Consider the following 50,358-nt stretch of genomic DNA (forward strand, 5'->3'; position numbering starts at 1 on the left):
CTGGCCCGGCCGGGCCCGACCCCCGTGATTCCCGGGATTCTGCGCTCCTCGAGCCACTTCACACACTTTGCAAAGTGCCCACTTTGCAAAGTGTGTGCGCGGAGGGAGCGAAGGGGCTCAAGGGAGGAGGAGCGAGGGTGCGAGGGAGAACGAGGGGAGAGGGAGTGAGGGAAAACGAGAGGGCGAGCGAGCGAGAGAGGGAGAGGCCGAGGGCGAGGGAGAGGCCGAGGGCGAGGGAGAGGGACGGAGCAAGGAGAGTGCGCCGCCGCCCCCGGAAACCGCGAACGGGAGTGGGAAGTCGGTCGGGCCGACTTCCCACTCCCGCGGCGGGAGGGTGGGGCAGATGGTCTTGGTGCTGTGCGATGTCGGCGGGGCGGGCCGGCCGACATCGCACAGCGGTTCGGGAGCCCGTGGCACGTCCGGTTCCGAGCGGACGTGCCACGGGCGGTCGAGGCGAACCGGCCCGGCGAGGACCGTTCCCGGCGACCCGCCGCTGACCGACGGGCAGCGGTCGGCCGCAGCGGGCCGGGCCGCGACGGTCGGGTCGCGACGGTGCGGGCTACTCCCCCAGCGCGGCGCGCGCGTCCACGAAGGCGGCGACGGCGCGCTCGACGTCCTCGGTGGTGTGGGCCGCGGAGAGCTGGACCCGGATCCGGGCCTGGCCGTGCGGGACCACCGGGTACGAGAAGCCGATCACGTACACGCCGCGCTCCAGCAGCAGCTCGGCGAGCCGGCCGGCCTTCGCCGCGTCGCCGATCATCACCGGCGCGATCGGGTGGTCCCCGGGCAGGATCTCGAAGCCCGCATCGGTCATCTTCGAGCGGAACAGCGCGGTGTTCGCCGCCAGCCGCTCCCGCAGCTCGTTCGAGCTCTCGACGAGGTCCAGGACCTTGAGCGAGGCGGCCGCGATGACCGGCGCGAGCGAGTTCGAGAACAGGTACGGGCGCGACCGCTGGCGCAGCAGCGCGACGATCTCGCGGCGGGCGGCAACGTAGCCGCCGGAGGCGCCGCCGAGCGCCTTGCCGAGGGTGCCGGTGATGATGTCGACCCGGTCCATGACGCCGTGCAGCTCCGGCGTGCCGCGCCCGTTGGCGCCGACGAAGCCGACGGCGTGCGAGTCGTCGACCATGACCATGGCGTTGTAGCGGTCGGCGAGGTCGCAGATCTCGCGCAGCGGGGCGACGTAGCCGTCCATCGAGAAGACGCCGTCGGTGACGATCAGGCGGCGGCGGGCGTCCTGGCTCTCCTTGAGCTGCTGCTCCAGGTCGGCGAGGTCGCGGTTGGCGTAGCGGTGGCGGCGGGCCTTGCACAGGCGGATGCCGTCGATGATGCTCGCGTGGTTGAGGGCGTCGGAGATGACGGCGTCGCGCTCGTCGAGCAGGGTCTCGAAGACGCCGCCGTTGGCGTCGAAGCAGGACGAGTAGAGGATCGTGTCCTCCTGGCCGAGGAACGCGGAGAGGCGGTCCTCCAGCTGCTTGTGCACGTCCTGGGTGCCGCAGATGAAGCGGACGGACGCCATGCCGTAGCCCCAGCGGTCGAGCGCGTCCTTGGCGGCGTCGAGCACCTCGGGGTGGTCGGCGAGGCCGAGGTAGTTGTTGGCGCAGAAGTTGAGGACCTCGCCCGGGGTGCCGCCGCCGGTGACGGTGACGGCGGCGCTCTGCGGGCTGCCGATGACGCGCTCCGGCTTGAAGAGACCGGCCTCACGGATCTCTTCGAGGGTGGCGGCGACCTCGTCGCGCACGTTGTCGAACACAGCTGCTCCTAATCGGATCGTCGGATCGGCGAGGGTGCTCAGGCGGTCCAGTCGAGGATGACCTTGCCGCAGCGGCCGCCGGCCGCCTCGTCGAAGGCGGCCTCGAAGTCGGTGGCGGCGTACCGACCGGTGATCACGGGGCTGAGGTCGAGGCCGCCCTCCAGGAGGACGGACATCGCGTACCAGGTCTCGAACATCTCGCGGCCGTAGATGCCCTTGATGGTGAGCATCGAGGTGACGACGGAGGCCCAGTCGATCGGGAACTGCTCGGCGGGCAGGCCCAGCATGGCGATCTTCCCGCCGTGGGTCATGTTGGCGATCATCGACTGCATCGCCTCGGGGCGGCCGGACATCTCCAGGCCGACGTCGAAGCCCTCGCGCAGGCCGAGCTTCTGCTGGCCCTCCTCGATGGTGTGCTCGGCGACGTTGAGCGCCAGCGTGACACCGACCTTGCGGGCGAGGTCGAGGCGGTAGGGGGAGACGTCGGTGATCATGACGTTGCGGGCGCCGGCGTGCTTGGCGACGGCGGCGGCCATGATGCCGATCGGGCCGGCGCCGGTGACCAGCACGTCCTCGCCGACCAGCGGGAAGGACAGCGCGGTGTGCACGGCGTTGCCGAACGGGTCGAAGATCGCGGCGACGTCGAGGTCGACGGGGACCCGGTGCACCCAGACGTTGGAGGCGGGCAGGGCGACGTACTCGGCGAAGGCGCCGTCGCGGTTGACGCCGAGGCCGACGGTGTTGCGGCAGAGGTGGCGGCGGCCGGCCAGGCAGTTGCGGCACTTGCCGCAGACCAGGTGGCCCTCGCCGCTGACCAGGTCGCCGACGGCGATGTCCGTGACGCCGGCACCGAGCTCGGCGACCTCGCCGACGAACTCGTGGCCCAGCACCAGCGGGGTTCTGATCGCCTGCTGCGCCCAGCCGTCCCACTTGCGGATGTGCAGATCGGTGCCGCAGATGCCGGTGCGCAGCACCTTGATGAGCACCTCGCCGGGGCCGATCGCCGGGGTGGGGACGTCCATCAGCCAGAGTCCCGGCTCGGCCTTCTGCTTGACGAGTGCCTTCACGGCGGTGGCTCCTGACGCACGGTGGGGCGGCCTGCTGTGGGCAGGCCGACGGGGCCCGGCGGTGGCGGCCCCCGGGAGGGCCGGAGGGTGGTGACGGGGCTGGGGTCCTGGTGGCGGTCCTGGCGTCCGTAGTCCGGGCCAGACAGAAATCTGCCTGGTCGGAGGGGGTGCGGTCCATCGAGGAATTCTTAAGGGCCGCGACAGCTGGGCTGAACGATCCTGCCCGAGCTGCGCCCGGGGCCCGTCGCGGCGTGCCGGTCGGCACCCCGACGGCGGAGCGCGCGAGGCGCGCACGGGGCGCGCGGAGCGCCCGCCCGGGGGCCCTCGACGCGCTGGGCGAGGGCCGGCACAGGGCCAGAACAGGGCCGGCACAGGAGGTCCGGCCCGGTCAGTCCCGCCGGACCGCGACGGCGTGCGCCGCCACCGTCGCAGCCCCGAGCAGGGCCGCCGCGAGCGCGAGCAGCAGAACGGTGGAGCCGACCAGTTCCGCCGACCGGTGGTGGCCGGAGAGCCGGGTGAGCAGGAGGTTCACCGGCGGCAGGCCCTTGCCGAGGGTCAGGACGAGCAGCAGCGCGAGGGCGAGCAGCAGCCCGTGCCCGGGCCGCCGGACCACCGGCCGGGCGGCGAGCAGGCCGACGGCGGCGCCCGTGCAGGCGCAGGTGAGCTGGGCCTCGGCGCCCAGGAGCAGGTCGGCGCCGGTGGGACTGTGGTTGCCGACGAGGAGCGGCAGGACCAGGCCGAGGGCGGTGAGGGGCAGGCAGACCGCCAGCGCGGCGAGGACGGTCCCGGTGACCAGCCGCCGGTGACTGCCGGTGGCGGTCGCCAGCACGGCCCGGTGGGGTGGGTCGTCGAGTGCGGCGAGCGCCATGGTGAGCCAGGTGGCGGCGAGCAGCATCGCCAGGCCGGCGGCGGCGTGGGTGGCGGTGAGCGGGCCGGTGTCGTTGCTGGTGAGCACGGTGACGAGGGCGGTGAACAGGAGCAGCGGGGCGAGGTAGCGCTGGGAGAGCAGCAGGGTGGTGAGTCGGTAGCGGACGAGGGCGGTCATCGGGCGGTGGTCCTCGGGGTGGGTGCGGTGGCGGGTCGGGGCTCGGGCCGGGGCTCCGACCGGGGCTCGGGCCGGGTGACGGCTCGTACGGACCAGTGGTCGCGGAGTGCGGCGAGCAGGACGGCGTCGGTCCTGGACTGGTCGACCCGCAGGTGGAGTTCGGCCCCTCGGCGCTCGGCGGCGAGGACCCCGGGAAGGTCAAGGACCCCGGGAAGGTCGAGCGCCCCGGGAAGGTCAAGGGCCTCGGGAAGGCCGAGCGCCCCGGGAAGGTCGGCCTCGGCGGCGCCGCCCGGGCGGGCGAGGACGACCACGGCGGCCGGGACCGGCGTGCCCGGGGCGGGGTCGGCGCGGCGGGTGACCCGTCCGCCGGCGACGGTGTGCACGGCGGTGGCGTGCGTCCGGGCGAGGGCCTCGCGGTGGTCCGTGAACACCACCGCCCCGCCGGCGGCGGCCGTCTCGGCGACGATCCCGGCGAGCGCGGTGTGGGCGGAGGCGTCGAGGCCGGACCACGGTTCGTCGAGGACGAGCAGGTCGGGCGGTACGAGCAGGGCCTGCGCGAGCGCGACCTTCTGGGCGTTGCCCTTGGAGAGGGTGCGAAGTGCCGCGTCCGGGCCGTCGGGGAGGGTGAGCCGTTCCAGCAGTCGGCCGGCGCGGGTCCGGGCGGTGGCGGTGGGCAGGCCGCGGATTCGGCCGAGGTGGGTGAGGTAGGCGATGGCGGTGAGGCGTTCGGGGGCGGTGAAGCGGTCGGGGACGTAGCCGACGGCGGCCCCTCGGGCCGTGACCGGTCCGGTGCGGCGGCCGGTGGTGGGGCGGGCGAGGCCGGCCAGGATCCGTAGCAGGGTGGACTTGCCGGAGCCGTTGGCGCCGAGGACGGCGAGGACGTCGCCGGGCGCGAGGCTCAGCTCGACGTCGCGCAGGATCCAGCGGCCCCGTCCGTAGCGTTTGCCCACGGCTTCGCAGTGCAGCAGCACCTCGGTGTTCCCCTTCGTCGGTCGGGCGGTGCGCACCCTACGCGGCCGCCGGTAGGGGGCGGGTATGGTGCGGGCCGCGCCGGTGGTGGCGCGACCGGGCCGGGCCGGGCGGCTGACGGTCGGCTGACGGGTGGGTCCGTTCGGGCCAGTGGGCCGCCGCAGGGCGCGCGGTGCCGGCGACCGGCGCATACGGTGGCGATCGCTCCCCCTTGCGGGCCCGTGGAGCGTTGCTCCGGGCCCGTCCGGCCCAGAGAGGCGCCTCGACGATGACGAATCACGACCGCGTGCCGAATCGTGTGACGACGGCCCGAGCCACCACCCCATGCCGCCCGGGTGCGGCCCGCCCGGCCGCGGCCCGGCCCGCCCCGGTGGCGCTCGCGCTGGCGCTGGCCGGGCTGCTGGCCTCCGCCGGGTGTTCGGGCGGCGCGTCCACCGGCTCGCCGGCGGCCGGGGCGGTGACGGCCGTCCCGGCGGCGCTCAGCCCCTCGGCCTCGGCTTCGGGCCCGAGCGCGAGCGCGACTCCGCTCAGCCCCTCGCCGACCACCCCCACCACGCCCCCGGGCGCCTCGGCGGGCCCGACCGCGCTGCCGCTGACGCCGGACGTGACGGCCCGGCTGGACACCGCGGTGCAGCGGGTGCTGACGGAGGCCTCGGTGCCGGGGGTGATCGTCAACCTGTCGACGCCGCAGGGCGAGTACCTGAAGGCCTTCGGCGTCTCCGACAAGGTCGCGGGCACGGCGATGGTGACCGGGCTCAACATGCGGATCGGCAGCGAGACGAAGACCTTCACCGTCACCGGTCTGCTGCGGCTGGTCGACCAGGGCAAGGCGGGGCTGGACGACCCGATCGGCAAGTACGTCTCGGGGGTGCCGAACGGTGGCACGATCACCCTGCGCCAGCTGTCCGACATGCGCAGCGGCCTGTTCTCGTACACCCAGGACGAGGACTTCGTGGCGGCGCTCCAGGCGGATCCGCAGCGCTCGTTCACGCCGGACCAGTTGCTCGGGTACGCGTTCAAGCACCCGGTGAACTTCGCCCCGGGGGCGGAGTTCGACTACTCCAACACCAACACGGTGCTGATCGGGAAGGTGATCGAGAAGCTGGGCGGGCAGCCGCTCGGCGACTTCCTGAAGAAGGAGGTGTTCGACCCGGCGGACCTGGGCCGGACGCTGTTCCCGATGGGCAACGCGTTCCCGCAGCCGCATGCCCGCGGCTACACCAACCAGACGGCGGACGGGACGATCGCGGACGCCACCGACTGGAACCCGTCCTGGGGTTGGGCCGCGGGGGCGATGATCTCGGACCAGGCGGACATGAAGAAGTGGGCCAGGGTGCTGGCCACCGGCACCCTGCTGACCCCGCAGACGCAGGCGCAGCGGCTCCAGCCGCAGCCCTCGCCGGTGCCGGACACCTGGTACGGGCTGGGGGTGTTCTACAACCACGGGTGGATCGGGCACAACGGCTCGCTGCCGGGGTACCAGACGGTGGCGGTGTATCTGCCGTCCGCGCAGGCTTCGTTGGTGGTGCTGCTGAACACCGACATCCCGTACAAGGGGTCGGCGCCGTCGACGCTGTTCGCGAAGGCGGTCACGGAGATCGTCTCGCCCGGGAACGTCTACGACCTGCCGGCGGCCCCGGCGGGCGGGGACGAGCCCTCGGCGACGGGCGACGCGTCGGTGTCGACCTCGGTGACGCCGCCGGTGCCGTCGGCGGCGTGACCGGGCTGACCCGAGCCGGCGCTGACTGAACGGGCCGGCTCGGGCGGCCCCGGGCGGGCCGGCTCGGGCGGCCCCGGGCGGGCTCGGCGGCCGTCAGCCCCCGAGCACCTTCGCCAGGTCGTAGGAGACCGGCTCCTCCAACTGCTCGTACGTACAGCTCTCCGGCGTGCGGTCCGGGCGCCAGCGGCGGAACTGCGCGGTGTGCCGGAAGCGGGTGCCCTCCATGTGGTCGTAGGCGACCTCGACGACGCGTTCGGGGCGCAGCGGCACCCAGGAGAGGTCCTTCTTCCCGGTCCAGCGGCTCTGCGCGCCGGGGAGTCTGGCGTCGGCCTGGGCGGCCTCGTCGGCCCAGGCCGCCCAGGGGTGGCCGGCGAGGTCGGTGGTGCGCAGCGGCGCCAGTTCGTCGGCGAGTTCGCGGCGGCGGGCCATGGTGAAGGCGGCGCAGACGCCGACGTGCTGGAGCCGGCCGTCGGCGTCGTGGATCCCTAGCAGCAGGGAGCCGACGACGGGTCCGCTCTTGTGCTCGCGGTAGCCGGCGACCACGCAGTCGGCCGTGCGCTCGTGCTTGATCTTGTACATGGCGCGTTCGCCGGGCCGGTAGGGCTGGTCGAGCGGTTTGGCGACGATCCCGTCCAGGCCGGCGCCCTCGTACTGGGCGAACCAGGTCTCGGCGAGGTCCCGGTCGGTCGCGGCGGGGGCGGTGAAGACGGGGTCGGCGGCGTCGGCGAGGGCCGTTTCGAGGGCGGTGCGGCGGGCCGCGAGCGGCTGGTCGAGCAGGGACTCGTCGCCGAGGGCGAGCAGGTCGAAGGCGACGAAGGAGGCGGGGGTGCGTTCGGCGAGCAGGTCGACCCGGCTGGCGGCGGGGTGGATGCGTTCGAGGAGTTCCTCGAAGCGCAGCCGGCCGTCGCGGGCGATCACCACCTCGCCGTCGAGGACGCAGCGCGGGGGTGTTTCGCGGCGCAGGGCCGTGACGAGTTCGGGGAAGTAGCGGGTGAGGGGTTTGCCGGTGCGGCTGCCGATCTCGACCTCGTCCCCGTCGCGGAAGACGATGGCGCGGAAGCCGTCCCATTTGGGCTCGTACTGCATGCCGGGCGGGATCTTCGCGACGGATTTGGCGAGCATCGGGGCGACGGGCGGCATCACGGGCAGGTCCATGCTGCCGATCCTCGCGCCGACGCGGTCCGGACGCGCGGCGGCGCGCGGGCCGGGCGGGCCGCGCGGGCCGGGCGGGCCGGACGGGCGCCCAGGTCAGGACAGGCGCGGCGGGCGGCGCGCGCTTAGCGTGAGTGGCATGGGCTCTGCCGTGGAACTGGATGTCGCCGGGCGCACCGTCCGGCTGTCGAATCCCGACAAGGTGTACTTCCCGGAGCGCGGCTTCACCAAGCTGGACGTCGCCGAGTACTTCCTCGCGGTCGCGGACGGGGTGCTGCGCGGGCTGCGGGACCGGCCGACCACGCTGCAGCGGTTCCCGGACGGGGTGGAGGGCGAGTTCTTCTACCAGAAGCGGGCCCCGAAGGGCCTGCCGGACTGGCTGCCGACCGCGCGGATCTCCTTCCCGAGCGGGCGGTCGGCGGACGAGATCTGTCCGACCGAGCCGGCGGCGGTGCTGTGGGCGGCGAACCTCGGCTGTCTGACCTTCCACCCGTGGCCGGTGCGCAGTTCGGACACCGATCACGTGGACGAGCTGCGGATCGACCTGGACCCGCAGCCGGGCACGGACTTCCGGGACTCGGTGCGGGTCGCGCACGAGCTGCGGGCCGTCCTGGAGGAGCACGGGCTGCGGGGGTGGCCGAAGACCTCGGGCGGGCGCGGGGTGCACGTGTACGTGCCGCTGGTGCCGGAGTGGACGTTCACCGACGGGCGGCACGCGGTGATCGCGCTGGGCCGGGAGTTGGAGCGGCGGCTGCCGGGGCGGGTGACCACGGCGTGGTGGAAGGAGGAGCGCGGGGAGCGGATCTTCGTCGACTACAACCAGATGGCGCGGGACCGGACGATCGCCTCCGCCTATTCGCTGCGGGCCCGGCCGCGGGCGACGGTGTCGACCCCGTTGTCGTGGGAGGAGCTGGACGACGCGCTGCCGGAGGACTTCGATCTGCGGACGGTGCCGGCCCGGTTCGCGGAGCTGGGCGATCCGCACGCGGGGATGCGGGGCGAGGTGTTCCGGCTGGAGGGGCTGCTGGAGCTGTACGAGCGGCAGATCGCGGACGGCGCGCACGGCGAGTTGCCGTATCCGCCGGACCACCCGAAGGCGGCGGGCGAGCCGACCCGGGTGCAGCCGAGCCGGGCCCGGAAGAAGGCGTGAACAGAAGACGTGAACAGAAGACCTGGGCAGACCTGGGCAGAGGTTCCGAGCACAGGGCCCGAGCGGGAGCCGCGAGGGCCCCGGTCCCCCGCCGGAGCACCCCGTTCCGGGTGTGACGTGGTCACGTAGGCTGGTCGCCCACGAAGATCACCAAGGGGCGGGGAACGATGGCTGCACGGGGGCTGCGGGAGATTCTGGCGGACGCGGGGGGCGGGGTGTTCCCGCCGTCGGACGGATCGGTGACGGTGGTGCCGCAGCCGTCGCCGCGCGAGGCGGGGGTGCTGTCGTTCTCCGCGCACGCGGTGGTGTTCACCGACGAGGACCCGGACTGGGTGCGGGCGACGCTGGCGGCCACGCCGAGCGACCCGCTGGCCGCACCGCTGTGCCCGCCGTTCCTGACCGCGCTGGCCCGCCGCACCGGTCGGGAGAACGGCAACATCGACCTTCTGACGGTGGCCGACCGCCTGCCCGGCGGGCCGCCGCTGCCACTCGTCCCGGTCGCGGACCTGGAGCATCCCCGGGTGGTGCGGGCGCTGCGCTACCGCGAGGACGTGCGGGTCTTCGAGGCCGAGGGCGGGAGCGGGGTCCTGGTGCTGGGGCGCGGTGTCGCCGGGCGCTGGGAGTGTTCGATCGAGGTCGGTCCGGCGGCCCGCGGCCGGGGCCTGGGGCGGGCGCTGGCGCTCGCGGCCCGGCACCTCGTCCCGCAGGGCGATCTGGTCTGGTCCCAGCAGGCGCCGGGCAATGCGACGAGCGTGCGGGCCTTCCAGGCGGCCGGCTACCGGCCGGTCGGCGCGGAGACGCTGCTGGTGGTGGGACGGCCGTGAAGGATCGCGCGGCCACGACGGCCCCCATGACGGCCCCCATGACTGCCCCCGCGACGGACCCTGTGGCGGCCCCGGCGACGGTGGAGGCCCTCGCCGCCGTCCCCGAGGAGGTGCGGGCCCGGCTGGTGACCCGCTTCGGGCCGGGCGCCCGGGAGTGGTGCGCGGAGCTGCCACGGCTGGTGGACGGGCTGGCCGGGCGCTGGGGGCTGGCGGTGCGGGCGGCCGGCGGGGGCGGCACCTCGCGGGTCTTCCGCTGCGAGCGGTCGGCCGACGGTGCGGCGGTGTGGCTCAAGCTGACGCCGGACGCCGAGGTGGCCCGGCAGGAGGCGGTGGCGCTGACCGCGTGGCGGGAGGTGCCGTCGGTGGTGGGGCTGCTGGCGGAGGACGTCGGGGCCGGGGCGCTGCTGCTGGCGGACGTCCGGCCGGGGACGACGCTGCGCGAGTCCGGTTGGCGGCCGGCGGAGGTGGCGGGGATGCTGGCCGGGATGCGCTCGGTGCCCGCGCCGCCCCGCGCGGCCCTGCCGTCCCTGGCGGAGCGGCTGGACTTCCTGTTCGACCTTACCGAGCGGCGGGCCCCCGGGGTGTCGACGGCGGGCGCCCGGGCCCTGGCCCGCGAGCTGACCGGCGACGGCGGCCCGGTCGGGCTGGTGCACGGCGACCTTCACCCGGCCAATGTGCTGCTCGGCCCGGCCGGGACGGTGGCGATCGACCCGCGCGCCTGCCTGGGCGACCCGGACTTCGACCTGGTCGACTGGGCTCTCGACGGTGTGGCCGGTCCGACGGCCCTGTCCGCCCGGATCGCCGAACTGACCGCGCTGGTCGCGGGCGCGGACGCGGACCGCGTCCTCGCCTGGTGCCGGGCGGCGGCCGTCCTGATCGCCGCGCCGCGCGTCGCCGCCGGCCGCGCGGACGCCGGCACGGCGTTCCTGCGGGAGCTGGCGGGGCTGTAGCGGCGCCGGCGTCAGCCGACGGAGGGTCCTCTCCGGGCGGAGAGCCCTCGCCGGGCGGAGGGGCCGGGACGCCCGGCGATCCCCTGCCCTCCGCCCGCCGGGGGCCGCGGGCGGTGGTTCGCCGCGTCCTCCAGCTCCCGCCGGAGGTCTGCCAGGATCGTGGAGCCCGGCCGGAAGTCGTACGACTCCAGGCCCGGAAGGTCGAGGTCCCTGCGGAGCGCCGCGACCGCGAGGTCACGCCACCCGGAGAGCTCCTCGGGGCGCGGGCCGCCGTCCCGTGCCCAGCGCCGGCAGCAGTGCCGCAGACCGAGGACGGCGCCCCGCGCGGTGGCGGTCGCGCACATGCCGCCCGGCCCGTAGAACCAGCCGTTGAGCGCCACCGCCAGCTGCCCCGCCGCCTCGGCGGTGAGCGGGGAACCGGCGGCGTGCGACAGTCCGCCCAGAATGCGGAACACCTCCGGGTAGGACTCCAGCCGGGCCCTGTGGAGTTCCAGCGCCCAGCCGGACTTGAGGTCGGTCAGCCACCGGGCTCGTTCCCGCCGCTGCTGCGCGAGGGTCAGTGCCGCGCCGACGGCGGCCACCAGCAGGGCGACGAGCCCGGACAGCAGGGCTGTGACGATCTGCTCGCTCATGGCCCCCGCCCCGGTCGCCGACCGTCCGACGGGCCCATGATGGCAGCCCGACGGGCCGTCAGCAGCCCTTTGCCGGAAGCCGCTTGCCGGAAGCCGCTTTCCCGGGCCGGGCCGGGGTCAGGGCGGGAGGGTCAGCCGGCCGTGCGGGCGCCCTCCGGGGCCGTGGCCGCGATGGTGCGGACGGCCTCGGCGATCTGCTCGTCCGTCAGGTCGCCGCGCGCGGTCAGCCGCAGCCGGGAGACGCCGTCCGGGACGGACGGGGGGCGGAAGCAGCCGACGGCGAGACCGGCCCGGCGGCAGTCGGCGGCCCAGCCGACGGCGGCCTCGGGGCCCGGGGCGCGGACGGACACCACGGCCGCGTCGGGCGTGGAGGCGTGCAGGCCGGCGGCGGTGAGGCGGGCGGCCAGGGCGCGGGCCACCTCCCGGGCGCGCTCGGCGCGGTGGGGTTCGGCGCGCAGCAGCCGCAGTGCGCCGAGGGCGGCACCGGCGGCGGCGGGGGCGAGGCCGGTGTCGAAGATGAAGGTGCGGGCGGTCTCGGTGAGGTGGCGGACGACCCGGCGGGGGCCGAGCACGGCGCCGCCCTGGGAGCCCAGCGACTTCGACAAGGTGACGGTGGTGACCAGGTCGGGCGCGCCGGCGAGACCGGCGGCGGCCGGGGCGCCGCTGCCGCCGGGGCCGAGGACGCCCAGGCCGTGCGCGTCGTCGACGAGCAGCGCGGCGCCGAACCTCCGGGTGGTGGCGGCGAGTTCGGCGAGCGGGGCGGCGTTGCCGTCGACCGAGAAGACCGAGTCGGTGACCATCAGCGCCCGGGGCCGCTCACGCCCGGCGAGGATCCCGGCGACGGCGCGCGGGTCGCTGTGCGGGGCCCGGTGGACGTCCGCCCGGGCGAGCCGGCAGCCGTCGATCAGTGAGGCGTGGTTGTAGGCGTCGGACACGATCAGGGTGTCCGGGTCGGTGAGCGCGGTGAGCGCGGCCAGGTTGGCGGTGTAGCCGGAGGAGAAGACGAGGGCGGCCTCGGCCCCGCAGAAGTCGGCGAGTTCCTGCTCCAGCTCGGTGTGCAGCGCGGTGGTCCCGGTCACCAGCCGGGAGCCGGTCGCACCGGCGCCCCAGCGCAGCGCGGCATCGGCGGCGGCGGCGGTGACGGTGGGGTGGCGGGTCAGGCCGAGGTAGTCGTTCCCCGCGAGGTCGAGCACCGGATCGTCGGCGGGGCGGCTGCGCAGCGTCCGGGTGAGCCCGGCGCGGGCCCGCTGCTCCGCGGTCTCGTCGAGCCAGTCGAAGACGGCGCCGGGAGCGAGGGTGCGCGGCTCGGGCGCGGTGCGATTGACCATGCCCGGCACTCTGGCACGGCGGACGCGCGCCGGGCAATGTGCGCCGGGCCACGCGGCCGGCTCGGATTCACCGGACGGCCGTCGTACCGGCAGGTCGTCGTGGGTGGGCCCCGGCCGGCGGGGCACCGGGGGGCGCCGCGGTCCGGGAGGCGCCGCGGTCCGGGAGGCGCACGTCCGGCCGGCCCGGCGGATCGCCGCGGTCGCGGTCGACCGGGAGGGCTGCCGCGGCACCGGCCCTGGCAGCCGAGCCGCCCACCGTGCCCGCGCCGTGAGCGGGCGCCGCCCGTGCCGTGAGCGGGCGCCGGAACCGGGTGGCGTCCCCGGGCTTTGCCGGGGGTGGCGGCGAGCAGGCAAGATAGGGCGGTGACCCTCCTTGATCTGATGCCGAAGCCCGCCACGCCCGACGCGCTGTACGAGACGTTCGCCGCCTGGGCGGAGGAGCGCGGGATCTCGCTGTACCCGGCGCAGGAGGAGGCGCTGATCGAGCTGGTGTCGGGGAACAACGTCATCCTGGCGACGCCGACGGGCTCGGGGAAGAGCCTGGTCGCGGCGGGCGCGCACTTCGCGGCGCTCGCGGAGGGGAAGCGGACGTTCTACACGGCGCCGATCAAGGCGCTGGTGTCGGAGAAGTTCTTCGACCTGGTGAAGATGTTCGGGACCGAGCAGGTCGGCATGATGACGGGTGACGCCTCGGTGAACCCGACGGCGCCGATCATCTGCTGCACGGCGGAGGTGCTGGCGCAGATCGCGCTGCGCGACGGCACCCGGGCCGATGTCGGCCAGGTGGTCATGGACGAGTTCCACTTCTACGCGGAGCCGGACCGCGGCTGGGCCTGGCAGATCCCGCTGCTGGAGCTGCCGCAGGCGCAGTTCCTGCTGATGTCGGCGACGCTGGGCGACGTGCGGCGGTTCGAGGAGGACCTCAACCGGCGCACCGGCCGGCCGACGACGGTGGTGCGCAACACGACGCGTCCGGTGCCGCTGTTCTACGAGTACCGCCGCACCACCATGCACGACACGCTGGAGGAGCTGCTGCAGACCGGCCAGGCGCCGGTGTATGTCGTGCACTTCACCCAGAAGGAGGCGGTGGACCGCGCGCAGTCGCTGATGAGCATCAACATGTGCTCGAAGGCGGAGAAGGACGCCATCGCCGACCTGATCGGGAACTTCCGCTTCACCACCAAGTTCGGCCGCAACCTGTCGCGTTTCGTCCGGCACGGGATCGGTGTGCACCACGCGGGCATGCTCCCCAAGTACCGGCGGCTGGTCGAGCGGCTCGCCCAGGCGGGTCTGCTGAAGGTGATCTGCGGGACGGACACGCTCGGTGTGGGTGTCAATGTGCCGATCCGCACGGTGCTGTTCACCGCGCTGTCGAAGTACGACGGGCAGCGGGTGCGGATCCTGCGCGCCCGGGAGTTCCACCAGATCGCCGGACGGGCCGGACGGGCCGGGTTCGACACCGTGGGCCAGGTGGTGGCGCAGGCGCCCGAGCACGTCATCGAGAACGACAAGGCCGTCGCCAAGGCGGGCGACGACCCCAAGAAGAAGCGGAAGATCGTCCGCAAGAAGGCGCCGGAGGGCTTCGTCGGCTGGTCGGAGGAGACCTTCCAGAAGCTGATCGCCGCCGACCCGGAGCCGCTGGTCTCCCGGTTCAAGGTGACCCACGCGATGCTGCTGTCGGTGATCGCGCGGCCGGGCAACGCCTTCGAGGCGATGCGCAAGCTGCTCACCGACAACCACGAGGACCGGGCCGCGCAGCGCCGGCACATCCGCACCGCGATCGCCATCTTCCGCTCGCTGCTGGAGGGCGGCGTGGTGGAGCGGCTGCCGGAGCCGGACGCCGAGGGTCGGATCGTGCGCCTCACCCTGGACCTCCAGGAGAACTTCGCGCTCAACCAGCCGCTGTCCACCTTCGCCCTGGCCTCCTTCGAACTGCTCGACCCGACCGAGCCGTCCTTCGCGATGGACGTGGTGTCGGTGGTCGAGGCGACCCTCGACGACCCGCGGCAGATCCTCGCCTCGCAGCAGAACAAGGCGCGCGGCGAGGCCATCGGCGAGATGAAGCGCGACGGCATCGAGTACGAGGAGCGGATGGAGCGGCTCCAGGAGATCACCTATCCGAAGCCGCTGGAGGAACTCCTCACCCACGCCTACGAGGTGTACCAGCGGGCGCACCCGTGGATCGGCGACCACCAGCTCCAGCCGAAGTCGGTGGTGCGGGACCTCTACGAGCGGGCGATGACCTTCTCGGACTACGTCGGCCACTACGAGCTGGCCCGCACCGAGGGCATCGTGCTGCGCTACCTGGCCGGCGCGTTCAAGGCGCTGGAGCAGACCGTGCCCGAGGACGTGAAGACCGACGACCTCAAGGACATCATCGCCTGGCTGGGCGAGCTGGTCCGCCAGGTCGACTCCAGCCTGCTGGACGAGTGGGAGCAGTTGGCCAACCCGACCGGGCCGCAGACCGCCGAGGTGGTGCTGGACGACAAGCCGGCGCCGGTGACGGCGAACGCGCGGGCGTTCCGGGTGCTGGTGCGCAACGAGATGTTCCGCCGGGTCGAGCTGTGCGCGCTGGAGCACTACGACGCGCTGGGCGCGCTGGACGGCGAGTACGGCTGGGACGCGGACCGCTGGGCGGACGCCATGGACGGGTACTGGGAGGAGTACGACGACCTGGGCACCGGTCCGAACGCGCGCGGCCCGAAGATGCTGATCATCGAGCAGGACGACTCGGCCTGGCGGGTGCGGCAGATCTTCGACGACCCGGCGGGCGACCACGACTGGGGCATCAGTGCCGAGGTCGACCTCTTCGGCTCGGACGAGGAGGGCCGCGCGGTGCTGCGGGTCACCGCCGTGGACCGGCTGGGCGGCTGACGAACGGTGGCCGGCGGACGGTGGCTGACGGCCCGTCAGTAGCCCTGCCTGGCTGAGGAATCGGCGGGAGGGGCGGGCCGCGGCCCGCCCCTCCCCCGTTCGGTCCGGGCTGCTACATCCAGACGAACGGCGCGCCCGCGCTGTGCGAGACGGCCCGGGTGGCCTCGTCGAGCAGCTGGTCGAGGCCGGCGGTGCTCGCCGAGGGCACCGGGAGCGGACTCGCCGGGGGGACGGTCGCGCCGACGGTGGGCGAGGCGCTGCCGGTGCCGGGCGCGGCGGGAGTGGTTGCGGGGGCCGCGGGCGTGGTTGCGGGCGCCGCGGGGGCGGTGGCCCCGCCGCCGGGGTACATCTCGGCGGGCCGCGAACTGGCCACCGTCACGTAGTGGCCGACGAGTTCGACCCGCGGCTCGATGGCGGGCCGGGCCACGCCGGCCGGCAGCACGGGCGCGGCGGAGGCGTCCGGGAGGATGAAGGCGACCGCGCCGGACTTGGCGCGCAGCGCCTCGGCGGCGCGGGACGCGGCCGGGGCGTCGGTGAAGCGCAGCAGGGTGACGCTGCTCAGCACGGGCTTGTCCTGGGCGGTGAAGCTGACCGCGAGGTAGCCCTTGCAGCCGGCTTCGCGCAGCAGGTCCAGGGCACGGTCCTGGAGCACCTCGGTGCAGTTGTCGCCGCGCCGCACGCCGGAGCGCTTGCCCTTGTAGGAGCCGGACTCCACGATCCGCTGGGCGGGGAAGTAGGCCTCGACGTCGAGGGCCTCGGGGTCGACGAGCGTGCGCTGCGGCGGGTCGCCGACGATCGGCGGGGTCTTGGACGCCTCCTTGCTGGAGGGGCCGAGCCCGGGTATGTAGTCGCCGGGCGTGGGGCGGGTGACGATCCAGCCGCCGGCCGCGGCCACACCGGCGACGGTGACCCAGCCGACGACCCGTCGGGCCGTCAGGCGTCTTGGCCGGTACGCCCCGTCCGGCCGTTCGGACACGTCGTGCGCCGGCCGCTCCGCCGGTGATTCTGCCGATGACGGGGCGCGCTCCCCCTGCGTGGTCATGCGGCCGATTGTATGCAGGTCACGAGTGGTGGAGATCACGGGGGCGGGACGGCGGCCGGGACGGCGGGAAGGGCGCCGGGAGGTCCCTCGACGAGGGCCTCGGGAGGGGGCGCGGAAGGGCCCTCGGGAGTGGCCGCGAAAGGGCCTGCGGGAGGCCCGCCGGGCGCCCTCGCCCGCGCCGTGACCGGCGCCACTACCGTGAGCTTCGACACTGTGACAACTCGCACATCCTCCCCGGGATCTTCTGGTGGGTTTCCTCTGGCGTCCGTCGCGGCCCAGCAGGCAGGATCAGGCCCATGGATCTGCTCGATACCCTCACCGCCAAGGGCCTGCGTGGGGAGACCCCCACCCGCGAGGAGGCGCTCGCCGTCCTCGCCACCACCGACGACGAGCTGCTCGACGTGGTCGCGGCCGCCGGGCGGGTGCGCCGGCGGTGGTTCGGCCGCCGGGTCAAGCTCAACTACCTGGTGAACCTGAAGAGCGGGCTGTGCCCGGAGGACTGCTCCTACTGTTCGCAGCGGCTGGGCTCCAAGGCCGAGATCCTGAAGTACACCTGGCTCAAGCCGGGCCAGGCCGCCGAGGCGGCGAAGGCCGGCGTGTCGGGCGGCGCCAAGCGGGTCTGCCTGGTGGCGAGCGGCCGCGGCCCGACGGACCGTGACATCGACCGGGTGACCGACACCGTCGCGGCCATCAAGGACGCCGACCCGGCGGTGGAGATCTGCGCCTGCCTCGGCCTGCTCTCCGACAACCAGGCGGAGCGGCTGAAAGCGGCCGGTGTCGACGCCTACAACCACAACCTGAACACCTCCGAGGGCACCTACGGCGACATCGCCACCACCCACACCTACGCGGACCGGGTGGACACCGTGCAGAAGGCGCACGGCGCCGGCCTGTCGGCCTGCTCGGGCCTGATCGCGGGCATGGGCGAGAGCGACGAGGACCTGGTGGACGTGGTCTTCGCGCTGCGCGAGCTGGGCTCCGACTCGGTGCCGGTGAACTTCCTCATCCCGTTCGAGGGCACCCCGCTGGCGAAGGAGTGGAACCTCTCCCCGCAGCGCTGCCTGCGGATCCTCGCCATGGTGCGGTTCGTGAACCCCGACACCGAGGTGCGGATCGCGGGCGGCCGCGAGGTGCACCTGCGCAGCATGCAGCCGCTGGGCCTGCACCTCGCCAACTCCATCTTCCTGGGCGACTACCTGACCAGCGAGGGCCAGGCCGGGCAGACCGACCTCGACATGATCGCGGACGCCGGCTTCGAGGTCGAGGGCATGGGCGAGAGCACCCTGCCCCGTCACCGGGCGGACGTCGCGGCGGCGGCCGGCGGTTGCGGGACCGGTACCGCGGGCGGCGCGGGCGGCGGCTGCGGCCCGGCCGCCGTGCCCGGCGAGGACGCGGACACCGCCGCCGTCGGCGGCGGCTGCGGGACGGGCGGCGGCTGCGGCCCCTGCGGCGGCCACGGGCACGCGGCGCCGGCGGCGACCGCCGACCAGGCTGCCGGTCAGACCGCTGACCAGGCCACCGGCGGGACCGCTGACCAGGCCACCGGCGGGACCGCGGCGGGCGCCGACGAGGTGCGCACCGACCTGGTGCGGGTCCGCCGCCGCGGCGCCGGCACCGAACTGGCGCCCAACGCCTGACACCCCGGCCCCCGGCCCCGACCGCACCCCTCGGAAAGTCCTCTCCCCATGACCCAGCTGTCCACCGACACCCTGATAGCGCTCGACCGGGCGCACGTCTGGCACCCGTACGGGCCGATGCCCGGCACCGCCACCCCGTACGTGGTGGAGTCCGCCTCCGGCGTCCGGCTGCGGCTGGCCGCGCCGGTCGCGGGCGGGCGGCGCGAGCTGGTGGACGGCATGTCGTCCTGGTGGGCGGCGATCCACGGGTACGGGCACCCGGTGCTGGACGAGGCGGTACGCGGGCAGCTGGGCCGGATGAGCCATGTCATGTTCGGCGGGCTCACCCACGAGCCCGCCGTCCGGCTGGCGGCCACCCTGGTGGAGATCACCCCGGAGCCGCTGCGGCACGTGTTCCTCGCCGACTCGGGCTCGGTGGCCGTCGAGGTCGCGATGAAGATGTGCCTGCAGTACTGGCAGTCCGTGGGGCGGCCCGAGAAGCGGCGGCTGCTCACCTGGCGCGGCGGCTACCACGGGGACACCTTCCATCCGATGTCGGTGTGCGACCCGGAGGGCGGCATGCACCAGCTGTGGGGTGGGGTGCTGCCCCACCAGCTGTTCGCCGCCGAGCCGCCGGCCGGCTTCGACGCCCCGCTCGACGACGCGTACGTCCGGGCCTTCGAGGACCTGGTGGAGCGCCACGCCGGCGAGCTGGCGGCGGTGATCGTGGAACCGGTGGTGCAGGGCGCCGGCGGAATGCGCTTCCACTCCCCGGCCTACCTCCGGATGCTGCGCGAACTGTGCGACCGGCACGGGGTGTTGCTCGTCTTCGACGAGATCGCCACCGGCTTCGGCCGCAGCGGCGAGCTGTTCGCCGCCGACCACGCGGGCGTCGCCCCGGACGTGATGTGCCTCGGCAAGGCGCTGACCGGCGGCTACCTCACCATGGCGGCCACCCTGTGCACGGCGGAGATCGCGGACGGTATCAGCCGCGGCACGGTGCCGGTGCTGGCCCACGGGCCGACGTTCATGGGCAACCCGCTGGCGGCGGCGGTCGCCAACGCCTCGATCGACCTGCTGCTCGGGCAGGACTGGGCGACCGAGGTCAAGCGGATCGGCACCGGGCTGAGCGCGGGCCTGGCGGACGCCGCCGCGCTGCCGGGCGTGAAGGACGTCCGGGTGCTCGGCGCGATCGGCGTCGTGCAGCTGGACCACCCGGTGGACATGGCGGCGGCGACCGAGGCCGCCGCGCGGGAGGGCGTCTGGCTGCGCCCGTTCCGGGACCTCGTCTACACCATGCCGCCGTACATCACCGGTGACGAGGACGTGGCGCGGATCGCCTCGGCCGTCACGGCGGCGGCTGCCGCCGGATGAGCGCGGCGGCGGACCGGGACGGAAGCGGGACCGGGAACGGAACGGGAACGGGAACGGGAACGGGAACGGAAGCATGGGCAGGGACGGGGACATGAGCAGGGACGCGGGCAAGGACGTGGGCAGGGACACGGACGCGGCGGCGGGCGGACGCGTCGTCTTCGTGACCGGGACCGGCACCGAGGTCGGCAAGACCGTCACCACGGCGGCCGTCACGGCCGGCGCCCTGCGGGCCGGTCTGCGGGTCGCGGTGCTCAAGCCCGGCCAGACCGGGGTCGCCCCCGACGAGGCGGGCGACGCCGAGGAGGTCCGCCGGCTGGCCGGGCCTGCGGCGCCGCACCCGGACGCCCTCACGCTGCGCGAACTCGCCCGCTACCCGGAGCCCTTGGCGCCCGACACGGCGGCCCGCCGGTCCGGCCTGCCGTGTGTGGCGGCCGAGGACGTGGCGAAGGAGGTCGCGGCCCTGGCCGAACGGCACGACCTGGTGCTGGTCGAGGGCGCCGGCGGGCTGCTGGTCCGCTTCGACGAGCAGGGCCGGACGCTCGCCGACCAGGCTCACGCGGTGCGTGAACTCGGCCTGCCCGCCGAGGTGCTGCTGGTGGCGACGGCCGGTCTCGGCACGCTGAACACCACCGCGCTCACGGCCGAGGCGCTGGCCGCACGCGGTCTGCCGCTGCTCGGCGTGGTGGTCGGCGCCTGGCCGGACTCCCCCGGGCTCGCCGACCGCTGCAATCTCACCGACCTGCCGCGGGCCGCCGCCGGTGCGCCGCTGCTCGGCGCGCTGCCCGAACACGCGGGCCGGGCGGCGGACTTCACCGCGCTCGCGGTCGCCGCGCTCGCGCCGGCGCTGCACGGCGACTGGGACGCCGCCGCCTTCACCGCCGAGCACGGGGCCGGCTGAACCGAGGGCCCGGCGGCGGCCCGGCGGCGGCAGAGCGTGCAACGCCACGCCTCCGGCGCCCCGGTGGCGGAACCGCGCCGTTTTCGCTCGATCGGGTGAGATCCCGGCCGACCCCTCCCCCGGCCCCCGGACGCTCAATACGGTTCTCCGCATGACGGATGGCCTGATGGTGGACGAGGCCCTGCGGGCCCTGGCCGCGCTCGAAGCGGCTTGGAAGGACGACGACGAGGCCCTGGCCGCGCTGGCCGCCGGGGGGCCGGCCGAGCAGCCGCTCGCCGCGCTGGTCGCGCGCTACGGCGAGCACGCCGTCGACACGCTGATGGCGCTGGCCTTCGGCCTGCGGTCGAGCATGACCGAGGAGGAACTCGCCGAACTCACCGATGCGGTGAGCTCCAACATCGGCGCCCGGATGAGCGCCCTGCTCACCCGGACCCTGCGCGCCTGGGGCGGGACGGCCGGGGACGACCTGGCTGTGGTCAAGGTGATCGCGCACGCGGTGATCGACGCCATGCGGGCCGTCACCGAGGAGCCGAGCAAGACCGATGTGCTGCCCCTGCTCGCCACCTTCCGCACCTACGCGCTGAGCGACAGTTCCTGACGGCCCGTCAGGCCGAAGGGTTCCCGGCCGCCGGGATGGGCTCCCGGACCGGGGCCCGATCCGGCCATCCGGCGTCCTTGAAGTGCCCTTGACACCCCTTAAAGGTCTATACCATGCTGCCATCCGGCGCCCGGACGGCGGAGTCTCCTCCGCTTCCGCGGCGCCATTTCGGCGCAGGTGAGAGCGACGAACGGGGGCCGTACTGTGCTGGTGAACATCCTGGGACCACTCCAGGTCGACGTCGACGGAAGGCCGGTGCCACTCGGGGGACGACGCAGCCAACTCGTGCTGGCGACGCTCACCCTGACACCCAATTGGGTCGTCCCGCTGGACCGGCTGGTGGACAACCTGTGGGGCGCCGCGCCACCGGTCAGCGCCCGGACGCAGATCCGGATCTGCGTCTCCCAGCTGCGCCGCGTGTTCGCCGACGCGGGCGCGCCGCCGGTGATCGAGACCCATCCGAACGGCTACCGGCTCCGGCTCGGGCCGGGCGAGCTGGACGCCGCGCTGTTCAACGAGGAGGTCGCCCGCGCCCGGCTGCGGGCCGCCGCCGGCCACCTCCCCGAGGCCGCCGCCGTCCTGCGGCAGGCCCTCGACCGGTGGACCGGACCGGCCATGGCGGGCCTGGACTGCCCGGCGCTGGAGTCCTGGGCCCGCCGGCTGGAGGAGAACCGGCTGCGCGCGGTCGAGGAGCGGGTGCGCCTGGAGCTGGCCCTCGGCCGGCCCGGGGACCTGGTCGGCGAGTTGCTCGAACTGGTCTCCGCGCACCCGTTCCGCGAACATCTGCACGCGCTGCTGATGCAGGCCCTGCACCGCTCCGGGCGGACGGTGGAGGCGCTCGGCGTCTACCGCACCCTGCGCACCCAGCTCGTCGAGGAGCTGGGCCTGGAACCGGGGCCGGAGCTGCGGACGCTGGAGCAGGGCATCCTCAACGGAGCCTGCCCGGCCTCCTGAGCCGTCCGTCCGGCCGCCCGGGCCCGCCCGCCCGGCCCGGCGCCCCCGGACACCACCCCGGACACCACCCCGGCTCCGGGCCGGCTCAGCCGGTGTGGCGCCACCAGAACGACCCCGGCTCGTAGTGCTCGGTGACCCCGAGCCTGCGCCAGAGCGGCTCGGCGATCCGCCGCAGCTCCGGGTCGGCGTGCACGAAGGCGTCCGGCAGCTCGACGTCGAACCGGCCCGGCGCGGCCGTCAGCAGCGCGGCCAGCAGGTACTGCTCGGAGTAGTGCCGCCAGCGCCAGGAGGCCGGGTAGTCCGCCGGGAGCATGATGTCGTGCACGTGGACGATCACCCCGGGCTTGAGCACCGGTAGCACCTCGAAGAAGAACACCGCGACGTCCGAGCCCATGTGGAGCCGGTGCGACCCGTCGAAGAAGACGATGTCGCCCGGCTCCAGCTCGCGGAACACCGCGAGGTCGGCGTGCTGGAGCGGGGTGCGGACCACCTCGTCGCAGAGCCGGTCGACGGTGGCGCGCGGGGCCGGGTCGATCGAGGTGATCCGGGTGCTCAGCCCGAGGTCCTCGACGGCCCGGCGGGCGAACTTGGTGGAGTTGCCGGAGCCGATCTCCAGGTAGCGGGCGGGCCGCAGCTCGGCCAGGAACCCGTACAGCGACAGGGCGTCCAGCGGCGGCAGCCAGCCGTTGTTCCAGTACGGGGTGGAGCCGGCCGCGGTGCCGCGCAGCGGGATGCCGCTCAGCGGGTCGCCCAACTCCAGGAAGCCGGACAGGCGTTCCGCGTAGCGCTCGCGGTTCTTCTCCAACAGGTCGCGCACCTCCGTGAGTTCGGCGCGCGGCTCGGGGGTGACCACGTGGTCCCAGAACAGCGGCTTGCGCAGCCCGAACGCCCACAGGGTGAGGCCGTGCAGCACCGGCCGCTCGCCGAGCCAGTCCACCGGCCGGCGCAGCGCGGGCAGGCGCTCCAGCAGTTCGACGCCGGAGGCGGTGCGGACGGCGGTCCGCAGATCCTTGAGCACCATGTCGTGTCCTTTCGGGGTGGTTCAGAGCGAGAGCCAGAGGTCCTGCAGCCGGTGTTCGGAGATGCCCTCGGCGGACCGGAAGTCGTAGCGGTGGACCTTCACCGGGCCCCGGGTGAAGCTCCAGTCCAACCGCCAGAGCGGGTAGGGGCGGTTGATCGCGCTGTCCCAGTCGAATCCGGCCGGTGCGGAGAACTTCCAACTGAGCGGCAGGAAGTCATTGTTGGCGCGAATCGCGTCGTCCGCGAGCGAGCGGATCCCGTCCAGGTCGCGCATCGCGGGGCTGGCGTTGAAGTCGCCGGCGATCAGCGTCCGGCTGGGGTTCGCCCTGAGCTCGGTCTCCAGGCCCCGGATCTCCTCCTGGCGCCAGGCGAACTTGCGCTTGAAGTAGGAGTCGAAGTCGAAGCCCGAGAACGGGTCGAGGTCGGGCGCCAGCGGCACGGTGACATGCACGTTGTAGACGCTGAGCACGGTGGCGCCGACCTGGAGGTCGGTGCGCATCACCTTGTCGCGGGCGAAGATCCGGCTGAAGGAGGCGTCCGCCCCGAGGGCGGCGCCGGTGCCGACGGAGCGCTGCTCGACGATCGGGTAGCGGGAGACGGTGAGCAGTTCACCGGTGCGGGCGATGTGGTAGCCGGGGAACTCGGCGGCGAGCCGGGCGTCGTCGTCGAGCCGCCGGTAGCCGTCCTCGCCGAGGCCGGGCTGCCAGACCACGTGCTCCTGGAACAGGTACACGTCGGCGTTCCGGCGGTGGATCAGGTCGTAGAGCCGGTCGACGCCGGTGGACGCGGCCCAGTACTGGGTGTTGAAGGAGACCACGTGCAGCGCTCCGGGCGGCACCGTCCGCTCGCCGTGCCACAGGGCCGGCCAGTTGAGGCCGGAGCCGGTGGTGAGGCCGAGCAGCAGCGGCGGCAGGGCGAGTCCGAGCGCCCAGCTGCGACGCGGTCCGCAGGCGCCCGCGGCGGCGAGCAGCAGGAACAGTGGCACGGCGACGAGGAGTACCGGCGGGACGGCGTCGAACAGGATCGCCCAGTGCCAGCGTCCGCTGACCGACCAGCGGAAGAAGGCGTAGAGCAGCCAGGCGCCGGTGAGGCCGACCAGGGCGCGGCCGTACCAGGTGCGCAGCCGGCGGGCGATCCGCCGGGCGCGGGCGGGTTCCGGGGCCGGGTCCCCCAAGGGCCCGTCGGACGGGTCGGCGGACGGATCTGCGGACGGGTCGGCGGACGGCCCGCCGGCGGGCGCCCCGTCCTGCCGGTACATCCGGCGGAACTTCCGGCTGACCGCGAACTGGCCGAGTCCGGCGGCGAGTCCGGCGGTGACGACGGCGTTCAGCAGGAGGTGGCAGAGGGTGAAGAAGGCGAGGAAGCGGTAGCCGCGCTCCTGGTGGACGAAGCGGTACTGCCCGAGGTCGGTGAGGACGAAGGCGGCGAGCAGCAGGGCGGTGGCGAGCCCGGCCGCCGGCTGCCAGGCGATCAGGGGCAGGCTCAGCAGGGTGAGCGCGGCGAGCACCGAGGCGAGGGCCCGGCCGGGGGTCTCCATGCCCTGCATCGCGCGCCCGCGATCGAGGTAGAACGGCACCCGCAGCCGGCTGCGCACGAAGGCCTTGCGCAGCAGCGGGCGGATCCGGTTCTCGTCGGAGAGCCGGCCCCGGACGCGCGAGGTGAGCAGCATGGGGTGGCGGGCGGCGAGCCGTTCGGCGTGGTCGATCTCCTCGGTCTGGCGCAGTGCGGGGTTGAACGGGCCGGCTTCCAGGAAGGCGGTACGGCGGACGGCGCCGAGGGCGTAGAAGCCGCCGCTGACCAGTCCTTCGGCGCTCTTGCGCCAGTAGTGGTACTGGAGGATGCGGTACTGGCCGACGGGGCCCTCGGGGAACAGCGGTTCCTTGTCGGGGACGCCGAACACGGCCCCGTACTCGGGGTGTTCGGCGAAGACCGCGACTGCTTCGGCGACGGCGTCGGGGTGGATCGCGAGGTCGGCGTCGAGGAAGAGCACGATGTCGCCGGTGGCGTGCTCGACGCCGAGGTTGCGGGTGGCGCCGGGGCCGCCGTTGCGTTCGGCGCGGATGAGGGTGACGGGGTGGGCGGCGGCGAGCGCGGCGGAGTCGTCGGTGCTGGCGTCGTCGACGACGATCACCTCGTGCACGGGGTGGCTCTGGGTGAGGACGGAGCCGAGGCAGAGGTCGACGGTGCGGCTGTCGTTGTACATCGGCACGACCACCGAGACGAGCGGTGTGGTGGGCATGGCTCCTCGTTCGGAACGGCGTGGGGTCAACGCGGTTGTCTGGCAGGGGGGTTCGGGCGGGCGAGTTCGGTCAGGTGAGTTGGAAGGTGAGCAGGAGGGCGGCCCAGAGCGCGGCGGTGGCCAGCATGGCCCGGTCGCGCAGCAGGGTGTGCACGGGGTTCCCGCCCTCGGCGTGCACGACGACGATCTGCAGGTAGCGGAAGAGGGCGAACAGGGCGAGCGGGGCGGTGAGCAGGGCGCCGGTCTCGTAGCCGGACTCGGTGCGCAGGTAGAGCAGGTAGCCGACGACGGTGAGTCCGGAGCAGAGCACCAGCACCAGGTCGAGGAAGTGCGCGGAGTAGCCGACCAGTGCGGGCCGGTGGCCGCTGCCGGCGACGCCGAGTTCGTGGCGCCGTTTGCCGACGATGAGGACCAGGCAGAGGGTGAGCACGGTGAGGACCAGCCAGGCGGAGAGCGGGCGGCCGCTGGCCCCGTAGCCGCCGAGCAGGCGGAGCACGAAGCCGGTGGCGACGACGAAGACGTCCAGCAGCGGGAGGTGTTTGAGCCGCCAGCTGTAGGCGGCGTTGACGCCGAGGTAGAGCAGGACGGGGGCGGCGACGCCCGGTCCGGCGACGGCCAGGACGGGGGCGAGCAGGGCGGCGAGGAGCAGCGCGAGGCCGACGGCGGTGCGCGGCGCGACCCGTCCGGAGGCGAGCGGCCGGTGGCGTTTGACGGGGTGGCGGCGGTCGCGTTCGACGTCGGCGAGGTCGTTGACGACGTAGACGAGCGAGGAGGCGAGGACGAAGGCGCCGACGGCGACGGCGATCCGGGCGGTCATGCCCCAGGCGAGGTCGGCGCCGAGCAGGGGCAGCGGGACGACCAGGATGTTCTTGGGCCACTGGCCGGGCCGGAGCAGGGCGAGCGGTGCGGGCAGGCGGGAGGGGCCGGCGGTGCGGCGGGTGGGCTCGGGCGGCCCTCCGGGTCGGCCCGTCTCGTGCTGCGAGCTCTGTTCGCTCAGGGAGGTCATGGCGGAGCGCTCCTCAGAAGAAGATCTTCACGGCGGACAGCAGTCCCTGGCTCCACGGGTCGCGGCTGGTGCGGCCCGCGTCGGGGCCGCCGGTGCGCGGGGCGGCCGGGGTCTCGTGCCGGGCGGTGCGCCACCAGTCGTAGGTGCGCAGGATGGCGTCCCGGTTGGAGAGCCGGGGGGCGAAGCCGAGCCGGTCGCGGGCCTTGTCGATGGAGACGTAGGAGTCGGCGGTGAGCTTGTGCAGCAGGCGTCCGTAGACGGGTGAGAGGCGGGCGCGTTGCAGGGTGTCGAGGACGGCGAGGGCGGGGCGGGCGGGCAGGCCGACGACGTGCTTGCCGTGGCCGGCGGCGTCCAGGACGGCCTGGAAGTCCTCGCGCAGGGTGCCGAATTCGGCGGCGGCGAGGTTGTAGGTGTCGTTGGCGAGGTGGTCGGGGGCGTGCAGGACGGTGACCACGGCGTCCACCAGGTCGTCGATGCCGAACATCTGGGTGCGGACGTCGCCCCGGCCGAGGACGGGGAAGTTGCGGCCCTCCTCGGCCCATTCGAAGAGCATCGCGAACAGGCCCATCCGGCCGGGGCCGACGAAGGTCTTGGGCCGCAGGATCGGGACGCACAGGCCGTCGGCGCGGTGGCGTTCGGCGATCTCCTCGGCGGCGGCCTTGGCGCGGCTGTAGGTGTCGACGGGTTCGCGGGGGTGGGTCTCGGGGGTGGGGACCTGGCGGGGCAGGCCGTAGACGGCGGTGGAGGAGATGTGCACCACGCGGGGGGTGCCGGCGGCGCGGGCGGCGGCGAAGACGGCGCGGGTGCCGTCGACGATGATGGAGCGGATCTGGTCGTCCGGGTAGCTGGGGAGCGCGGCGGCGGCGTGGACCAGGAGGTCGGCGCCGCGCAGGGCGCGGTCGAGGGCGGGGCGGTCGCGGATGTCGCCGACCACCTCGACGCCCGGGCCGGGGCGCAGGTCGATGCCGCGCACGTGGTGGCCGTCGGCGGTGAGGCGTTCGGCGAGGCGTGAGCCGAGCATGCCGGCGGCGCCGGTGACGGCCACGGTGAGGCGGGGGCCGGCGTCGGGGCGGGGGGCTGCGTCAGGGCGGGGGGCCGCGTCGGGGCGGGGGGCCGCGTCGGGGGCAGATCCTGCGTCGGGGCGGTTGTCGGGGCCGGGTCGGTTGTCGGGGCCGGTCGGGGTCACCACTGCGAGACCACCTTCTGCTTGACGAAGCGGGTGACCAGTCGGCCGAGCCCCTCGTCGAGGACGGTCCCGAGGGCGTCCACGGTCCGCTCGACGTCGGCCGGTTCGGTGATCAGGGACGGTCCGATGATCAGCGGATTGCGGCCGTTGAGGGTGTAGTAGGCGAAGATGCCGTGGTCCTGGTAGAGGGCGCTGATGACGGCGCAAGTGACCAGCTTGGTCTTGAACCGGGGGTCGCGCGCCATCCCGCCGGGCGCGAGCTTGGCGACCAGGTCGAGGATCCGCGGCCCGCCGTCGATGAAGACGCCCCACAGGGCGCCCGCGCCGTCCACCCGGGCGACGGTGTCCGGGTGCTCCTTCGCCAGCCGCCGCAGGCCCGGTTCGAGGACGGCGCCGATCGCCCGGGCCCGGGCCGGGTAGTCGTCCTCGATCGCGATGTTGACGGCCTCCAGGGCGGTGGCGCACTCCTCGCCGAAGCCGTAGTAGGTCGTCGAGGTGGACTGCAGCAGGGCGTCGCCGAGGTTGTCGTAGGCCCTGCGGAAGACCGGTTCACGGGCGACGAACGCCGAGATGGAGGACTTGCCGCCGCCGAAGGACTTGGAGGTGGTGAGCACGTCCGGCAGCAGGCCCGGGTAGCGCATGAAGTGGAAGAGAGTGCCGGTCTTGCCCCAGCCGGTGTAGATCTCGTCGAAGATCAGCACGATCCTCTCGCGGTCGCACAGCTCGCGCAGTCCGCGCAGGAACTCCTCCGAGCAGGCTTCGATGGTGGAGGCGCTGAACGGCTCGACCAGGATCGCGTAGACGTCGCCGGGGTGGGCGGCCACGGCGCGCCGCACGGAGGCGAGGTCGTTGTAGGTGAAGGTGTCGATGCCGGGGATGGTGGGGAATGCGAACTGCGCCTGCCCGGTGAGGCCGCCGGAGCCGAGGAGCTTGCCGTGGAAGGCCCGGTCCGCACGCAGCACCGTCCGGCGTTTGCCGTTGTGGTACTTGAACGCGAGCTTGACGGCGCCCTCGACCGCCTCGGCGCCGGAGTTGGGGAGGAAGGACATCGACAGGTCGCCGGGCAGCACCTCGGCGAGGTTGTGGCCGAGGGCGGCGAGGTAGGGCGAGAAGTAGGTCTTGTGGACCTCCATCCGGCGCTCCCGGGCGAAGCGCTCCCGGACGGCGAGGATGCGGGGGTGGTTGTGGCCGTGGTTGAGCACGCCGACGCCGCCGGTGACGTCCAGGATGCGCCGGCCGTCGGTGAGGGTGAGGTGGGCGCCCTCGGCGTGCGCGACCAGCTCGCGGCCGAAGCCGAAGGAGGTCATCAGCGAGACCTGGCTCTTGTTCACGTACCGGCGGTACAGGTCGTGCACCTCGCCGACCTCGAACCGTTCGGCGTCGTCAAGGGTGTACACGGGAGTCTCCGATCGGGGTGGGGGCGGGGGCGGTAGCCGGGGTGGAACCGGTGCTGGCGGTGCTGTCGGTGCTGTCGACGGCGGTACGGGTGCCCGGGGCGCCGAGCCGGGCCCGGGCCAGCGCCAGGACGACGGCGGAGCTGCCGAGTTCGGCGACCACGCACACGACGCGGCTGGCCACGGCCGCCGTCGCCGCGGTGCCACCGGGCAGTACGGCCGCGAGCGCGGCGGCGATGGTCAGCTCGCGCACGCCCCAGCCGTCGGGGACCACCACGGCGAGGCTGCTCACCACCGTGGCGAGCGCGAACGCCCCGATCCCCGGCCCCGCGGCGGACACGGCCGGCGCGCCGAGGGCGATCGCCAGGAACCACAGGTGCAGCCCGGACACCAGCCAGGAGGCGACCGCCAGCGCGATCGCCCGGCGGACGGCGGCGTCCGGCGGCGGCTCCACGGTGCGGCGGGCCAGCCGGGCGAGCATGACGACCGGCCCGGTCGCCAGGGCGGGCCTGGCGACGCAGGCGAGCAGGCCGAGGACGGGCAGGACCAGCCAGAACCACTGCCCCGGCAGAACGGCGGGCGCGGCGAACAGGCTGACGCAGGCTCCGGCGAGGACGGTGAGCGCGAGGCTCAGCAGATAGGCGGAGGTCATCGCGGCGGCCGGCACGCCCACCGCGCGGCCGTGGGTGACATGGGTGAGCACGCCCCACACCCGGCCGGGCAGGTACTTGGACAGCTGGCCGAGGAAGTAGATCCGGGCCGCGAGCAGGCCCCGGACCGGCCCCGGCGTGCCGGGGGCACTGCCCGGCGGCGCGGGCACCAGCACCCGCCAGGCGTGCACCGCGAGGACCAGGCCGGCGATGTTGGCGGCCAGCGCGGCGAGCAGCAGCGGGACCGCGTCGGCGCGGGCGAGGGCGCGGGCGGCGACCGGGCCCTCGTGCCGCAGCAGCAGGCCGACGCCGACCAGGGCGGCCAGCACGATGGCGGGGGTGAGGAGGGCGCGCAGCCGTTCCGCCATCAGTTCCGCTCCCCCGTCGTGGGCGGTGCGGTCCACTGCGTCGGCGTGACCGGTACCGGCCGCCGACCCGGCCGCAGCATCCGCAGGGCGCCGACGCCCGCGCCGGTCAGCAGCGAACCGACGACCAGGAAGTGCACGCCCGCCGCGTACGGCGCGAACGCCGCCCCGTGCCGCCGGGCGGCGAACCGCAGCAGTCCCGCGTTGGCGGCGCAGAAGGCGGCCAGCCCGGCGGCCGGCAGCACCGGCCACCGGCCGGCCAGCGGCAGCGAGGCCAGGGTGAACGCGGCCGTCGCGACCGAGGCCGGGCTGTTGGCGGTGAGGTTGCGCCGCCCGCCGCGCCGCGCCGAGGCCAGCGCGGGCACGAGCACCAGCGCGCGCCGGTAGGTCTCCGCGAGCAGCGGGCCGAGCCGTTCGACCTCGTCGTGGTGGGCGACCACCCGGTCCGTGAGCACGATCCGGTAGTGCGGGGCCAGCCGGTCGCTGAGTTCGAGGTCCTCGGAGTCGCGCAGGCTCTCGTCGAAGCCGCCGATCCGCTCGAACACCTCGCGCCGCACCGCCGCCTGGGCGAAGAACGCCGTCTCCACCACACCTACGCCGCGCACCCGCCACCAGTGCGCGTGCAGCACCCGGTAGCGTTCCACCGGTCCGTCGTCGAACAGCGGTTCCGGGGCGATCACCCCGTGCACGCAGCCGCATTCCGGATCCTTTTCCAGGATTTCCAGCGCATTCGCCACCGAATCGGGTGTGAGGGCCTCGTCGGAATCCAGGAAGAAGATCACCTCACCGGTCGCCGCGGCGATTCCGGCATTCCGCGCGGCGGAAACCCCGCGATTGGGCCACAGCCGGATCAGTTCGCACGGCGGGCCCCCGGCGGGGCCCCCGGCCGGGCCGCCGTCGGCCGGGTAGCGCTCGGCGATCCGGGCGGTGGCATCGGTGGATCCGTCGTCGACCACGATCACCTGGTGCGGCCGGTGGGTCTGGGCGTACACCGAGTCCAGGCAGGCCGAAAGGGTTCTGGCCGCGTTGTGGGCCGGGACGACGACCGTCACGGAAAAGGTCATGGGCCCAGTTCAGGCGGACCGCGTATCGGGTGGATATCGTCCCCGTATCGGGGGCGTCCGGGAGCCGGGCACCGGAATTCGGGCGCCCGGCCGCCCTGCTACGCTCCGCCGCATGGATCCGGATTCCGTTTCCCCCCGCTCCCGGCATTCCACAGGTGTGCGCCTGCTGGTGGCCGCCACCGCGCTGTGGGCGGCGTTCCTGGCGCTGGACCTCCTGGCGAACGGGCGGTGGTGGTTCTGGCTGATACCCGGACTGGCGCCGCCACTGCTGTTCCTCGCCGTGCCGGTGACGCTGCTCGCGCTGGCGTGGACGCTCCCGGCCGCCGGCTCGGGCCTGCGGCGGTGGCTGGTGCCGACGGCGGTCCTGCTGCTGGTCGCCGCACTGCCCCGGACCGGCCTCAACTGGTCGGCCCTGACGCCCGGTTCGGCCGCCGCCCCGGCCGGTCCGGGGATCCGCGTCTTCTCCTGGAACACCGAGTACTGGGACACCACCGACGACCCGGACGCCTTCTACCGCTTCCTGCACGCCCAGGACGCCGATGTCTACCTGCTCCAGGAGTACCTGGCGTGGGTGCGCGGTACGCACACCCGGATCGACGAACTCGACCGGATCCGGAGGGAGTTCCCCGGCTACCAGGTGGTGGCGGCCGGTGAGCTGGTCACCCTGTCCCGCTTCCCGGTGCTCGCCGCGCCGACCGTCGGCCCGGCGGTGGCGGCGGACGCGCCCTGGTCGGAGGTCTTCACCCGGCGCAAGGTGCTGCGCACCGACCTCGACGTCCGGGGCCGCGCCGTCTCCTTCTACAACGTGCACATCCCGGTCCAGGTGGACACCCGGGAGCCGGTGTTCGGCGGCGCCTTCTACCGGGTGGTGCGCGAGGCCGACGCGGCCCGCCGCGAGCAGTTCGCGGCCCTGGCGCACGACACCGCCGACAACCCACGGCCCCTGCTGGTCGCCGGGGACTTCAACACCAGCCCCGCGATGGGCGACCTCGACCCGCTCCGGGCCCGCCTGCACGACGCCCGCGCGGCGAGCGGCGAGCTCTACCCCGGCAGCTGGGGCGGCATCCTCGGCGCCGACTGGTGGCGCCTCGACTGGGCGTTCACCAACGACGGCGCGGCGGTGGACCGCTACGCCTTCGTCGACGACCGGGGACTGTCCGACCACCGGGGCCAGGAGCTGCGGATCTCGCTGCCGGACCGGGGCCGGGAGCGCTGTCGGTGGCATGTGCTTGAATCCTGGTGTGCCCGACACCCACGACACCCTTGACCTGCGAGGACTCCTCGCCCGGCTGCCCGACCCCGGCTCGCTGCGCGACCGGTGCCGGGGGATCGCCATGCTCGAAGCGATCCTGAGCCCCGTCTGGGGCGACCGCTACTACTCCTTCGACTCCCGGTGGGGCGTGGGCCAGCAGATGGCGTCGATGCGCGACGGGGAGGGCGACGACTGGTTCATGGTCTTCTCCGACGCCGGCGTGTACGCGCGCGGCTTCGACCACACCGCGCCGAACGCCGCGCCGCAGCTGCTCCCCGAGGTGCCCGAAGCCTTCCGCGCCCAGACCGTGGAACCGGCCTTCGGCGAGGAGGACGGCGTGCCGCTCGCCACCGTCTGCTTCTGGCACGGCGCCGGTGGCGACGACGGGTGGCAGGCGCCGTCGGCCGCGCCGACGGGCGGGGTGGAGCTGTTCGCCCTGCCGGCCGCCGCCGACCCGGCGGGGGCGTACCTGGCGTGGGCCGAGGAGTACTACGAGCCCGAGCACTCCCCCGACCCGGCGGCCATCGCGCACGTCCTCGCCCTGCGCCCGCTCACGGCGGCCGTCGTGGCGGCCATCGACCCGGACGTCGACCTGGCCGAACTCGCCGAGGACATCGCGGAGATCGGTTACCCGACCGCCTGAGCAGACCATGCCCGGGGGCCCCGACCGGGCCCCCGGGGTCACGGGTTCGACTACAGCGCGGCCTCGTCCAGCCGCTTCCGCTGCTCCGCCGTGAGCGTCAGGTCGAGGGCGCCGAGCGCCTCGTCCAGTTGGCTGGTCCGGCTCACGCCGACCAGCGGCAGGATCCCCACCTCGTGGTCGAGCAGCCAGCTGAGCGCCACCTGGTTGACGGTCGCACCGCTCTCCTCCGCCACCGCCCGCAGCGCGGCGAGACGCCTCGGCGTGCCCGGGTGGTCGTAGGCGGCGCCGATCTCGACGTCCTCGCGGGTGAGCCCGCCGGAGAGCAGCGGGCTGTAGACCCAGAGCCGCAGATCCCCCTCGGAGCTCACGTAGTCCAGGAGTTCGGACGTCACGTGCACATGGGCGGAGGACAGCAGCGGCACGTCGAAGCGCGGCTGGAGGTACGAGTAGCGGTACTGCAGGTGCGAGTAGCGCGGTCCGTCCCCGGCGAGCGCGCGGGCCCGCTCCACCCGCCACACGGCGTGGTTACTGGCGCCGACCGCGCCCGCCTTGCCGTCGACCACCAGCCCGGCGAGGGTCTCCACGGTCTCGGCGAGCGGCACCGAACGGTCCTCGATGTGCGTCCAGTAGACATCGACGCGGTCCGTGCCGAGCCGCCGCAGGCTGCCCTCGACACCCGCCCGGATCGCCTTCTCCGACAACCCCTCGGCCGCCTCGAGCCCGGCCCCCGGCACGGTGGGCCGGGCGCCGACCTTGGTGCTGATGACGACCTGGTCGCGGGCCTTGCGGCTGGCCAGCCAGCGGCCGATGACGGCCTCGCTCTCGTCACCGGTGGCGCCGTCGAGCCAGAACGCGTAGTTGTTCGCGGTGTCGAGGACGGTCCCGCCGCCCTCGACGAAGCGGTCCAGGATCCGGAACGAGGTCTCCTCGTCGACGATCGTGCCGAAGCCCAAGGTGCCCAGGACGACGGTGCGCTGAGGAATGGTCATGGGTGTGCGTCCTCCCGTTGTGGTCTGGACCATTCAAGACGCAATCGCGATCACCCGCAACAGCTTCCGCCGACCCGTTCACCCCCCGAACACGAACACCAGTGCCCCGAGCACCACCAGCATGCTCCCCCCGAACGCCGACCCGGCCCACAGCACCGCCTCCCCGCCCCGCACCCCGAGCCGGGTGCGGAGGATGAACACCACCAACGCGGCCACGGTGGATAGGAGTACGGCGACCAGCAGCCACAGCAGCCGTACCCCGGCGGCGGTCACCGCTCGCTCCGAAGGGGGGCACGGTCGAACGTCGCATGCAGAACATCAAGAATGTCCACCCCACCACCGTTCGACCCGTCGGGAAAGATGCTCGCCAGTCGTGACGCCATCGCCCACGCTGCGTTTTCGGCATATACACCGTCATGATCAGCCAGCCAGTAGAGGGGATCCTCGTCCTCCTCCAGCAACGCCAGCTCCAGCCCATTAAGGCACCCCACTGCGGCATTCCGGACCAAGGGCCAAGGCCTGCGGCTGCGATCCTCCCACCTCCGCCCACCGAACTCATCGTCCAACACCGCCAGCATGGCCATGACCATAGCCTCGTACGCGTCGACCCTCAGAGGTTCTCGCATGCGACGTACGGCGGACCTGCCGACAAAGCTCCAGGTTGCGTCGTCCGACTCTTCCGGCAGGCCGAGCAATCCCTTCAAATAGTCACGGTCAGTCTCGTACGGCATACCCGAACGAGGCCTCTGCTGATAGAGCTGCTGATATCGCATCAGCAGCTCGTCGCTCAGCTCATCCGCTCGAACGGCCGCGAGCGCGTTGGCGAGTCCTGCAAGTTCGTCCATGGCATCGGCCAGCAACCCCAGGCACCTACTCGGCCATCGCACACTGCCGGATCGTACGGCGCACCCCAACATCGCTGGCAGGCGGACCACGACATAGGCAAGGGAGGTTCGCACCTGGTCACGGACCGGGTCCGGCATCCGCTCCAGGTCATACTTCGCGAACCCCCTTCCGGGGAACCGCGACCCGATCGTCCGAAGTCGCTCGGTATCGGCGCAAAGCAGGTTCCGGATGCCCCGCGAACTACCACCCTCTCGCTCTAGATGCGCCCCGATCACACCCACGAGATAGCCGATCGTGTCCATTGCGTCACCTGTGCGGTACATGCACATCCGCACCCAATCGTGGTGGCGGAGCACAGAGTACTTCAGGATGTCCTGGAGTTGATCGACGACCTCAAGCGTGCACCGAACTGCTGCGAGTTGAAGATGCGGCGGCATGGCATCGCCGAACGTCTGTCGCGGCATCGTGCTTCCCTCTGGCGTGCGCCGCCCGTGCCTCGGCGCATGCTCATGGGCACGGTGGACCGAGGGTGATCGCGATGACTCAACTTCCGGCCGTCACAGGCGTCATGGGCACGGGCCACAACGCACAGCCGCGGCCGTCGCCACGGCCGTGGCATCACTGTACGGCACGACGTGCCCCCGTCGAGGTCCAATTGGCCAGGTGCAGACGCTCGATGCCGTCGAGCAGGACGTCCAGGGCGAACTCGAACTCGAACTGGTCGTCGCAGCCGCCGCCGACCGTCGTGCCGTCCGCCTCCACATGGGCGGAAGAGGCGGCGACCTCGGCGATGTGGGGGTAGTGGGCGGCCAGTTGGGCCGCGGCGCGGGGGTCGGGGGCCGCGTCCGGGGAGGTGTCGAAGAGTTCCTGGGTGAAGCCCAGGAGGCGGCCGCCGAGGGCGTGCATGGCGTGATGGGCGAGGTCGGCGGAGAGGCCGCCCGCCCGGAGCAGGCCGATCACCGCGTCCAGGTGGCCGAGTACCGCGGGCGTCGGCGCCGGCAGCGACTCGAGCACGCGCGGCGCCCACGGGTGGCGGCGCAGTACCCGGCGGGCGGACAGGACGCGTTCGCGCACGGCCTCCTTCCAGTCGGCTCCGGCGGCGGGCGGGTCGATCCCGCCGACGACGGTGTCGACCATGCCGGCGAGCAGTTCCTCCTTGCCGGCGACGTGCTTGTAGAGCGCCATCGGCACCACGCCCAGTTCCTGGGCGAGTTTGCGCATGCTCAGGGCGTCGGTGCCGCCCGCCTCGCGGTCGGCGAACGCCACGGCGGCGGCCAGTACGCGTTCCCGGTTCAGCGGGGTGCGGCGCACCCGTTCGCTGTCGCTCATCTCCGGACCCTCTCTCGTCGTCAGCTCGTCATCGGCTCGTCGTCGGCTCGTCGTCGGCTTGACGAGTGTACGGCGTACGCCTACGGTGAGCCTCAGGTGTACGCCGTACACCTGGCGGTGACGAGAGGGGCTGGTTCTGGTGAAGGCGATCGGGGACAGGAAGACGGCGGTGGTCACGGGTGTGCTGTTCCTGGTGACCGAAGTGGCCGCGATCGCCGGGATGCTGCTGTACCGGCCCGCGCTGGACGGCGCCGCGTACGTGGCCGGGTCCGGTGCGGACAGCCGGGTCGCGGCGGGGGCGCTGTGCGAGGTGGTGCTGGTGCTGGCGGTGATCGGCACCGGGGTGGCGCTGTACCCGGTGCTGCGGCGGCAGCAGGAGGCCCTTGCGCTCGGTTACGTCTGCGGGCGGCTGCTGGAGGCCGCGGTGATCGCGGTCGGCATCGTCAGCATGCTCGCCGTCGTCACCCTGCGGCAGGACGCCGGCGCCGGGGCGGCCACCGCCGCCCGCGCCCTGGTCGCCGTCCACGACTGGACGTTCCTGCTCGGCCCCAACGTCGTCCTGGGCGCCAACTCGCTCGCCCTGGCGTTCCTGATGCACCGCTCACGGCTGGTGCCCCGGCCCGTCGCCCTGCTCGGCCTGGTCGGCGGCCCGCTGATCCTCGCCTCGGCGGTGGCCGTGCTGTTCGGCCTCTACCCGCAGGTGTCGACGATCGGCTCGCTGGCCGCCCTGCCGGTCTTCGCCTGGGAGGTCACCCTGGCCGTCCGCCTCATCACCAAGGGCTTCACCCCGGCCGCCCACCGCCCGGTGGTCCTGGCGAGCTGAACCCTCCGCCCCGCGTGGGAAGTCGGCCCGCCCGACTTCCCACGCCGCTGCACCGGGCCGTCCGCTCCCCCCGTCGTCCGCCCACCCCGTCGTTTGCTCACCGGGCCGTCCGCTCCCACGGGACGTCCCGGTGCAGCAGCGCCCGCGCCAGCGGCTCACCGGACCGGCGGGCGTAGAGCTTCCGCTCGCGCACCTCGTGCCGGCTGCGGGGCCGGTAGCCCGGGCCGCCGCAGCAGCTCTTGTGGAAGCCGATACCCGCGCTGAGCAGCAGCGTGAGGGTGCGCCAGGCCGCGGCGTCCCGGCGGGGCGGCGCCGCGAAGGCGGAGCCCGCGTGGATCAGCACACCAGCGCAGCGCGGACAGCGCCGTTCGTCCGCCCGGCTGCCGTACACCTGCTTGTACGAGGCCCGGCAGGGCAGGCAGACGTAGGAGGTCCTGGAGTGCGCCACGCGCCACAGCCTACGGAGCCGCCCTCCTCACCCGCGACGCCTTTTCCGCCGCCCGCCACGGCCGCCAGGACCGGTCAGGACCGGTCAGGACTCCGATCCGGCGGGCCCGCCGAAGCCCATCGCGCGGGCCCGCGCGGCAACGGCCCCGAAGTCCGCGGCGGCGGACAGCGACCCGACCGCCCGACGGGTCAGCGGGGCACCCGCCAGCACCGCCGCCACCGCCCCGCGGTCCACCGGCCGCTCGAAGTAGTCCTCGGCGAAGCCCGCGTACGCCTCCGGACCTCCGTCGACGAGCAGGCCGAACAGCCCCTCGGCGCCGTCCGTCTCCTCGGGCCCGAACCGCACCGGCCCGCAGCTCCACCCGTCGCCGCCGCTCTCGCGCCAGGCGCAGACCGTCGCGTCGAAGAACCCCTCGAACTGGAACTCCGGCGTCCGCGCGTAGTGGGCGAGCGAGGCGGGCAGGCCGTCCAGCAGGCCGGGCCAGTGCTCACGGTCCTCGTCCCGCCACGGGGTCGCATCGCTCTCGTGGTCGAAGCCGTACAGGAACACTCCGGCCGGATCGAACACGATCGCGTACTGGTCGCCGGAGCCGTTGTCCATGGTGGCCAGATCCACGCCCGTGCGCCAGTCACGGACGAACGCGTGCATGGGCACGTGCCGGTCGAGGATGCTGTCGAGCAGGGCGATCCCCCGGCAGCGGGCACGGAGTTCGGCCGGTTCGGGCAGCAGGGGCAGCAGGTCGCGGACGGTCATGGCGCACAGTCAACAGCGCCCCACTGACAACGCCCCGCTGACAACGCCCCGCTGACAACGCCCCACCGACAACAGGCCACCGACAACGGGCCCCGCGCGCCCGGGCGGGGCCCGCGGCCGTGTGCGGGAGATCACGGCGACCGGAGCCACCGGGGAAGCCTACGATTCGTGACCGATGCACCTGTCCCGGCCGAGGAGCGGATCCCTTGAGCAGCAGCAGCGACCTCGTGCGTGAGAGCTACTACCAGCGCACCGGCGCCCGGGCGTTCAAGCCCACCGCGCACGCGGGTGGGGCGTGGAGCGCCGACGAGCAGCACTTCAGTCCGCTGGCCGGGCTGGTGGTGCACGCGATCGAACGGTGGCTGGCGGAGCGGCCCGGGGGCGACGGGGGGCTGACGCTCGGGCGGATCGGTTACGACATCCTCGGCCGCATCGCGCTCGACGAGTGCGAGATCACCGTGGAGTCCGTCCGGCCCGGGCGCACCATCGAGCTCCTCGAAGCGACCGTGGCGATCGGCGGCCGGGCCGTGGTCCGGGCCCGGGCCTGGCTGCTGGCCACCCTGGACACCTCGGCCGTCGCCGACAGCCCGATCGAGCCGCTGCCCCGGCCCGAGGAACTCACGCCGTGGGCGATGGACCAGGAGTGGGACGGCGGCTACGTCGCCTCGGTGGACCTCCGCCGGGTGCCGCCGACCCGCCGCGGCCGCACGGCCGCCTGGATCTCCTCCCGGGTGGACCTGGTCGCGGGCGAGCCGAGCAGCGCCCTCGCCTCCTTCGTCGCACTCGTGGACACGGCGAACGGCATCGCCGTGCAGCAGGACCCGGCCGAGTGGATGTTCCCCAACGTCGACCTGACCGTCCATCTGCACCGGCAGCCGCGCGGGCCCTGGACCGGCCTGGACACCACGGCCAGCTTCGGCCCGACCGGCCAGGGCCTCACCAGCAGCGTGCTGCACGATGTCGACGGCCCGGTCGGTCAGGCCGAACAGATCCTCACCGTCCGCCCGCAGCCGCGGTAACCGCCGGGCCACCCGCAGCCGCCGCCGTCCCGGTCCCGCTCCCCGCCGGGTCACCGCTCGCGTGGGACAGCGGCGGCGCGATCGCCTGAACGTCCGCGCCCTCGCCGACCCACAGGCCGATGAACAGCGCCGCGGTCGCCTCCAGCAGGCCCGCCCGGTCGAGACCGCCGGCCGCCACCGGCCGGCAGCCCGCGTCCCGCACCAGTTCGGACACCCGGGCGAGGGCCGCCGCGTCGTCCCCGCACAGCGGTACCGCCAACGGCCTGCCGTCGAAGACGGGCGGCCGCATCCGCCACACGTCCTCGTGGCAGAGGTTGAACGCCTTGACCACCTCGGCCCCCGGGGCCGCCCCGGCCAACTGCCGCGCCGCCGACGGCCCGCCGTCCGTCAGCAGCCGGAAGCCGGCGCCGACGGGGTTGGAGCAGTCGACCAGCACCGTGCCGTCCAGTTCCGCGCGCAGCTCCCGCACCACCTCCGCCCCGGCGCCGTAGGGCAGTGCGGCCAGCACCACCTCGCCGGCGGCGGCCGCCGCCCGCAGCCCGGCGGCCCGCGCGCCGCCCCCGATCCGCCGGGCGAGGCGCTCCGCGGCGGCGGTGTCCCGCCCGCCGACCGTCACCTCGTGCCCGGCCCTCGCCCAGTGGGTCGCGAGCGCGTCCGCCATATTCCCCGTGCCCAGCACGCCGATCCTCATCACACCGTCCTCCGTGTCGTGGGAACTCCCGGTCGCCGGAAACGCCTGTCGGCGGGAACTCCCGGTCTCCCCGTGACGCTAGAGAACCCGTCAGGCACCATTCGGTGCGTGACCACTTCTGCCTTCCTCGCCGACTGCCGCGCCCGCCTCGCCTTCGACCTGCTCGCCAACACCTGGAACGCCGTCGTGCTCCGGGCACTGCGCGACGGCCCCCGGCGCCCCGTCGAACTGCGGGAACGGATCGGCGGGATCAGTTCCAAGGTGCTCACGGAGACCCTGCGCCGCCTCCAGTTCAACGGCCTGGTCGACCGCCGGCCGCTGCCCGGCGCCCCGCCCCGCGTCGAGTACCGGCTCACCGAACTGGGCCACAGCTTCCTCGGGCCGATCGAGGCCGTGGGCGCCTGGGCGTTCGAGCACGGCGACGAGGTCATGGCCGCCCAGGAGCGCGGCGGGGCCGCCGCCGGGGACGATGCCGGGGCCGGGAACGATGCCGGGGCCGGAGCCGGGGCGGTGTGACCTCCTCGCTGCACGGCTTCCCGGGCCTTCGCATCCGCCGCGTCCTGGATGTGACGGAACGCCCCGGTTAGGAAGCGGTCGGCAAGGACCCGCCGGTCGGACTCGTGTGTGGCTCCTCGGCTGTCCGGCCTCCCCGGGGACGGTCCAGCGCAGGACGGTGGTCGCACCGACCGGTTCCAGCGCGACCGGGTAGACCTGGCCCGAGGCGCGTTCGCCGCGGTGGCGCACCGAGTGGTCCCCGGGGTCCCAGCCCAGGTGCAGGAGCTGGCATCCGTCGAGCTCGATGCGTCCGGCGAGCAGCGGGCGGGTCCGGCCGGCCCGGTCGAGCAGGTGGAAGTGGCTGTGCGCGTCCACGGAGACCATCAGGCCGGTGCGGGGCCCATTCGCCGGCCGGCCCCGGAGCCGGCCGGCGAACGCGTGGGCTCCGTGCAGCGGGAGGTCGAGCCGCCCGTAGGGCCCCTGCCCGCTGTACTGGGTCGTCCGCTCGCCGCCGAAACGGGCGTGGGCGGCGACCTCGTCCCTCCCCAGTAGGTGACGTCGGCGAGCCCGTCGACGGACTCATCGTTCAGCCCGACGAACGAGTCGAGGGCGCGGGCGTCCCCGAGGACGGTGCCGCACGGTCCACCGGCAGGTCGCCGAGCCGGACCGGCTCCCCGCCGCGGTTGCCCGGCCAGGGCAGGCCGAGGTAGACCGCCAGGACGGAGATCACCGGCCCGTCGTACGAGTCCCGTACCTCGGCCCGTACCGTCAGCGGCCGGTCGGCGGCGTCCGGTACCGCGACCGCCTCGCAGAACCACTCGCTGCTGAGGCCTTCGACAGGCTCGTGCAGGTGGCCGCCACCGGGCTCGGTGGCGGCCACGGCCCGTGCGGACAGCGGATCACCGGTCTCGGACCGGTCGTCGATCCAACCGGCCGGTCCCGCACCGGCGCAGGTGTGCCCGGCGTCCTGAGCGGACAGCACCGGCCCCGCCCTCGGCACCGGCACTCAGCCGGCGAGGAACGGCTCCAGGGCGGCGGCGAGTTCGGTGGGCGCGTCCAGGGCGATGAGGTGGGCGGCGGTGGGGAACTCGACCAGGGTGGCGCCCGGGATCTCGGTGGCGTACCGGCGGGCGATGGCCTGGAAGTCCGGGACCTCCAGCCCGCCGACGCCCACCAGCGTGGGAACGGCGACGGCGGACACCGCGCGGGCCGAGGGGCCCTGCGAGTGCTCGCCCACAACGGACTGGTTGACCAGCGAGGTCCGCATCGGGTCGCGGAGCCGGTCGGCCAGTCCGTCGGCCACGTCCTCCCAGCCGCGGGCCGGACCGCGCAGCCACATGTCGAGGTTCACCCGGACCGCGGCGTCGAAGTCACCGGCCTCCAGCGCGGCGGTCTCGGCCTCGTCGTACGCGACCATGTCGGCGGACCAGTCGTAGCCAGGCCACGGTGCCGCGAGCAGCGCGAGGGAGTGGACGCGGTCCGGGTGGGTGAGCGTGAACTCCACGGCCACCCGGCCGCCCCAGGACGCGCCGACGAGCCGGACCCGGTGGTGGCCGAGGTGGTCGAGGAGCCGGAGCAGGTCGTCGGTCTCCCGGAACGGGCCGGTCGGGGGCGCGGACTCGCCGAAGCCCCGCAGGTCGTACCGGACGACGGTGTGGCGCTCGGCGAGTGCGGGCACGACGTCGTCCCACATCCGGTGGTCGGCGACACCGGCGTGCACGAGGACGACCGGCGGTCCGTCGCCGGAGACGACGTAGGAGAGGTGGCCGAGCTCGTCAGGAAGAGTGATCATCCGCGCATCGTCGCAGCTCGGACCTGTCCGTGGCCAGCCAATTCGGTGCGGGCGGCTACTGCTCGACCGGGCCGGCCGGCGACTCGACGGGCCCGGCCAGGGTCTCGACGGGCCACAGCGGCCACCTCGGCTCCGTGCGGGAGAGGCTCGCCAGTTCCTCGGGCGGTTCGGCGCCCTCGCGCACGGCGGTGAGGTAGCTCCTCGCCTGCTGGGGGCTCAGTTCGGGTGCCTGCCTGCGCAGATGCGCCATCGCGGCGACGGCCCCGGCGGACCGGACCAGGGCGCGGACCTCGGCGGCCAGTGGGTCGGGGCGCCGGACACCCTTGGTCTCGAAGAGGTAGTGCTCCTCCCAGCCTTCGTCGAGGTCCCGGGCGTTGGGGACGAAGTGCAGGCTGCCGTCCTCCCGGTCGACCAGCACATGGCTGCCGCCGCCCCCGAGGCTGAACCGGGCGTCCCTGGTCCGGGCGTAGGCCGCGCTGTCCCAGAATGCCAGCCAGCCGACGCTGTGCTCCTCCACCGCGTAGACGGCCACCTCGGGCGCCGGGCCGTCCCCGGGCCGCTTCATCACGGCCAGGTAGGACTCGACGAGGTCGATCGCTCGCTCCCTGCTGATCACGCTCCCATCGTCCCGGACGGGTCAAGTGCCTTTCCGCGCCCGGGTGCGCACAGGGCGTCGGACGGGCCGACTTCCTGTGCGCACCCGCACCCGCTCCAGCACCAGCATTTACATCCGCGCCTACCTGCGCATCCGCTCAGCGGAACGCGTCGACATGGCGCGCGGCCCAGTCGGCGAAGGACCTCGGGTCGCGGCCCAGCACCTCCCGGACGCCCGGGCCGATCCGCAGTTCGGCCGCGCTCGGGGCGCCGAGGATGTCGAGGGTGTCGTCGGCGAGCTCCACCGGCATGCTCCGGGCCATCGCGGCCCCGGCCTCCGCACGGGAGAGCTCGTGGAACCGCAGCGGCACCCCCAGCGCGGCGGAGAGCGCCGCCGTCTGCCCGCGCGGGCTGATCACCTCCGGGCCGGTCAGCTCGTACACACCCCCGATCTGCCGGTCCTCCAGCAGGCAGGCTGCCGCTACCTCGGCGATGTCCGCCGGGTCGACGACCGGCGTCGCGAGGTCACCGAACGGCGCCGCGACGGTCCGCCCCGTCCGGACGGACTCGGCCCACCACAGCGCGTTGGAGGCGAAGCCGCCGGGCCGCACGATCGCCCACTCCGGGACGGACTCCCGGACGGCGTCCTCCAGCGCGCGCATCGCGATCCGGGTCGCACCGAACGGCCTGGTCACCACACCCTGGGTGGAGAGCAGGACGATCCGCCGGACCCCGGCCGCCGCCGCCCGGCCGACCAGCTCCGCCGGGGCCGTCCCCGGGCCGTGGAGATCGCCCGAGAGCAGCAGGAACAGGGCCTTCGCCCCCGTCAGCACGGGCTCCAGAGCGGCCGGTTCGGCCAGGTCGGCCGTCAGGTGGCGGACGCCGTCCGGCACCGGCGCCGGGTGGCGCGACACCGCCGTCACCCGCTCGCCCGCCTCCGCCAGCGCCCGCGTCAGCGGCCTGCCGATGTTTCCGGTGGCCCCGGTCACCACGATCATGGTCAGCTCCTCGTTCATCGCCCGGTGGGACTGCCGACGCTAGAGCTGCTGGCTTACCGATCGTAAGGACATACCCCGGGGTAAGCTCCGCACATGACGGAAGGTGTGCAGCTGGAACGCGGTGCGACCGGCAAGCGGTATGAGGTGTTTCACACCGACTGTGCGGCGCGCGACACGGTCGACCATGTGACCAGCCGCTGGGGCGTCTGGGTACTGATCGCCCTTGAGAGCAACGACCTGCGGTTCTTCGAACTGCGCGACAGCATCCGGGGCATCAGCGAGAAGATGCTCGCGCAGACCCTGCGGGCGCTGGTCCAGGACGGCCTGGTGTGGCGGGTGGTGGAGCCGACGGCACCACCTCAGGTCACCTACGGGCTGACCGAGTTCGGGCGGGATGTCGGCGAACCCCTGCGGGACCTCCTCGGCCGGATCACCCGCCGGCTCGAACCGTCCTGATCACCGGGGCCGGCCACCGGGGCCGGCCACCGCGGCCGACCGCTGCGGCCGGTCACGCGTCGGCGCCCTCCCGGCGCCGGCCGGACACCCACACGGCCCCGGCCACCAGCAGCGCCGTGCCCAGCGCGTACGCGGGCAGCCACCGGGTGGTCGTCGCCGACAGGCAGTCGTCCACCGCCACCCGGCTCTGCTGCTCCTGCGCGTACGCCAGCGCCCCGGGGTCCACTCCGGCGAGGTCGCCCAGGGCGGCCCGCGCGTGCAGGCTCTCGTACCGGCCCGCCTGCACACAGCTGTCCCGGGTGCCCGGCATCGGGAACAGCCAGTCCCAGCGCTGCAATGCCGGTGCCAGCGCCAACGCCACGCACAGGCCCACGACCAGCGAGTACGCCGCCAGGCTCCAGCCGTACGCCGACGCGCGGCCCGACGCACGGCCCGACACGGGGACCGACGCACGGACCGGGACGCGGCCGAAGGCGAGGACGACCGCGAGCAGCGTCAGCCCCAGGTAGGTGGAGAACCACTGCCAGGAGCCTTCGGCGAGCGAGAACGCCAGGACCACGCCGAGCGCGGTGCCGAGCACCCCCGGATCCGTCCCCCCTGCTGCCTCGCCCCCGCCCGCCCGACCCCCGCCCGCCCCGGGTCCGCCACCGACTCCGCTCACCGCGCCCTCCCGACCGCCTGCCCGCCTGCCCGCTCCGGAGCGACCAGCCTCCCGCCCCGGCCCTCCCCCGGCCCCGCCGACACCGCCGTCTCCGCGCCGACCGGACCGGGCCCCACCCGTACGGATCAGTCGTCACGAATCGGTTGTCACGGATCAGTCGTCGCAGGTCAGTCGACGGCGACCCGGTCGGCCCCGGAGGACGACTCCTCCGGGGCCGACCGCCCGACTTCCCTATCCCACGATCACCAACTCGGCCAGGGCGTCGGCGACCCGGTCGATCGCCCCGCGGACGACCTCCGGCTGGTAGGCGGTGAAGCACAGGCGGAAGTAGCCGGGGGCGGGGCTGTGCATGGTTTCGCCAGGGAGCAGGGTGACCTCGGTGGGGCTGTTGGCGAGGTAGTTGAACAGCCACAGCTCGTCCGGATCGACCCCGCTGTTCTCCGTGAACGGCAGCGGATCGGCGCTGTACGTGCCCTCGGGCGGGCGTTTGCCCAGGTACGAGGTGAGGTCCAGCCAGAAGAACTGGGCCGGGTTGTCGCCCTCGGTGTGCACGAACTCGATGCCCCGGGCGACCAGCCGCTCCTTCACCCGCTCGAAGCTCGCGCTCAGCAGCTCCCGGTAGCGCCGCATCGCGTAGTCGGTGTACAGCTCCGAACCGGTCCCGTTGACCGTGGTCTCCAGGATCGCGCCGAGCACGTAGTGCTTCAGCGAATCGACCGGGGTGAACCACGACATCGGGTGCTTCTTCTCCTCGATGCCCTTCGTTCCGAGCATCGCCCGCTGCACGGGACCGTACTTCGAGACCACGAACCCGGTCCGGAACCCCGACAGCCCGAAGTCCTTGGCGAACCCCCACACCACGTGGATCCGCTCCGGCGCCCGCCGGTACGCGTCCAGGGCGAACGCGTTGGTGAACGGCACCCGCACGCCGTCGACCTGCGAATGACAGTAGATCTCGTCCGAAATGACGTGCATCTCGGTCTCGTCGATCACCCAGCCGTAGATCTCCTCCAGCAGTTCCTTCCCGTAGTTGACGCCCAGCGGGTTGTGCGGGTTGGTCAGCACCAGCAGGCGGGGGAACGCGCCGAAGAGACGGTGGTACTTGAAGTACTCCTCCTTGATCGCGTCCAGGGTCAGCCGGAACCGCTCCGGCCCCTCCGTCGGCAGCCTCACCGGCACGCACTTCAGCTTCGGCCGCTGCTCGAACGACCAGTTGAACCCCTGCCAGTACGGCGCCGGCAGCAGGACGGCGTCCCCCTCCACCAGCGGCGGCGGGCCGATCTCCCCCGGGTTCGGCGGGTCCTGGAGCGCGAACGCCAGACACTCCAGCGCCGAACCGACGCCGCCGGTGCCGAACACGTCACCCGCCTCGACCGGGACCTTGAAGGCCTTGCTCAGCAGCGTCGCGACCTCGTTCCGCAGATCCGGGCTGCCGTACGCGGACATGTAGTGGATGTAGCCCTCCGGCAGCAGCGCGGTGTGGTCGAACACCATCTTCTGCATCGAGTCCTCGTAGACGAGGACGTTCTCCGCGACGGACAGGTCGACGGCCGTGTCCGGGGCCAGGTGGCGGCGGTAGTAGGCGAGGGCCTGCTCGAAGTCGGGGATCCGCGCGAGCAGTTCGGCGGATTCGGTCGGGCCGGTCGAAACGGTCATGGTGAAGGGGCTCACTTCCGGGGAGGGCATGGCGGAACCAGGGTGGTTCGCATACATACGCCGTCAGCGCACCACGCTCCCGAGGGCCGTGCCAGTCGTCCGCGCCCATCCGGCGACGGCGCGGCCCCACCACGTGCGTCAGTCGTCCGCCAAGGGCTTGACCCAGCGCGTCCACTGCGACTGCGGCCCGTACCCGGCCCCCCGCCAGGTCCGGTGGCCCAGGGCGTTCCCGTCCAGCACCATGGCGTCCGCCCGACGTCCGCCCAGGGCCGCGAAGCGCTCCTCGGCTGCCGCCAGCAGTGCCGCGCCGATGCCGCGCCGCCGGTGCTCCGGGTCGACGGCGAGGCGGTAGAGGTGGCAGCGCCAGCCGTCCCAGCCGGCGATGACGGTGCCCAGCAGCACGGCCGGCTCGTCCGCCCGGACGGCCACCAGCAGGCAGTCCGGGTCGCGGGCGAGCAGGGCGGCCACCCCGTCGGCGTCGTCGGTGATGCTGGTGCCCTTGGCGGCGCGGGCCCACAGCGCGAGCACGGCCGGGACCTCCTCGGGGCCGGCGGTGCGCAGAATGAAGTCGATCATGAGCGACTGTCTACCAGGACCGGCCACCGTCCGACCGTGAATTCCAGGAGCCGGACGGGTCGGCCGGACGGGTCGGCCGGACGGGTCGGGCCAGTCGGCCGGACGGGTCAGTCGCCCGCCAGCTCCCACACCGTCGTGGTCTTCAGCGCCGTGTCCTCCAGGTCCGCCACCACCGGGACTTCGTACGCCGCCAGCGCGGTGAACCGTTCGCGCGGCAGGTAGGCGCGGCCGGGGTCGCCGACGATCACCAGCGCGCCCCGGGCCCTGGCCCGGAGCAGGAACGGCAGGAACCGGGCCGCCATCGCCCGCTCGTAGAAGACGTCCCCGGCCAGCACCACCTCGGCCGGCCCGCCGTCGCCGTCCAGCAGGTCCTCGACCGCCGCGTCCACCCGGACGCCGTTCGCCGCCGCGTTGACGCTGATCGCCGCGACCGCGTAGGCGTCGATCTCGGCCGCCCGCACCGACCGGGCACCGCGCAGCGCCGCCGCGATACCCACCAGGCCGGAGCCGGCCGCGAGGTCCAGCACCGACCGTCCGGCCACCAGTTCCGGGTGGTCCAGCACGTACCGGGCCACCCCGACGCCGCCCGCCCAGGCGAAGGCCCAGAACGGCGGCGGCAGGCCGCGTTCGCCCCGCGCCGTCTCGGTGGTCTCCCACAGGGCGATGGCGTCCTCGGCCATGTGCAGGCGCACCTCCGGCACGAAGGGCACCGGGGCGATGCCGGTCTGCGCGCGTACGAAGTCCTCGTCCGACCGCATGGCGGCCCCCGAACCCGCCGGGTGTGTCTCGCTCAGCATGCCGAGCAGCATACGGGCCCTGAGCAGGTGCTCCTCACACTCGCGAGCCGACCTGGACCCGACCGGGACCCGGGCGGGACCCGGGCGCGACCCGGGCACGAAGCTACCGCGAACCCGCCGCCGCCACAGGCCCGTTGACCCCGGCTCGACTCGGCCGAATCCCGACCCCGGGACGGCACGCCGGGCGGGTAGGTTCTCCCCGGAGCCGGTGTGCGGCCGGCCGGGAGCGGGGGGCACGGTGTCGGACAAGGTGCTGGCGGGCCGCGCGGCGGTCGTCACGGGCGGCTCGCGCGGGATCGGCCGGGCCGTGGTGGAGCGGCTCGCCGCGGACGGCGCGGACGTGGTGTTCGGGTACGCGCACGACGACGAGGCGGCGGCCGAGGTGGTCCGCGCGGTGGCCGCGAACGGTGCCGCCGGGGCCGGGCGGGTGTACGCGGTCCGGGCCGACCTCGGCACGCCGGAGGGCCCGGAGCGGCTGATGGCGGCCGCCGAGGAGGAGCTCGGCGGGCTGGACATCCTCGTCAACAACGCGGCCCGCGCCGTCACCCGGGTCCCGCTCGCCGAGACCGACCCGGCGGACTTCGACGCCACCATGGCCGTCAACGCCCGCGCGGTGTTCCTGACCCTCCGCTACGCGGCGCGGCGGATGCGCGACGGCGGCCGGATCGTCAACATCTCCTCCCTCAACACCCGCCGCCCGATGCCGGGGCTCGCCGCCTACCTGGCCGGCAAGGGGGCGCTGGAGCAGCTGACCGAGGCCGCCGCGGTGGAGCTGGGGCCGCGCGGGATCACCGCCAACACCGTCTCCCCCGGGCCGACCGAGACCGGGATGCTGCGGTCCGTCAATCCCCCGCACGCGCTGGAGACGGTGGCCGGGCTGACCCCGCTGCGGCGGCTCGGGCAGCCGGCCGACGTCGCGGACGTGGTGGCGTTCCTGGTCGGTCCGGACGCGCGGTGGGTCTCCGGGCAGAACCTCGGGGCGACCGGCGGCCTGCGCTGAGCCCTGCGGCGTGCGCCGAGCCCACGCCGAGCCGCTGAGCCCCGGCGGCCCGCGCTGACCGGCGGGCCGCGCCCCACCGGACCGGCCTCCGCGAGGGCCCGGTGGAGCCCGGATCACGCACCGCCACCCGGTGCGTACCATTTCGATACCGAAGCCGGGATGAGCTGGGAGGATGCTCGCCGCTCGGCCCCGGGCCCCGGTAGCATCCGGCACAGGCCGTCCGGCCCGGCGCAGGCGCCGCAGCGCCGCCGTGCCGGTCCGCCGGGCGGCGGACACCCGCGGGCCCTCCGGGGGTGGCCTCCGGCACCACAGCCCGGTGGCCCCGGCCGGCCGTGCCCGCGTCCACGGCACGCGCGCCAGGGCAGTCGCGCGGAACGGCGAAGGGCAGCGTCTTGGCGGATCGACTCACCGGTGGCGACTCCTCACTACTGCGGCGGATCAACGCGGCGGTGACCCTCCGGGCACTGCGCGAGGGCCACGCGGTGACCCTGACCCAACTGGTCGGCGACACCGGGCTCTCCCGTCCGACGGTCGAGGGCGTGATCGAGGGGCTGGTGGAGACCGGGCTGGTCGCCGAGGTCGACCAGCCGCCGCAACCGGACGGCCAGCCCGGCGCCGGGCGGCGCGGACGGCCGGCCCGCTGGTTCCGGTTCCGGGCCGAGGCCGGACACATCCTCGGCATCGAGATCGGCGTCCACGACATCCGGGTCATCCTCGCCGACCTGGCCGGCGTGGTGGTGGGCAGCCACTTCAGGCCCGTCGAGGAGACCCTGGACGCGGAGGAACGGCTCACCGCCGTCCGGTCGGTGGTCGCCGAGGTGCTGCGCAAGGCGGGCGTCTCCCGGGACAACCTGTGGGCGGTCGGCGTCGGCACGCCGGGCATCGTCGACCGGGACGGCACGGTGCAGCTGGGCACCGCGATGGCCGGCTGGACCGGCCTGGACCTGGGCGCCCGGCTGCGGCGCTCGTTCCGCTGCCCGGTGATGATCGAGAACGACGCCAACCTCGCCGCGATCGCCGAGCACTGGCAGGGCGCGGCGGTCGGCGCCGACGACGTGGTGTTCGTGATGGCGGGCCTCAGCCCGGGCGCCGGCTCGCTCATCAACGGCCGCCTGCACCGCGGCTTCGGGGGCGCGGCCGGCGAGATCGGCGCCCTGCACCTGCTCGGCCAGGAGGTGACGCCGGAGCGGCTGCTCTCCACCACCGGCAAGCCGCTCAACCCGCTGGACGAGGCGGCGGTGGCCCGGGTGCTGAAACTCGCCCGCGAGGGCGACGAGGTGGCGCAGGTCGCCACCGACCGGTTCCTGACCCGCCTGGTCCAGAGCGTCGCCGCGCTCGTCCTGGCCATCGACCCGCAACTGGTGGTCGTCGGCGGCTGGGCCGCGGGCCTGGACGGCGTCCTCGACCCGCTGCGCGAGCGCCTCGCCAGCTTCACCCTGCGCGCCCCCGAGGTCGCCCTCGCCGCCCTCGGCTCCGAGGTGGTCGCCATGGGCGCCCTCCGGGTCGCCCTCGACCAGGTCGAGGAGCAGCTCTTCGCCGTCAACCCCCCGACGGCCGAGCCGGCTTCGCCCCGGCCCTGAGCGCTGCGGGCGGCCTTCGCGGGCCGCCGACCACCGCCTCCCGGTCGATCTCGGCGGTCCGCCCGGTCCGGGGGGGGCGGCGGGGGCGGG

Annotated in this window: 48 protein-coding genes; 18 read left to right on the forward strand and 30 right to left on the reverse strand. The window is 74.1% G+C overall.

Features of this window, described 5'->3' with window-relative positions:
- Positions 1–559: 559 nt before the first annotated feature.
- The 4 genes from SM793_RS28885 to SM793_RS28900 form a co-directional block, all read right to left on the reverse strand.
- Entirely contained in the window at positions 560–1,753 is a 1,194-nt protein-coding gene (locus SM793_RS28885) for a glycine C-acetyltransferase (protein ID WP_320441243.1), read from the reverse strand.
- A 38-nt stretch (positions 1,754–1,791) separates the two neighbouring features.
- Positions 1,792–2,820, reverse strand: coding sequence for an L-threonine 3-dehydrogenase (tdh, locus tag SM793_RS28890; protein WP_320441244.1), 1,029 nt, complete (start codon positions 2,818–2,820; stop codon positions 1,792–1,794).
- A 388-nt stretch (positions 2,821–3,208) separates the two neighbouring features.
- Entirely contained in the window at positions 3,209–3,865 is a 657-nt protein-coding gene (locus SM793_RS28895; protein WP_320441245.1) for a hypothetical protein, read from the reverse strand.
- Positions 3,862–4,830: an ATP-binding cassette domain-containing protein gene (locus SM793_RS28900; RefSeq protein ID WP_320441287.1), complete on the reverse strand. Its 969-nt coding sequence runs from the start codon at positions 4,828–4,830 to the stop codon at positions 3,862–3,864. The genes SM793_RS28895 and SM793_RS28900 overlap by 4 nt, the downstream gene beginning before the upstream one ends.
- A 290-nt stretch (positions 4,831–5,120) precedes the next feature.
- Here SM793_RS28900 and SM793_RS28905 point away from each other — a divergent pair, with 290 nt between their 5' ends.
- Positions 5,121–6,554, forward strand: a complete 1,434-nt coding sequence (locus tag SM793_RS28905; protein WP_320441246.1) for a serine hydrolase domain-containing protein — start codon at positions 5,121–5,123, stop codon at positions 6,552–6,554.
- A gap of 93 nt (positions 6,555–6,647) precedes the next feature.
- Here the strand turns inward: SM793_RS28905 and SM793_RS28910 are convergent, their stop codons facing one another.
- Positions 6,648–7,709: an ATP-dependent DNA ligase gene (locus tag SM793_RS28910; RefSeq protein ID WP_320441247.1), complete on the reverse strand. Its 1,062-nt coding sequence runs from the start codon at positions 7,707–7,709 to the stop codon at positions 6,648–6,650.
- A gap of 148 nt (positions 7,710–7,857) precedes the next feature.
- Between SM793_RS28910 and ligD the strand changes: the two genes are divergently transcribed.
- From ligD to SM793_RS28925, 3 genes are all read left to right on the forward strand, one after another.
- A complete protein-coding gene (gene ligD / locus SM793_RS28915) occupies positions 7,858–8,856 on the forward strand; it encodes a non-homologous end-joining DNA ligase (protein WP_320441288.1) in 999 nt (332 codons plus the stop codon).
- Positions 8,857–9,023: 167 nt separating this feature from the next.
- Positions 9,024–9,680: a GNAT family N-acetyltransferase gene (locus SM793_RS28920; RefSeq protein ID WP_320441248.1), complete on the forward strand. Its 657-nt coding sequence runs from the start codon at positions 9,024–9,026 to the stop codon at positions 9,678–9,680.
- Between the two features lie 38 nt (positions 9,681–9,718).
- Positions 9,719–10,630 carry an aminoglycoside phosphotransferase family protein gene (locus SM793_RS28925; protein WP_320441249.1) on the forward strand — a complete coding sequence of 304 codons (912 nt, stop codon included), beginning with the start codon at positions 9,719–9,721 and terminating at the stop codon, positions 10,628–10,630.
- A gap of 11 nt (positions 10,631–10,641) precedes the next feature.
- On the opposite strand, the gene SM793_RS28930 is transcribed toward SM793_RS28925, so the two are convergent.
- Both SM793_RS28930 and SM793_RS28935 read right to left on the reverse strand, forming a co-directional pair.
- The gene (locus SM793_RS28930) at positions 10,642–11,262 is read right to left on the reverse strand and encodes a hypothetical protein (protein WP_320441250.1); all 621 of its coding nucleotides are present in this window, start codon (positions 11,260–11,262) and stop codon (positions 10,642–10,644) included.
- A gap of 131 nt (positions 11,263–11,393) precedes the next feature.
- Positions 11,394–12,590: an 8-amino-7-oxononanoate synthase gene (locus SM793_RS28935; protein WP_320441251.1), complete on the reverse strand. Its 1,197-nt coding sequence runs from the start codon at positions 12,588–12,590 to the stop codon at positions 11,394–11,396.
- Positions 12,591–12,971: 381 nt separating this feature from the next.
- Here SM793_RS28935 and SM793_RS28940 point away from each other — a divergent pair, with 381 nt between their 5' ends.
- Positions 12,972–15,464 (forward strand): DEAD/DEAH box helicase, encoded by a 2,493-nt coding sequence (locus SM793_RS28940; RefSeq protein WP_320441289.1) that lies wholly within the window; start codon positions 12,972–12,974, stop codon positions 15,462–15,464.
- A 112-nt stretch (positions 15,465–15,576) separates the two neighbouring features.
- On the opposite strand, the gene SM793_RS28945 is transcribed toward SM793_RS28940, so the two are convergent.
- The gene (locus tag SM793_RS28945; protein ID WP_320441252.1) at positions 15,577–16,506 is read right to left on the reverse strand and encodes a hypothetical protein; all 930 of its coding nucleotides are present in this window, start codon (positions 16,504–16,506) and stop codon (positions 15,577–15,579) included.
- Positions 16,507–16,802: 296 nt separating this feature from the next.
- On the opposite strand from SM793_RS28945, the gene bioB reads away from it, so the two are divergent.
- The 5 genes from bioB (at position 16,803) to SM793_RS28970 (ending at position 21,946) form a co-directional block, all read left to right on the forward strand.
- Complete coding sequence (gene bioB / locus SM793_RS28950) at positions 16,803–18,143, forward strand: biotin synthase BioB (RefSeq protein ID WP_320441253.1); 1,341 nt, start codon at positions 16,803–16,805, stop codon at positions 18,141–18,143.
- Between the two features lie 48 nt (positions 18,144–18,191).
- Positions 18,192–19,496: an adenosylmethionine--8-amino-7-oxononanoate transaminase gene (locus SM793_RS28955; RefSeq protein WP_320441254.1), complete on the forward strand. Its 1,305-nt coding sequence runs from the start codon at positions 18,192–18,194 to the stop codon at positions 19,494–19,496.
- Positions 19,497–19,587: 91 nt separating this feature from the next.
- On the forward strand, positions 19,588–20,394 hold the full coding sequence (gene bioD / locus SM793_RS28960; protein ID WP_320441255.1) for a dethiobiotin synthase: 807 nt from the start codon (positions 19,588–19,590) through the stop codon (positions 20,392–20,394).
- 151 nt (positions 20,395–20,545) lie between these two features.
- Positions 20,546–20,992: a hypothetical protein gene (locus SM793_RS28965; RefSeq protein ID WP_320441256.1), complete on the forward strand. Its 447-nt coding sequence runs from the start codon at positions 20,546–20,548 to the stop codon at positions 20,990–20,992.
- Positions 20,993–21,247: 255 nt separating this feature from the next.
- Complete coding sequence (locus SM793_RS28970) at positions 21,248–21,946, forward strand: AfsR/SARP family transcriptional regulator (protein WP_320441257.1); 699 nt, start codon at positions 21,248–21,250, stop codon at positions 21,944–21,946.
- A gap of 85 nt (positions 21,947–22,031) precedes the next feature.
- Here the strand turns inward: SM793_RS28970 and SM793_RS28975 are convergent, their stop codons facing one another.
- From SM793_RS28975 to SM793_RS29005, 7 genes are all read right to left on the reverse strand, one after another.
- Positions 22,032–22,967, reverse strand: coding sequence for a class I SAM-dependent methyltransferase (locus SM793_RS28975; protein ID WP_320441258.1), 936 nt, complete (start codon positions 22,965–22,967; stop codon positions 22,032–22,034).
- Between the two features lie 21 nt (positions 22,968–22,988).
- Positions 22,989–25,205, reverse strand: a complete 2,217-nt coding sequence (locus SM793_RS28980) for a glycosyltransferase (protein WP_320441259.1) — start codon at positions 25,203–25,205, stop codon at positions 22,989–22,991.
- Between the two features lie 70 nt (positions 25,206–25,275).
- On the reverse strand, positions 25,276–26,211 hold the full coding sequence (locus SM793_RS28985) for a UbiA prenyltransferase family protein (RefSeq protein WP_320441260.1): 936 nt from the start codon (positions 26,209–26,211) through the stop codon (positions 25,276–25,278).
- 13 nt (positions 26,212–26,224) lie between these two features.
- Positions 26,225–27,256, reverse strand: a complete 1,032-nt coding sequence (locus SM793_RS28990) for an NAD-dependent epimerase/dehydratase family protein (RefSeq protein ID WP_320441261.1) — start codon at positions 27,254–27,256, stop codon at positions 26,225–26,227.
- 137 nt (positions 27,257–27,393) lie between these two features.
- Positions 27,394–28,794, reverse strand: a complete 1,401-nt coding sequence (locus tag SM793_RS28995; protein WP_320441262.1) for an aspartate aminotransferase family protein — start codon at positions 28,792–28,794, stop codon at positions 27,394–27,396.
- Entirely contained in the window at positions 28,781–29,809 is a 1,029-nt protein-coding gene (locus tag SM793_RS29000; protein WP_320441263.1) for a lysylphosphatidylglycerol synthase domain-containing protein, read from the reverse strand. The genes SM793_RS28995 and SM793_RS29000 overlap by 14 nt, the downstream gene beginning before the upstream one ends.
- The gene (locus tag SM793_RS29005) at positions 29,809–30,870 is read right to left on the reverse strand and encodes a glycosyltransferase family 2 protein (RefSeq protein ID WP_320441264.1); all 1,062 of its coding nucleotides are present in this window, start codon (positions 30,868–30,870) and stop codon (positions 29,809–29,811) included. Before SM793_RS29005 ends, SM793_RS29000 begins: the two co-directional genes overlap by 1 nt.
- Positions 30,871–30,982: 112 nt before the next feature.
- On the opposite strand from SM793_RS29005, the gene SM793_RS29010 reads away from it, so the two are divergent.
- Positions 30,983–32,137 (forward strand): endonuclease/exonuclease/phosphatase family protein, encoded by a 1,155-nt coding sequence (locus SM793_RS29010; protein ID WP_320441265.1) that lies wholly within the window; start codon positions 30,983–30,985, stop codon positions 32,135–32,137.
- Complete coding sequence (locus tag SM793_RS29015; RefSeq protein WP_320441266.1) at positions 32,112–32,765, forward strand: hypothetical protein; 654 nt, start codon at positions 32,112–32,114, stop codon at positions 32,763–32,765. Before SM793_RS29010 ends, SM793_RS29015 begins: the two co-directional genes overlap by 26 nt.
- 50 nt (positions 32,766–32,815) lie before the next feature.
- On the opposite strand, the gene SM793_RS29020 is transcribed toward SM793_RS29015, so the two are convergent.
- The 4 genes from SM793_RS29020 to SM793_RS29035 all read right to left on the reverse strand — a co-directional run bounded on the left by SM793_RS29020 (position 32,816) and on the right by SM793_RS29035 (position 35,929).
- Positions 32,816–33,754, reverse strand: a complete 939-nt coding sequence (locus SM793_RS29020) for an aldo/keto reductase (RefSeq protein WP_320441267.1) — start codon at positions 33,752–33,754, stop codon at positions 32,816–32,818.
- A gap of 78 nt (positions 33,755–33,832) precedes the next feature.
- On the reverse strand, positions 33,833–34,027 hold the full coding sequence (locus SM793_RS29025; RefSeq protein ID WP_320441268.1) for a hypothetical protein: 195 nt from the start codon (positions 34,025–34,027) through the stop codon (positions 33,833–33,835).
- Positions 34,024–35,064 carry a hypothetical protein gene (locus SM793_RS29030; RefSeq protein ID WP_320441269.1) on the reverse strand — a complete coding sequence of 347 codons (1,041 nt, stop codon included), beginning with the start codon at positions 35,062–35,064 and terminating at the stop codon, positions 34,024–34,026. Before SM793_RS29030 ends, SM793_RS29025 begins: the two co-directional genes overlap by 4 nt.
- Before the next feature lie 154 nt (positions 35,065–35,218).
- Positions 35,219–35,929 carry a TetR/AcrR family transcriptional regulator gene (locus tag SM793_RS29035; RefSeq protein ID WP_320441270.1) on the reverse strand — a complete coding sequence of 237 codons (711 nt, stop codon included), beginning with the start codon at positions 35,927–35,929 and terminating at the stop codon, positions 35,219–35,221.
- 139 nt (positions 35,930–36,068) lie between these two features.
- Between SM793_RS29035 and SM793_RS29040 the strand changes: the two genes are divergently transcribed.
- The gene (locus tag SM793_RS29040; protein WP_320441271.1) at positions 36,069–36,752 is read left to right on the forward strand and encodes a DUF4386 domain-containing protein; all 684 of its coding nucleotides are present in this window, start codon (positions 36,069–36,071) and stop codon (positions 36,750–36,752) included.
- Between the two features lie 97 nt (positions 36,753–36,849).
- On the opposite strand, the gene SM793_RS29045 is transcribed toward SM793_RS29040, so the two are convergent.
- Both SM793_RS29045 and SM793_RS29050 read right to left on the reverse strand, forming a co-directional pair.
- Complete coding sequence (locus SM793_RS29045; RefSeq protein ID WP_320441272.1) at positions 36,850–37,200, reverse strand: deoxyxylulose-5-phosphate synthase; 351 nt, start codon at positions 37,198–37,200, stop codon at positions 36,850–36,852.
- Positions 37,201–37,284: 84 nt separating this feature from the next.
- Positions 37,285–37,953 carry a hypothetical protein gene (locus tag SM793_RS29050; RefSeq protein WP_320441273.1) on the reverse strand — a complete coding sequence of 223 codons (669 nt, stop codon included), beginning with the start codon at positions 37,951–37,953 and terminating at the stop codon, positions 37,285–37,287.
- A 206-nt stretch (positions 37,954–38,159) separates the two neighbouring features.
- Here SM793_RS29050 and SM793_RS29055 point away from each other — a divergent pair, with 206 nt between their 5' ends.
- A complete protein-coding gene (locus SM793_RS29055) occupies positions 38,160–38,972 on the forward strand; it encodes a thioesterase family protein (protein ID WP_320441274.1) in 813 nt (270 codons plus the stop codon).
- Here SM793_RS29055 and SM793_RS29060 read toward each other — a convergent pair.
- Positions 38,947–39,663 (reverse strand): NADPH-dependent F420 reductase, encoded by a 717-nt coding sequence (locus tag SM793_RS29060; protein ID WP_320441275.1) that lies wholly within the window; start codon positions 39,661–39,663, stop codon positions 38,947–38,949. The two genes, SM793_RS29055 and SM793_RS29060, sit on opposite strands and share 26 nt — an antisense overlap.
- Before the next feature lie 108 nt (positions 39,664–39,771).
- Here SM793_RS29060 and SM793_RS29065 point away from each other — a divergent pair, with 108 nt between their 5' ends.
- On the forward strand, positions 39,772–40,179 hold the full coding sequence (locus tag SM793_RS29065; protein WP_320441276.1) for a helix-turn-helix domain-containing protein: 408 nt from the start codon (positions 39,772–39,774) through the stop codon (positions 40,177–40,179).
- A gap of 565 nt (positions 40,180–40,744) precedes the next feature.
- Here SM793_RS29065 and SM793_RS29070 read toward each other — a convergent pair.
- From SM793_RS29070 to SM793_RS29085, 4 genes are all read right to left on the reverse strand, one after another.
- Positions 40,745–41,140, reverse strand: a complete 396-nt coding sequence (locus tag SM793_RS29070; RefSeq protein ID WP_320441277.1) for a hypothetical protein — start codon at positions 41,138–41,140, stop codon at positions 40,745–40,747.
- A 24-nt stretch (positions 41,141–41,164) separates the two neighbouring features.
- Positions 41,165–41,950 carry an alpha/beta hydrolase gene (locus tag SM793_RS29075; RefSeq protein WP_320441278.1) on the reverse strand — a complete coding sequence of 262 codons (786 nt, stop codon included), beginning with the start codon at positions 41,948–41,950 and terminating at the stop codon, positions 41,165–41,167.
- Between the two features lie 55 nt (positions 41,951–42,005).
- Positions 42,006–42,566 (reverse strand): YrhB domain-containing protein, encoded by a 561-nt coding sequence (locus tag SM793_RS29080; protein ID WP_320441279.1) that lies wholly within the window; start codon positions 42,564–42,566, stop codon positions 42,006–42,008.
- Between the two features lie 136 nt (positions 42,567–42,702).
- Positions 42,703–43,542: an SDR family oxidoreductase gene (locus SM793_RS29085; protein ID WP_320441290.1), complete on the reverse strand. Its 840-nt coding sequence runs from the start codon at positions 43,540–43,542 to the stop codon at positions 42,703–42,705.
- Between the two features lie 93 nt (positions 43,543–43,635).
- Between SM793_RS29085 and SM793_RS29090 the strand changes: the two genes are divergently transcribed.
- Entirely contained in the window at positions 43,636–43,998 is a 363-nt protein-coding gene (locus SM793_RS29090) for a helix-turn-helix domain-containing protein (protein ID WP_320441280.1), read from the forward strand.
- Between the two features lie 52 nt (positions 43,999–44,050).
- Here the strand turns inward: SM793_RS29090 and SM793_RS29095 are convergent, their stop codons facing one another.
- The 4 genes from SM793_RS29095 to SM793_RS29110 form a co-directional block, all read right to left on the reverse strand.
- The gene (locus tag SM793_RS29095; RefSeq protein WP_320441281.1) at positions 44,051–44,578 is read right to left on the reverse strand and encodes a hypothetical protein; all 528 of its coding nucleotides are present in this window, start codon (positions 44,576–44,578) and stop codon (positions 44,051–44,053) included.
- A 312-nt stretch (positions 44,579–44,890) separates the two neighbouring features.
- Positions 44,891–46,315 carry an aminotransferase class I/II-fold pyridoxal phosphate-dependent enzyme gene (locus SM793_RS29100; protein ID WP_320441282.1) on the reverse strand — a complete coding sequence of 475 codons (1,425 nt, stop codon included), beginning with the start codon at positions 46,313–46,315 and terminating at the stop codon, positions 44,891–44,893.
- 138 nt (positions 46,316–46,453) lie between these two features.
- Positions 46,454–46,891, reverse strand: coding sequence for a GNAT family N-acetyltransferase (locus SM793_RS29105; protein WP_320441283.1), 438 nt, complete (start codon positions 46,889–46,891; stop codon positions 46,454–46,456).
- Between the two features lie 107 nt (positions 46,892–46,998).
- Positions 46,999–47,688: a class I SAM-dependent methyltransferase gene (locus tag SM793_RS29110; protein ID WP_320441284.1), complete on the reverse strand. Its 690-nt coding sequence runs from the start codon at positions 47,686–47,688 to the stop codon at positions 46,999–47,001.
- Positions 47,689–47,926: 238 nt separating this feature from the next.
- Here SM793_RS29110 and SM793_RS29115 point away from each other — a divergent pair, with 238 nt between their 5' ends.
- Both SM793_RS29115 and SM793_RS29120 read left to right on the forward strand, forming a co-directional pair.
- Positions 47,927–48,688 (forward strand): SDR family oxidoreductase, encoded by a 762-nt coding sequence (locus tag SM793_RS29115; RefSeq protein WP_320441285.1) that lies wholly within the window; start codon positions 47,927–47,929, stop codon positions 48,686–48,688.
- 392 nt (positions 48,689–49,080) lie between these two features.
- A complete protein-coding gene (locus SM793_RS29120) occupies positions 49,081–50,268 on the forward strand; it encodes an ROK family protein (RefSeq protein ID WP_320441286.1) in 1,188 nt (395 codons plus the stop codon).
- The last annotated feature ends 90 nt before the right edge of the window (positions 50,269–50,358 follow it).

The sequence above is a fragment of the Kitasatospora purpeofusca genome, assembly GCF_034043715.1.
In the GTDB taxonomy this organism is placed as follows: domain Bacteria; phylum Actinomycetota; class Actinomycetes; order Streptomycetales; family Streptomycetaceae; genus Kitasatospora; species Kitasatospora purpeofusca_A.

Excerpts from the sequence above, each read along its gene's own strand:
- SM793_RS28895 (WP_320441245.1), bottom strand. The coding sequence starts at position 3,865 with ATGACCGCCCTCGTCCGCTACCGACTCACCACCCTGCTGCTCTCCCAG.
- SM793_RS28910 (WP_320441247.1), bottom strand. The coding sequence starts at position 7,709 with ATGGACCTGCCCGTGATGCCGCCCGTCGCCCCGATGCTCGCCAAATCC.
- SM793_RS28920 (WP_320441248.1), top strand. The coding sequence starts at position 9,024 with ATGGCTGCACGGGGGCTGCGGGAGATTCTGGCGGACGCGGGGGGCGGG.
- SM793_RS28925 (WP_320441249.1), top strand. The coding sequence starts at position 9,719 with ATGACTGCCCCCGCGACGGACCCTGTGGCGGCCCCGGCGACGGTGGAG.
- SM793_RS28930 (WP_320441250.1), bottom strand. The coding sequence starts at position 11,262 with ATGAGCGAGCAGATCGTCACAGCCCTGCTGTCCGGGCTCGTCGCCCTG.
- SM793_RS28935 (WP_320441251.1), bottom strand. The coding sequence starts at position 12,590 with ATGGTCAATCGCACCGCGCCCGAGCCGCGCACCCTCGCTCCCGGCGCC.
- SM793_RS28940 (WP_320441289.1), top strand. The coding sequence starts at position 12,972 with ATGCCGAAGCCCGCCACGCCCGACGCGCTGTACGAGACGTTCGCCGCC.
- SM793_RS28945 (WP_320441252.1), bottom strand. The coding sequence starts at position 16,506 with ATGACCACGCAGGGGGAGCGCGCCCCGTCATCGGCAGAATCACCGGCG.
- bioB (WP_320441253.1), top strand. The coding sequence starts at position 16,803 with ATGGATCTGCTCGATACCCTCACCGCCAAGGGCCTGCGTGGGGAGACC.
- SM793_RS28955 (WP_320441254.1), top strand. The coding sequence starts at position 18,192 with ATGACCCAGCTGTCCACCGACACCCTGATAGCGCTCGACCGGGCGCAC.
- bioD (WP_320441255.1), top strand. The coding sequence starts at position 19,588 with ATGAGCAGGGACGCGGGCAAGGACGTGGGCAGGGACACGGACGCGGCG.
- SM793_RS28965 (WP_320441256.1), top strand. The coding sequence starts at position 20,546 with ATGACGGATGGCCTGATGGTGGACGAGGCCCTGCGGGCCCTGGCCGCG.
- SM793_RS28975 (WP_320441258.1), bottom strand. The coding sequence starts at position 22,967 with ATGGTGCTCAAGGATCTGCGGACCGCCGTCCGCACCGCCTCCGGCGTC.
- SM793_RS28980 (WP_320441259.1), bottom strand. The coding sequence starts at position 25,205 with ATGCCCACCACACCGCTCGTCTCGGTGGTCGTGCCGATGTACAACGAC.
- SM793_RS28985 (WP_320441260.1), bottom strand. The coding sequence starts at position 26,211 with ATGACCTCCCTGAGCGAACAGAGCTCGCAGCACGAGACGGGCCGACCC.
- SM793_RS29000 (WP_320441263.1), bottom strand. The coding sequence starts at position 29,809 with ATGGCGGAACGGCTGCGCGCCCTCCTCACCCCCGCCATCGTGCTGGCC.
- SM793_RS29005 (WP_320441264.1), bottom strand. The coding sequence starts at position 30,870 with ATGACCTTTTCCGTGACGGTCGTCGTCCCGGCCCACAACGCGGCCAGA.
- SM793_RS29010 (WP_320441265.1), top strand. The coding sequence starts at position 30,983 with ATGGATCCGGATTCCGTTTCCCCCCGCTCCCGGCATTCCACAGGTGTG.
- SM793_RS29020 (WP_320441267.1), bottom strand. The coding sequence starts at position 33,754 with ATGACCATTCCTCAGCGCACCGTCGTCCTGGGCACCTTGGGCTTCGGC.
- SM793_RS29030 (WP_320441269.1), bottom strand. The coding sequence starts at position 35,064 with ATGCCGCGACAGACGTTCGGCGATGCCATGCCGCCGCATCTTCAACTC.
- SM793_RS29035 (WP_320441270.1), bottom strand. The coding sequence starts at position 35,929 with ATGAGCGACAGCGAACGGGTGCGCCGCACCCCGCTGAACCGGGAACGC.
- SM793_RS29050 (WP_320441273.1), bottom strand. The coding sequence starts at position 37,953 with ATGACCGTCCGCGACCTGCTGCCCCTGCTGCCCGAACCGGCCGAACTC.
- SM793_RS29060 (WP_320441275.1), bottom strand. The coding sequence starts at position 39,663 with ATGAGGATCGGCGTGCTGGGCACGGGGAATATGGCGGACGCGCTCGCG.
- SM793_RS29075 (WP_320441278.1), bottom strand. The coding sequence starts at position 41,950 with ATGATCACTCTTCCTGACGAGCTCGGCCACCTCTCCTACGTCGTCTCC.
- SM793_RS29085 (WP_320441290.1), bottom strand. The coding sequence starts at position 43,542 with ATGATCGTGGTGACCGGGGCCACCGGAAACATCGGCAGGCCGCTGACG.
- SM793_RS29090 (WP_320441280.1), top strand. The coding sequence starts at position 43,636 with ATGACGGAAGGTGTGCAGCTGGAACGCGGTGCGACCGGCAAGCGGTAT.
- SM793_RS29100 (WP_320441282.1), bottom strand. The coding sequence starts at position 46,315 with ATGACCGTTTCGACCGGCCCGACCGAATCCGCCGAACTGCTCGCGCGG.
- SM793_RS29105 (WP_320441283.1), bottom strand. The coding sequence starts at position 46,891 with ATGATCGACTTCATTCTGCGCACCGCCGGCCCCGAGGAGGTCCCGGCC.
- SM793_RS29110 (WP_320441284.1), bottom strand. The coding sequence starts at position 47,688 with ATGCTGAGCGAGACACACCCGGCGGGTTCGGGGGCCGCCATGCGGTCG.